We start from the raw sequence: 49,740 nt of genomic DNA, 5'->3' as shown, positions 1-49,740 counted from the left end.
GGTCGCGGCACATGGCCCGGTTCGCGCCCCGGCCGCCGCGGCGGGCGGGCGCGCCCGGGCCCTCCCCGGGCGAGCGACGGTCGCGGCGTCGTGTGGCACATCTCACGGGTTTTCCCCGCGCCGGTGGCGCACACACCCCGACGACTACGCTGAGTCACCATCCAGGCGGAGTAGGCGGGAGATCCACGGCCGCACTCCGGCCGGTGGGGGGAGCGGGGCGCACGGGTAGGTGAAGACGGGGGCCGGGCGCCCGTACGCGGCGCCCAGCTCGGCGGCCTTGCACCAGTCGGCGAGCGTGCGGCACACGGCCCAGGCGGCGCCCAGGGCCGGTCTGGCCTCCGCGTGCCGCTCCCAGATGCGCATCAGTGTGACGGTGGCCTGGGCGGCGGTGTAGCCGTCGTCGGGATAGGCGGTGCCGGCCAGGTAGGGGGCGGTGACCTGGCCGGCGAAGCGCGTGTCCAGCACCCAGGTCCAGTTGGCGACGACCAGGCCGAGCACGGGGCCGGGCACCGCGGAGGCGGCGCCGTACATGAGCTGCTGGCGCGGCCCGGCGAGGCGGCGGCCCGGCCACAGCCAGCTCACGTCGGCCGGGGGTTCGCCGTCCGACAGCCAGGAGAGCACCGCGAGCCCGCGGGCGGTCTGCAGGCGGCACAGTTCGAGCACGTCGCGCAGCATGCGCGGCCCCGGGTCCAGCCAGACCGGCCAGTCGGCGCGGTGGACGCGAGGGACCAGGACGGTCAGGCCGGACGCGACGGGCCGCGGGAAGACCCGGCAACCCAGGGGTGAGTCGTCATTGACGGTGAACACGGCCCGCGCCCTGAGGCCGGGCCGCCCGGACGACCGTGCGCCCGGCCGGAGCGGACCGGCCCGAACCGGCCGGCGCGGAGGAGGACGACCCGCTGGAGCCGGCCGACGCGGAGGAGGACGAGCCGCTCGAGCCGGTGGGCGCGGAGGAGGACGACCCCGCCGAGCCGGTCGGCGCGGCGGACGACCCCCCGGTCGGTGCGGGGGACGACCCGCCCGAGCCGGTGGGCGTGGGGGTGGCGGTCGGCGCCGGGCGCGTCCTTTGGGGGCACGGGGTGCGCCTGGGGTGGTTCTGGTGGGTGTGCGACGGCCGGGGGACGGGGGGCCGCTCGCGCGGCGGGCGGGGAGGCGTGGGGGGCGCCGAAGGCGGGGCGGTGGGCGGGCCCTGCCCCGGAGGCGTGGCGGTCGGCGGGGCGGTCGGACGGGGGGTCGGGGCGGGCGGCCGGGCGGTCGGGGCGGGCGAGGACGACCGCGGCGGCCGGGGGGCGCGCGTGGTCGGCGAGGCCGGGGAGGAGACGCGCGGCGGGGAGAAGGCGGCGGCCGTGGGCCCGATGGCCATGACCGGCGCCACCGGCAGGACCACGGACCGCCCGGGCGGGGCGGAGGAGGTGCCTGCGGCGATGGGCGTGAGCGAGGTGTGCGGCCGCGTGGAGGCGCCCGGCGAGGCGAAAACAGAGGAGGACGCGTCCGGAGCGGGGAGAGCGACGAAGCCGGTGCTCACGGCCGGGCCTTCGGCGTCACGCACCGCGCCGACCAGCGCGGCGGCGGCTACGACGATCGCCAGCGCCGCCACAGCGCCCGCAACCAGCGCAGGCGCCCGCCGAACCCTTCTGGTCTCGTGGACGGGAAACCCGGCGGGGTCGAGCAGGCCGGTGCGGCGGGCGACCAACCGGCGGTAGGGCACGAGCTCGGGATCGATGAAGCAGCTCATCACGCGCACGCGCAGCGTCTCGGGCAGCTCGGGGAGGGGCAGCAGGTTGAACACCTTGGCGGCCGAGACCTGGCGCTCGCGGTGGGGGGCGCAGACCGTGCAGTGATCGATGTGCTCCAGCAGCAGCTCGCGTGTCCGCTGGTCGAGCTCGCCGGTGAAGCCGTCCAGGATGTGCGCCCTGCCGTCGCAGTCGGGCGAGGCGTTGCGCGTGAGGATCTCGGTGGTGACGAGATCTTGCAGGCGGTGGCAGGCGGACTGGTGGAGCTGCTCTGCGTGCTCGGCCGTGGTGCCGAGCACGGCGGCGAGCTCGTCCTCGGGGATGCCGTGCCGGGTGAGCAGGTCGAGGACCTCCCGCTCGTCCTCGGGCAGGGCGGCGACGGCGTTCACGGCGACCAGCCGGAGATCGCCGTCCGCGCCGCCGGGAGCCGCCGGCGCGGCCTCGGTCTCGTCGCCGGCCTCCATCGCCCGCAGTGCCGACCGCCTGCGCACGCACTCACCCCGCGCCAGCGCGTAGAGCCAGACGCGCAGCCGCCCGGGGTCGGCCAGGGCGTGGACGTGGGCCTCCGCCGCGATCAGCGTGTCGCGCAGCGCGACCTGGGCGCTGTCGGGGCCTTCGAGCAGTGTCCGGGCGTATCTGTAGATGCTCTCGGCGTAGGTGTCGTAGAGGGCAGCGAGGGCCCCAGGATCGCGGGCGCGGAGCGCCTCGACCAGGACGCTGTCATTCATGTCACCGACAGTAAAGGCTTGGTAACTGCTCGCTCCACCGTTTCCCGGACAATGACCTGCCTTGTATTAATACCGTAATGAACACCGGCAAGATTGTCCGGGACTCCTGGCCGATGATATGCGCATCAAATTCGACGAATCACCATTAGATGGCCAGCACGACGATGAGCTGGGCAGATGTTCGCCGCAGCGAGGTGACCCCGCGGCGCCGGACACCCTTTCATCACCTTATGACGGGTGATTTCCGGCACGGCCAAAAGACGCGTCGGGGATTCCAGGGACACGCCCGTTCAGGTCGCCGCCCGCATCCCCGCCTCTTCGCAGCCGCGGGCGAGGGCGTCCAGGCCGAACGCCTCCGCCGGTCCCACCGCTCCACAGGCGCCCACGCCCCCTGTGGCCGCGGTGACGGCCGCCCACGCCAGCACGCGCGCGGTGAAGTCGTACGGGTCTCCGCCGTGCAGTTCGACCTCGGCCAGCCGCCTGCCGCTGACGTCGTAGGCCTCGGCGACGATCTGCGAGGTGATCCCCTCGCCGCCCGGGACCGCCGCGCCGTGGCCCCCCGACCGGACGATCCGGTCGGCGGCGGCCTCGGTGACCCGCTTGGCGCCCGGGATCGCCGCGATGAACGGCGTCGCCTTGGACAGCACGCCCGCGGCCCTGGTCAGGCCGCCGAGCCACCCGAGATAGACGTTGACCTCCCGCAGCCCCGAATGCGTGCGAGGCAGGGCGAAGTGCTCGGAGGCGCCCACCGACAGCGCATGCCTGTCCCGGCCGTCCACGGTGAACAGGCGGGTGCGCCCGTGCTCGCGCAGGATGCGGCCGTCACGGAAGCCGTACATCGGCTCCAGGACCATGCCGAGGGCCGAGGCCCGCGTCCCCGCGCTCGCCCGGCGGGCCATGTTGCCGCGGACGAAGTACCCGACGTCGACCCGGACCGCTTCCGGGCCCGCCTTGCGCAACGCGAGCTCGGCCGCGAGGTTGCCCGGCACGTAGTCGTACCCGAAGGCCGTGAGCAGCGTGGCGCCCGACGCGGCCGCGGCAGGCCCGTACCGCTGGAAGATCCGCCGGATGAACGTCGGCTCTCCCGTGGAGTCCAGGTAGACGCCGCCCGCCTCGATGGCGGCCTCCACGGCGGGCTCGCCCCACCGGGCGAACGGCCCCACGGTCGAGATCAGCACCGTCCCCGGCTCGATGATGCGCCGCAGCGTCGCGGGCCGGTTCACGTCGGCGACCGCTGTGGGCAGTTCCACCGGCAAGGACGAGGCCAGTGCCGCCAGGCGCCGCGGGTCACGTCCGGCCAGGACCGGGTGGGCGCCACCGGCGAGCAGGGCCTCGGCCGTGAGCCGGCCGGTGAACCCGGTGGCGCCGAAAAGGACTATCCGGGGGGATGTCATGTAAGTACCGTAACCCGCCGGTGATTTCAAGATCCATAGTGCGGCCGGGCGTCCGTCGCCGGGGACGGGTCCCGCCAGCCCGGCGCTCACGGCCGTCGGTCGACCGGCATCGCCTGGTATCCGCGATCCCTGGTGAAGGGCGGGGTCCGCGGACGGACGGTGCTCGCCGGGACGGCGCCGCTCAGGGCCAGTTCCTCGTAGGGCCTGCCGCTCGACCCCCACGTGCGGGCGGTGATGTCGGTGCTCGCCACCGCGCCGGCCCCGTTGAGGCTGTCCACGGTGAGCACGAACCGGCGGGGGGCGCCCGCGTGCACGTCGTCCACGTACGTGCTGGCGCCGCCGACCAGCTTGCCCGCCCTGTCGCGCAGGAGCGCGGTCACCACCAGGCTGGTCGCGGCCTTCGCGTACGGGTTGGCGACCGCGCCGGTCACCAGGTAGGAGCCGTTGCCGAGCTTCTCGGTGCCGGCCGAGGAGATCGGGAACGGCACGTACGCCGACGGCACGCGCGTGGCCCGCCGCCAGACGGCCGGCTTGTAGGTGAGCTTGACGTCGACGGGCCGGGCCGAGGCCGTGGCCTGGCCGGTGAACTTCAGCGCCCCCGACGGCGGCACGGCGTCCAGAGGCTGCTCCATGCGCACGACCTCCTTGCCGGCGGCGTCGCGGCCCACCACCGTCGCGGCGACGTTCTCGCCGAAGTACCAGCGGTTCGGGTTGGCGACGACGCCCGCCCACGTCACCACATAGCCACCCGCCCCCTGGGTGACCGACGACGTCTGCTCCTTGATCACGAGTGGCTTGAGCCGGGGCCCCTCGGGCCCGCGCTCGTCGCCGCCGCACCCGCCGAGCGGCGCGGCCGCCGCCAGGACGAGTGCCAGTGCGAGTGCTGTCGTGTGTCGACTACGCTGGGTCACAAGGCCGTCATAGCCCGGCCAGTCGGGCGCGACTCCTCCGACACGCGCAAGCCGCACCAAATCTTTACGACCCGGCCACCCCGCCCACGCCTCAGCGCCCGCGCCCGCCCCGGCCCGCGCCACAGCGCACGCACACCGCGATGGCCCACGCCTCAGCGTTCGTGGACCCGCGATGGCCCACGCCTCAGCGCTCGCGGACCACCCTGGCCTCGTCCCAGACCGGCTCCGGCGCCTCGTACACCCGGCCGTCGGCGCCGAAGACCAGGAAGCGGTCGAAGTCGGCGGCGAACCACCGGTCGTGCGTCACGGCCATCACCGTGCCGTCGAAGTGGCCGAGCCCTTCCTGCAGCGCCTCCGCGCTCGCCAGGTCGAGGTTGTCGGTCGGCTCGTCCAGCAGCAGGAGCGTCGCGCCCGACAGCTCCAGCAGCAGGATCTGCAGGCGGGCCTGCTGGCCGCCCGACAGCGTCTCGAAGCGCTGCTCGGCGACGCCGCCGGCCAGCTCGTAGCGCGCCAGCGCCTTCATCGCCTCGTTCTTGAGCCTGGCGTGCTCGCTCATGACGATCTCGCAGGGCGTGCGCCCGCGCAGCTCGGGCCGGGCGTGCGTCTGGGCGAAGTGCCCAGGGACGACCCGCGCGCCCAGCCTGGCGAGACCGCTGTGCCCGACGTCGTCGCCGCCGAGCAGGCGCAGGAAGTGCGACTTGCCCGAGCCGTTCGAGCCGAGCACGGCGACGCGCTCGCCGTACCAGACCTCCAGGTCGAAGGGGCGCATGAGGCCGGTCAGCTCAAGCCCTTCGCAGATCACCGCCCGCTTGCCGGTGCGCCCGCCGCGCAGGCGCATGCTGATGAACTGGTCCTTGGGCGCGACCTCGGGCGGCCCGGCCTCCTCGAACCGCCGCAGGCGCGTCTGGGCCGCGTGGTAGGCCGGGGCCATGCCGTCGTTGTACATGGCCTTCTGCTTGAGCATCGCGACCAGGCGCTTGATCTTGGCGTGCTCCTCGTCCCAGCGGCGGCGCAGCTCGTCCAGGCGCTCGTTGCGCTCTTTGCGGGCGGCGGCGTAGGTGGCGAAGCCCCCGCCGTGGATCCACACGCTGCCCGACTCGACGGTGACGATGCGGTCGGCGGCGTTGGCCAGGAGCTGGCGGTCGTGCGAGACGAGCAGGACGGTCTTGGGCGTTTCCCTGAGCGCCTGTTCGAGCCACAGCTTGCCCGGCACGTCGAGGTAGTTGTCCGGCTCGTCCAGCAGGAGCACCTGGTCGGGCCCGCGCAGCAGGGCCTCCAGCACCAGGCGCTTCTGCTCGCCGCCGGACAGCGTGTTGACCTCGCGGTACTTGACGTTGTCGTACGGGGCGCCGAGCGCGGCCATCGTGCAGGTGTCCCACAGGACCTCGATGTCGTACCCGCCGGCGTCGGTGAAGTCGGTGATGGCCTGGGCGTAGCGCATCTGCGTCTTCTCGTCGTCGCGCTCCATCATGGCCAGCTCGGTCTCGTTGAGCCGGTGCGCGGCCTCGCGCACGCGCTCGGGGGCCACCGACAGCAGCAGATCCTGGACCGTGCGGCCGTCGCGGATGCCGCCGATGAACTGGCGCATGACGCCGAGGCCGCCGGAGGAGGCGACGCTGCCCTCGACCGGCCGCACATCGCCGGCGATGAGCCGCATCAGCGTCGTCTTGCCCGCCCCGTTCGGCCCGACCAGGGCCGCCTTGACCCCCTCGCCGACGCGGAAGGACACCTCGTTGAGCAACGGGCGTCCGTCCGGCAGCACGTACGTCAGACGGCCGACCTCTACATGCGCCACGACGACCTCCCCAGCCTTCACCGCGGAGAGTATCCAGCGCGGGCCCGCCGGCGCACCTTCATTTCCCGCCGCCCGAATATCACTTTCGCCGGGCCCGCGCACGCGCGTATGGTCGGATCATGAAGTGGCGACATTGATCCTCACCTGAGAACCGTCTTGCGGGAACGCTGTACGCCTACGCGTTCCTGGGCGATTTCGTCCTTCTCTATCCGGTTTACGCCCTGCTGTTCGCGGACACCGGGCTGTCCACGGCCGAGATCTCCTCGCTGTTCGTGGTGTGGGCGCTCACCTCGATCCTGGTCGAGGTGCCGTCCGGAGTGTGGGCCGACGCCTACTCCCGCAGGCGGCTGCTGGCCCTGGCCCCGCTCGTCACCGCCGCCGGCTACGCCGCGTGGACGTTCTTCCCGTCCTACGGCTCCTTCGCGCTCGGCTTCGTGCTGTGGGGCGCCGGCGGGGCGATCAGGTCGGGCACGCTGCAGGCGCTGGCGTACGAGGAACTGGCCGCCCTGGGCCGGGCAGGCTCGTACGCGCGGCTGACCGGCCGCGCCGAGGCGATCAGCATGATCGCCGTCATGGCGGCGACCGGCCTGGCGACGCCGGTGATGGCCGCGGGCGGCTACCTCGCGGTGGGCGTCGCCAGCGTGGCGGCCCTCCTCCTCGGCGCGCTCGTCGTGCGCCGCTTCCCCGAGTCCCGCGCCGCACCGGGCCCGGGCTCCTCCCCCGCCGCGGACGAGCCCGGGGCCATACCCGCGGCCGAGCCCGGCGCGGATTCCGCGGTCGAGCCGAGCGGACCGTCCGAGGACGGGTCCGGCGCCAGGTCCGGGCACGAGGAGGGCCTTCGCGCGGTGCTGCGCGCCGGCCTCGCCGAGGTGCGCCACACGCCTCAGGTGAGGAGCGCCATGGTGCTCGTCGTGGTGCTCATGGGCGTGTACTCGCTCGACGAGTACCTCCCGCTGCTGGCCGGGGCGACCGGCGTCGGCGACGCCGCCGTGCCGCTGCTGGTGCTGCTGGTCACGGCGGCGACCGCGCTCGGCGGGTGGTTCGCGGGGCGCGGCACGCGCTGGGCGGCGCCGGCGCTGGCCGTCGCCGCCGTCGCACTGGCGGCCGGCGCCCTCAGCGGCCGTCCCGCCGGCATGGTGCTCGTCGCCGCCGCCTACGGGGTCTTCCAGTGGAGCATGACCGCCGCCGAGACCCGCCTGCAGGGACACCTCACCGACCGGTCCAGGGCGACGGTGACCTCGATCGCGGGCCTCGGCGCCGATCTGGTGACCACGCCGGTGTACGCCCTGTACGGCCTGGGGTCCACCTGGCTCGGCCCCGGCCCGCTGTTCGCCCTGGCGGCCGTGGTCTACGTGCTCATCGCCCTGGGCCTGTGGCTGGGCGGCCGGCGCCCCGCTAAGGAATGATCTCCATCTGTGCCATCATCCCGATCGAGGAGTGCTCCAGGTAGTGGCAGTGGTACACGTACCGCCCGACGTAGTCGGAGAAGGTCGCCTGGACGCGCACCGACCCGTTCGCGGGCAGGTGCACCGTGTCCTTCAGCCCGGCGTCCTGCGGCAGCGGCGCCGCCCCGTTGCGGTCGAGCACCCGGAACTGCACCAGGTGCATGTGGAAGGTGTGGTCGACGCCGATGGTGTCGGCGTTGCTGACCCGCCAGATCTCGGTGGAGCCCCGCTTGATCTGGAAGTCGACGCGGTTGGGGTCGAAAGGCTGGTTGTTGACCATGCCGATGGGGTCGGTCCCGGTCAGGTCGAAGCTCATCGCCACGTCCCGCACGACCGTCGCCGCGGGCAGGGCGGGCAGCGGGCGCAGCGTGCCGGGCAGGCGGCTGTCGTCGGTCGCCGTCCGGGTCACGTCGAAGCGCACCACCGGCGTGGAGCCGTTGGACAGCACGAGCTGCGAGCCGACCGGGTAGCGCGCGAAGTCGATCACGATCTCGGCGCGCTCGGCCGAGGCGAGCACCAGCTCGGTCAGCGGCACCGGAGCGGGCAGCAGGCCGCCGTCCGAGGCGATCTTCACCATCTCGCGGCCGCCCAGGTTGAGCTGGAAGACGTGCTCGTTGGAGGCGTTGAGCAGCCGGAACCGGTACTTACGCGCGGCGACGGGGAAGTACGGCTGGATCGCGCCGTTGGCGAGGATGGTGGTGCGGTTGGCCGGGTCGTCGAAGAAGAGCAGCTCGCCGTTCTGCTCGAACTCGACGTCGCGCAGCATGATCGGCACGTCGTAGGCGCCGGAGGGCAGGCGCAGCGACCGCTCGGCCTCGTCCTCGATCAGGTAGAACCCGTGCAGCCCGCGGAAGACGTGCTCGGCCTCCGTGCCGTGGCTGTGGTCGTGGTACCACAGCGTCGCGCCCTGCTGGGTGTTGGGATAGTCGTACAACCGCGCCTCGCCGGGCTGGATGAGGTCCATCGGGTGGCCGTCGCTGGTCGCGGGCACGTGGCCGCCGTGCAGGTGCACGTTCGCGGGCGCGTCCAGCCGGTTGCCGTACACGATCTTGACGGGGCGTCCCGTCTTGGCGCGGATGGTCGGGCCGACGAACTGGCCGCCGTAGGTGAGCACCGGGGTCTGCACCCCGGGAAGGATCTCGGCCACGGCGGGCTTGATGACCACCTTGTAGACGTCGGCGGAGCTGGTCGACTGCGCCGGCTGGAGCACCTGCGGCACCGGCATCCGCACCGAGAACGGGCTGACGGACGGGGTGAGGGCCTTGGCGGTCCCCCGGGCGCCGAAGCGGCGCGCCTTGGCGGCGGGCGCCTTGACGTCGTTCGCGCCCGCCCCGGTCAGGCCGGTGAACGGGAGCAGCATCGCCCCGCCCACGGTCGTGGCACCGGCCGCGATCAATCGTCGTCGGTTCAGCATCGGTTCCCCAATCGCTGCGCGTCCGGGGCGGCCCCCTGCGAACCGCCGCATCCCCCTGGCGAGACACTCGCCCACCAAGAACGTGCCATCCGCGGCTATTGGCGTGCTTCCTCCAAATTGCTCGCCCTGGCGGTCCGACGGAACGTCAACCCGGCGGTGAAGCCGGGGAACGCGGCGACGGCCCGCCGGGGCGGGCTTCGTAGGATGGAGAACGGCGGCCGCGCACGGCTTCACAGGACGGAGAACGACGGCCGCGCACGGGCTTCGCAGGACGGAGAACGGGCTTCGCCGGAACGCCCGGAGGGCGGCGATGCAGACCTTCCTTCCCTATCCCGACTTCACCGCCACGGCGCGGGTGCTGGACCCGCGCCGGCTCGGCAAGCAGCGGGTCGAGGCGCTCCAGGTGCTGCGCGCGCTCACCGTGCGCGGGTACGGCTGGCGCCACCACCCCGTCGTGCGCATGTGGGCCGGCTATGAGGAGGCCCTGGTCGCCTACGGCGTCGCCGTGTGCCATGAGTGGTGCTCCCTGGGCCGGGCCGACACCTGCCTGGGCACGATGACCCGTGAGCTGGCCGAGCACTGCGCCGTCGCCGCGCCCCGGCCGCAGTCGCTGCTGGGCGGGGCCGACGAGCTGCCGCCGTGGCTGGGGGACCGCGCCCTGCACCTGAGTCACCGCTCGGCGCTGCTGCGCAAGGCCCCGGAGTTCTACCGGCCGATCTTCGGCGACGAGCCCGACGACCTCCCTTATGTCTGGCCCGCCTCCGACCGGCTCCCGGCCTGCCTTCCGCCGGAATGACCTTGCTTCCGCCGGAGTGACCTGGTCTCCGCCGGAGTGACCTGGTCTCCGCCGGAGTGACCTGGTCTCCGCCGGAGTGACCTGGCGCGAACGGAGCCGGATGTGACCCGCCCATCACCGCCCGCGCAGGGCGGTTGTGCTGAAAGTTTCAACTCCTCCACCGGCTCTGGAGGCGTTCTTCCTGCGGCTATGGGGGCGGGAGGCCGCCCGTGCCATATGGGGCCTTCTGGGAGGGGCACGCGGCTACCTACCATCCGGACAAAGCGGTGGGAGCGCTCCCACCTTAGACGGGAGTTATCGCATGGCTCGCAGAAAGCCCCTGTGGACGACCGTCCTGGGCGCGGCCACCACGGTCGCGGCCGGGGCGGTCGTCCTCGCCTCACCCCCCGCCCAGGCCGCCGACTCCGCCTTCTACGTCGACCCGCAGACCAACGCCGCCAAATGGGTGGCCGCCAATCCCAATGACAGCAAGACCGCGGTGATCAGGGACCGCATCGCCGCCGTCCCGCAGGGCCGCTGGTTCGCCAGCTACAACCCCAGCACCGTGCGGAGCCAGGTCGACGCCTACGTCGGCGCCGCCGCCTCGGCGGGCAAGATCCCGATCGTGGTCGTGTACGAGATGCCGAACCGCGACTGCGGCGGCGCCAGCGCGGGCGGCGCGCCCGACCACTCCTCCTACCGGGCCTGGATCGACCAGGTAGCGGCCGGCCTCGGCGGGCGCCCGGCGACGATCATCCTGGAGCCCGACGCCCTGGCGATCATGCCCAACTGCATGAACTCCTCGCAGCAGGCCGAGGTCCAGGCGTCCATGGCCTACGCCGGCAAGAAGTTCAGGGCCACCTCCTCGCAGGTCAAGGTGTACTTCGACATCGGCCACGACGCGTGGCTGTCGCCCTCCGAGGCCGCCAACCGGCTGAGGGGCGCCGACGTCGCCAACAGCGCCAACGGCATCGCCCTCAACACCTCCAACTACCGGGCGACCTCGGGCCTGGTGTCCTACGCCAAGAACATCATCTCGGCGACCGGCGTCTCGGGGCTGAAGGCCGTCATCGACACCAGCCGCAACGGCAACGGGCCGGCGGGCAGCGAGTGGTGCGACCCGGGCGGGCGTGCCACCGGCACCTGGAGCACGACCAACACCGGCGACTCCGCGATCGACGCCTATCTGTGGACCAAGCCGCCGGGCGAGTCGGACGGCTGCATCGCCCCCGCGGGGCAGTTCGTGCCGCAGCGGGCCTACGACCTGGCCATCGCCGCGCCGCCGCCCACCAACACCCCGACGCCGACCCCGACGCGGACTCCCACTCCCACGCCCACTCCGACTCCGACGCCGACCCCCACGCCGACGCCGACCCCGACTCCCACGCCCACCCCGACCCCGACTCCCACCCCGCAGCCCGGGGGATGCTCGGCGGCCTACAAGCTGACCAACAGCTGGTCGGGCGGCTTCCAGGGTGAGGTGACGGTGACGGCGGGCAGCGCCTCCATCAGCGGCTGGCGGGTCCAGTGGACCTTCTCCGGCGGCCAGTCGATCACGCAGGTCTGGAACGGCACCCTGTCGGCGAGCGGCGCCAACGTCAGCGTCACCAACGCGAGCTACAACGGCAGTCTGGGGGCCGGCGGGAACACCAACTTCGGCTTCCTGGCCAACGGCAACGCCTCGGGTACGCCTTCCCTGACCTGCACCGCCTCCTGAACCCGGGCGGGCCCCGGCCCGTCCCGTGAACCGCCGAGCCTCTGCGCACCGCCCGCCGCGCAGAGGCTCGGTCACGTCCTGGGCCGGGCGGGCCCGGGACCCCGTCCGCGGGAGAATCGGGCGGCACCTACGTACGCCAGGCGGACCGCCCTTCCGCGAGCCCCCGTCAGGAGGCGCTGGGCCGGGCCGGGCCGGGGGTGTCGTAGTGGTCCGGCTTCACCGGCTTGTCGTCGGTCCATCCGGCCTTGGTGATGGCGTGCCACCAGGTGGCGGTGCCGGGCTCGGCCCAGGCGTAGGCGCCGCCGGGGTGGACGGCGACGATCTGGTCGGTCAGCAGGACCCCCGTCGCGGGGTCGATGATGATCTGCCGCTCGAAGTCGCCGCCCGACCAGCTCTCGGCCCGCGCGATGCCCTGGCCCTCGCGGCCCAGCGCGTCGGTGACCTCGCCCAGCGACCGGACGCCGCCCAGCCCGGCGAGCATCTTGTACGCCGCCGCCCGCACGGCGGGCTTCACCGGCATGTCGCTGAGCAGGCCGGAGGTGACCTGGTAGAGCCAGGAGTCGGCGTCCATCTTGTCCCCGGACTCGGTGCCGTGACCGGCGTAGCCCTGGAGCAGGCGCCGCTTCAGCGCGTCCGCGGTCGTGGGCAGTGCCTGCAGTTCGGCCACCGACACGTTGCGGCCGGCCAGGTCGGCGACCTTGTCCCCGACGTTGATGGGGTTGCCGAACGGCCTGCCCGGCTCGCTGTCGAGCTCAAGGCGCTTGGAGGCGGGCCTGTCGCCCTTCTTGGGGACGGGCGGCTCGACCGTCCACCTGCCCGGCGAGCCGTCCCGTTTCCACGCCTCCTCCGCGCCCGGCGCGGGCCGGGTGCCGAGGTCCTGGCTGACCCACCAGCTCGTGCCCCGCGGCGAGCGTGCCGTCCACGTGCGGTCCCGGCTGGTGCTGTGCACGATGTACCGGACGGCGTCGCCGGCCTCGTAGGCGCTGCCGCCCTGGGACTCGACGTACCAGTACGCCCCGGTCGTGGCCGGGGCCTTCAGCGACGACTCGGCCGCGGCGAGCAGCACCTGCTCGGCCGACAGCCGGACGACCGGCCCGCCGGTCGAGGTCGAGGGAGCGGGCAGGGCGAGGCTCGGCGCCGGCGCGGAGCCGGCGGCGCCCGCCACGGCGACGGCGACGGCCGCGGCAGCGGCCGCGGCGGCGGCCGCGGCGGCCAGACCGCCCAGGACCCACGCCGGTCTGCCGTCACGTCCCCGGCGCGTCCGGCCGGCCGCACGCCGCGGCGCGGGCCCCGCCATGGCGGCGGAGAGCTCGGCGGCCCGGGTGCGCGCGTCCACCGGCGCGTCGTCGAGGTGCGCCGGGCGCGCCGCCCGCAGCTGATCCATCGGGTTCATGACCACTCCTCACTGAGATTGCGCACCCGGGTGGGACGGTGGGGCGCCGGCGCCGTCCTCATCGCCTGGGCCAGCCGCTTGCGGGCCCGGTGCAGCCGCACGCGGTAGGTCGCCTGCGAGCATCCGACGACCCGCGCCGCGTCGCGCGGGGTCAGGCCGTGCCACGCCACGAGGATCAGCAGCTCGCGATCCTCCTCGGTCAGGGAGGTCATCGCCTTCAGGACGGCCAGCCGCTCGGTCACCTGCTCGGCGGGGTCCTCCTCGGTCCAGGCGCGCAGCTCGGCGGCGAGCGACTCGCGCCTGATCTCGGCGCGGATGTTGTCGCGCAGCACGTTGCGGGCGACGACCAGCAGCCACGGCAGCGCGGGTTCCGGCATGTCGCCGAACCTGCGCCAGGCGATGGCGAAGGTCTCGCTCACCACCTCGTCCGCGACCTGCCGGCCTGCCTGGCCGACCACGTAGGCCCATACGCGCTGGCGGCACTGGTCGTACATGGTGGTGAACCGCTGGGCGTCATCCGTCACCGCCCGCCCCCTTCGTCCCGGGTGTTCGTTCCGACACGAGGTAGTGGGCCGAGCCCGCCGAGTGTTACAAAAAACCTCAAATCCCCCGAAGTCTCCCGACGCTACCAACCGCCGCCCCGTGCCAGGGATGACTTGTCCCTGGATACGGACGACATGGATCCGCCCGGCCGCGGCCGTCAGTGTGGAAGACGCCGGAAATCGCGCGGTCCGGCCGGCGGGAACGAGGCCGAGGCCACCCGTCGCGCCCGCGCCGCACCGGCGTCATCCACAAGAGGGGGAGGGAAACAGCGATGAGTGATTCGCTTCATGGGAAGGTCGTCCTGGTCACGGGGGCCTCGTCGGGCATCGGCGAGGCGACCTCGCTGGCGCTGTCCAAGGCGGGCGCCCGGCTGGCGGTGGGCGCGCGGCGGGCCGATCGGCTGGCCGACCTCGCCGGACGCGCGCCCGGCGAGGTGCTGACGCTCGACCTGGACGTCGCCGACGAGGCCTCCTGCCGCGCGGCGGTGGCGGCGGCCGTCGAGCACTACGGCGCGCTCGACGGGCTGGTGAACAACGCCGGGGTCATGCTGAGCGGCCCGATCGCCGGCGCCGACACCTCCGAGTGGACCACGATGGTGCGCACCAACCTGCTCGGCACGATGTTCACCACGCACGCCGCGCTGCCTCACCTGCTGCGCAGCAAGGGCACCGTCGTGCAGATCTCCTCGACGTCGGGCCGGGTGGCCTCCGCCGGCGGGGGCGTCTACTCGGCGACCAAGTTCGGCGTGAACGCCTTCTCCGAGGCGTTGCGCCAGGAGGTCACCGGCGAGGGGGTGCGCGTGGTCGTGGTCGAGCCGGGTTTCGTCGCCACCGAGCTGACCAGCCACATCAGCGACCCCGCGATGCGGGCCATGGCACGGCGAATGGCGGACTCCATGCGCACGCTGCGGCCCGAGGACGTGGCGGGCGCGGTGCTGTACGCCCTGGCCCAGCCCGACCACGTGGCCGTCAACGAGATCCTGGTCCGCCCCACCGACCAGACGGTGTGACCGCCGCGGGGCGCGCCACCCCGCCTCAGGAACCGGTCTCGCCCTTGATGAAGTCCAGCAGGTCGGCGTTGAGCCGGTCCTTGTGGGTGACGAAGATGCCGTGGCCGCCCGTGGGGTACTCCTTGTAGGCGCAGCCCGGCACCAGCGCGGCGGTGCGGCGTCCGGTCACCTCCACCCGCGCCGACTGGTCGGCGGCACCGTGCACCACCAGCGCCGGCACGGTGATCGCCCGCAGCGCCGCCCGGTGGTCGGCGCGGAAGCTCGCGCGCCAGATCTGCACGGTCGCCATCGGGGAGGTGGCCAGACAGCGCTGGACGCCGAGGCCGACCAGGGCCGGGGAGACGTCGTTGCCGAGGTGGGTGGCGAAGAACCCCTGGGCCCGGTCGTGGAACCACTTGGGCCGGTCGGTGAGGAACTGCCCGACCGCCGCCTCGGACAGCTCCTCGGGAGCGCCCTCGGGATTGTCCTCGGTCCGCATCAGGAACGGCAGGACGGCCGAGACGAACGCGACCCTCGCCACCCGCTCCTCGCCGTGGCGGGCCAGATAGCGGGCGACCTCCGCGCCGCCGGTCGAATGGCCCACGAGCGTCACCTCGCGCAGGTCGAGGTACTCGATGAGCGCGGCGAGGTCGTCGGCGAGGGTGTCCAGGTCGTACCCGCCCGAGGGCCGGTCGGAGCGGCCGTGCCCGCGCCGGTCCAGCAGGACGCACCGGTATCCCCGCTCGACGAAGAACGGCACCTGGTACTCCCACATGTCGGCGTCCAGCGCCCAGCTCGCCGCGAACACGATGGGGGCTCCGGTGCCGTAGTCCTCATACGCCAGACGGGTGCGGTCGGCGGTCTCGAAGAACGGCATCGTGGTCTCCTTCCGGCCTGCCGGCCGTGCGTTCGACGCGGCCTCCCGATCCATCCGGCGGCCGATGAGGGAAGCATGGCGGCCCGGCGGGACGCCCGTCGATTACCTGGCAGGTAGCCCGCTATGGACCGTTTCCTACGGAAGCCTGGCGTGGCACGATAGGGAGTCGCCCGAGGATTTCCATAGAGAAATCTCGTGGTGTACCTGGTCGACCGGCACACGGAGTAGTGCACAGCGCTTCTGCGACCGATGTTCGTATCGATCGCATCAGTTCTCTGACCTATGGAAAGTGGTGCGACCCATGCCAGCTGCGATCGTCGGGCGTGAAGGTCCTCTCGCCGGTCAGCGATTCGTGATCGGCGACACCCCGATCACCTTCGGCCGCAAAGACGACAACAGCGTGGTGATCGCCAGCGGCCGGGCTTCGCGTCACCACGCGCAGGTCCTGCGGGAGAACGGCGAATACGTCGTCAAGGACCGCGGCAGCCGCAACGGAACCATGGTCAACGGCACTCCCGTCACCTCCCAGGTGCTCCACCCCGGCGACGTGATCACCATCGGCGACGAGACCTTCTCCTTCGAGGCGGCCGGCGACATGGAGACGATCATGGACGCCCCGCTGCCGGAGGCGTTCGCCCGATCGCGGGCGCGCATCGACCCTGGCCCCGTGCTGAACGTCACGATCTCGGGCGGCGGGCCCGTGGGACTCGGTTTCGCCCTGCTCCTGGACCACCTCATGGGCCGGCGCGTGTCGGTCACCGTCTACGACGGGCGCTGGACGCAGGACGGCCCCCGCGTCGTGTGGAAGAGCGAGAAACAGGGGAACATCCGGCGGCAGCAGGTCGTGACCGTGCAGAGCCGGCAATATCTGAACCTGCCGGAACCCGTCCAGGAACGGCTGTTCACCGAGGGCGCGTACACCGAAATGTGGCCGACCGGCCCGGACTCCATTCGCGGATACGGGCCGCGCAACATCCGCATCGCCTATATCGAGGACACGCTGCTCGATATGGCGAACGACAAACCCGACCGCATCCGGCTGGTGCCCGCCAACTTCTATCCCACCGAGCACCATGAGACCGTCGTCAAGGACCACGTTCTGGCCATCTGCGAGGGCGGGCGCTCGGGAACGCGCGACTTCTTCACCAACAAGTTCGGCAACGCCGACAAATCCATTTACTCGCTGGAGGGCACCCATATCCAGGACGTCGTCCTCGGCTTACGGGTGAAGTCCGACCTGTCGGACCCGATGACCGTTCTGCTGACCGTGGCGCAGAACCGCTTCCTGCTGAACGCGCTGCGCGGCGAGGGCTTCCTCAACATGCGCCTCACCGACGAGGAGGCCAAGGAGGTCGTCGGCATCGACCCCGTGCGGCACGTGTTCACCGAGTGCATCGCCTCCCGCCCGTGCCTGATGGGACGGACAGACCAGGGCGAGTACCTCTGCTCGACCCACAGCACCCTGTTCCTGCCGGCGCTGATCAGGAGCTCGGCGCTGTGGAAGCGGGTGATGGAGGGGCTCGCGCTCTTCGGTGTCGCCGAGGAGAACCTGCGGGCCGTCACGGCGTTCCGGCTGGACATGGTGCAACGACCGAGGTTCACCGCGCAGCTGTACTCCGCGACGTCCAGCACCCCGGGGACCTACGGCTTCCTGCTCGGGGACGCCGCCAACGCCATCCACTTCTGGCCGGGGCGCGGGCTGAACAGCGGGCTGGCGTCGGCCATCTCGCTGGCCCGCGCGCTGGACCGGGCGTGGCGCGGACGTCCCTTCCGCGACGCCGATTTCCTGCGCCACGAAGCGGCGATGTCGATGCTCCAGTACCGGCACAAGAGCCGCGCCTGGAAGGCGATGGTGACCACCGACGAGAACGGGGTCACCTGCGCGATCAAGGACAAGATCGTCGAGGGCATCGAAGAGGGGAGCGCCGGTCCGGACCGGGACGCCGACATCGAGGCGCTCATGGAGCGGCTGCGGCAGATCAGGAGCCGCCTGGCGCCGCGCATCCCCGGCATGCCCGACGACGAGACCCTGCGCGCCCACCTGGAAGGGCTCAAGGACGAGACCTTGCACACGCTGCTGGTCAGCGGCCCCTGGGAGACGCTGATCGTCGGCGGCGAGGAGGTCGACATCGACATCTTCGACCAGGACCCGCCCACCGCCCCCCAGCCGGAACCGGCCCCGGTGGCGGGCTCGGTGGCGGCCCCGGTGGCCGGCTCGGTGGCAGGCTCGGCGCGCGCCGAGGAGCTTCCCGAGCACACCAGGCTGATCTCGCGGGGACCGACCGACTCGGTCACCCCCGGCTGACCCTCCGACCGGGGCATCCGACCGCCCGTCTCCCGGTGAGCGTCCTGCCGCGATTTCCCTTTGGGATACTTAGGGGGGAATGCCGGGTAGCAGGGTTGACGTCACCCTGGTCGCGTCTTGGGGTGAGCGTCCGATTAGGCTCATTCGGGCGTGTGGTCATCCAGGGAGGTCGAGGCGAGGCCGGTGCCGGTGAGTTCACCTCGGGTGTCCCTCAAGAGCGTGGCGCCCGCGGTCTTCCTGCCCGCGCTGGTCTTCGAGACCGGGATGGGCGCGCTCACCCCCATGATCGCGCTGAGCGGGCGCGCGCTCGGCGCCTCCGTCGGCGAGGCCGGGCTGGTTCTGGCGCTGCTGGGCGTCGGGCAGATCCTGGGAGACGTGCCCGCGGGAGCCCTCGCCGCCCGGCTCGGCGACCGCAGGGCGATGCTCGTCGCGGCGGCGGTGGCGATCGTGACGCTCACGGGGTGCGCCATGGCCCGCACGGTCTGGCAGCTCGGACTGGCGGTCGCGGCCACCGGGGCGACCAACGCCGTGTTCGTCCTGGCCCGGCAGGCGTACCTCACCGAGATCATCCCCATGGCGCTCCGGGCCCGCGCCCTGTCCACTCTGGGCGGCATGAGCCGGGTCGGGGCCTTCATCGGGCCGTTCATCGGCGCCGTGGTCGTCCACGACCGGCCGGTGGGCGCCGTCTTCTGGCTCACCGTGGGGTGCACGATCGCGGCCGGGCTGATCGTCCTGCTGGTCCCCGACGTGGCGGCGCCCGACGCGGACCGGGCGCGCCGTTCCCCGCCGGTTTCGGTCCGGTCGGTGGTGGCGCGGCATCACCGGGTGTTCCTCACCCTCGGCGTGGCCGTGTTCCTCGTCGGGTCGGTGCGCGCCACCCGGCAGACCGTCCTGCCCCTGTGGGCGGAGCATCTCGGCCTGAACCCCTCGATGACGAGCGTCGTGTTCGGCATCGCCGGCCTGGTGGACACCCTGACGTTCTACCCGTCCGGAATGATCATGGACCGGGCCGGCCGGCTGTGGATCGCCGTCCCGTCCATGCTCGTGCTCGGGATCACCCAGGGCCTGCTGCCGCTGACCTCCGGACCGGTGTCGCTGACCGTCGTGGCGATGCTCATGGGATTCGGCAACGGCATCGGCGCGGGCATCCTGATGACCCTCGGCGCGGACGTCGCGCCTCCGCAGGCCCGTTCGAAGTTCCTCGGCGTGTGGCGCCTGTGCGCCGACTCGGGGAGCGCCGGGGGGCCGCTCATCGTCTCGGCCGCGGCCGGGCTGGGCAGCCTGGCCGCCGGCATCACCGCGATGGGCGCGGTGGGAGTGCTCGCCGCCGGCGCCCTGCTGCGCTGGGTCCCGCGGCACTCCCCCTTCGCCACCCGGGGGACGAGGTCGACCGGCCCGGCGCATAAGGACGCCGACCGCGCGCGAGTTCGGTGAACCGCGCCTGTTGAGGCGAGGCCCTGCCACGATTGCGGGATGTCACGAGAACGGCTGCGAGCCACCTTCGACAGTGCGGCGTCCCTGTACCAGAGGGCCCGCCCCGACTACCCGGCCGAACTGTACTCCGACCTGCGCGCGATCACGGGCATCGAGCCGCCCGCGCACCTTCTCGAGGTCGGATGCGGCCCGGGGAAGGCCACCCCGCCGCTGGCGCGCGCCGGTTTCCCCATCACGGCGGTCGAGCTCGGCGGCGCCCTCGCCGCGGAGGCGCGGCGCCGGCTGGCCGCGTTCCCCGGCGTCTCGGTGATCACCGCGTCGTTCGAGGAATGGGAACCGCCGGCCGACGTCCGCTTCGACCTCCTCTACGCGGCCACCGCCTGGAAATGGGTCGATCCCACGGTGAAGTACGCCAAGGCGGCCGCTCTTCTGCCCTCGGGCGGCCACCTGGCCGTGTGGGACGCCCAGCACGCCTTTCCCGCGGACTTCGACCCGTTCTTCACCGAGATCCAGCAGGTGTACGACGAGATGGGGGAGGGCGACGGCTCCCCGTGGCCACCGCCGGCGCCCGAGGACCAGCCCGACTCCACCGCCGAGGAGTTCGAGGCTTCGGGACACTTCACGGTCGTCGCCACACGGCGGTACGTATGGGCCCTGCGCTACACCGCGGAGGAGTACATCGCCCTGCTGGACACCTTCTCCGGGCACATCGCCATGCGGCCGGACCGGCGCGACCACCTCTACCGCGAGATACGCGCCCGGCTGGCCGCGCGTCCGGACGGGCGGCTCACCCGCCACTGGCTGGCCGTCCTCACCGTCGGCCGGCGCCGGTGAGGTCGTCCCCGGACGCATAGGTCCGCGCGGCGACGTCCGGCCTCCCCCTCCGTTGCACGACCCACGGGGGGCTATTCCATCAAACCGGTTTGATGTATCGTCCCGACCATGGTGCCGAAGCGTCCGCCCGTACCGTCCGCTCCGCCGTTCCTGGGGCTGGTGGGTCATCCGCTGCGCTGGCGGCTGCTGGCCGAGCTCGCGCGCAGCGACCGGAAGGTCGCGGAGCTGGTGCGCCTGACCGGCCAGCCGCAGAGCCTGGTCTCCTACCACCTCGGCAGGCTGCGGGCGGGCCGTCTGGTCACCGCGCGGCGCAGCAGCCTCGACGGCCGCGACAGCTACTACCACCTCGATCTGGCCCACTACGCCGAGGAACTCGCCGCGACCGGCACGGCCCTCCACCCCGCCCTCCACCCCGGCCTCTGGCCGCGCCCCGCGCGGCACGCGACGCCCTCGACCGGCGCGCTCGTTCCGGCCGGTCCCCTGCCGCCCCCCGCACAGACCGCCACGCCCGCGACCGGACCGCGCCGGGCCCGCCGCGCGGTGTTGTTCCTGTGCACCGGCAACAGCTCCCGGTCGCCGATGGCCGAAGCCCTGCTCCGGCGCCGGGCGGGCGACCGGGTCGAGGTGACCAGCGCGGGCACCCACCCCAAGCCGCTGCATCCCAACACGCTGCGCGTCATGCGCGACTACGGCATCGACCTGACGGGGCGAGGTCCCCGGCACCTCGACACGCTCGCCGACCGGAGGTTCGACCAGGTCATCAGCCTGTGCGACAAGGTACGCGAGGCATGTCCGCCCTTCCCCGGCGACCCGGTCCTCACCCACTGGAGCCTCCCGGACCCCGCGGCGGCGGCCGAGGACGAAGCGGCCGGCCATCCCGCCTTCCAGCGCACCGCCGCCGAACTGGACGCCCGCATCCGGTTCCTCCTGCCCACCCTCACCCTCGAAGGAGAAGCACAATGACGGCGACCGACACCGAACGGCTGGCACACATCCGCTACATCGTCGACGACGTGGAAGCGGCCATCGGCTTCTACACGGGGCATCTCGGCTTCACCGTGCGCGTCAACGCCGCGCCGGCCTTCGCCGACGTGGTCCGCGGCCCTCTGCGGCTGCTGCTGTCCGGCCCCGCCAGTTCAGGGGCCCGCCCGATGCCGGACGGCGCCCGGCCGGTCGCCGGCGGCTGGAACCGCATCCACCTCGTCGTGGACGACCTCGAGGCCGAGATCGACCGGCTACGCGCGGCCGGGGTTCCCTTCCGCAACACCGTCGTCAGCGGTCCCGGCGGCCGGCAGATCCTCCTCACCGACCCCGCCGGCAACCTGGTCGAACTGTTCCAGCCCGCCCCCCACCCCCGGCCGGCCACCGCCGCGCCCTCGCTGTAGCGGTCGCGCCGCCGGGGCGCGGAGTCAGCGGCAGGTGGAGCCGTTGAGCTGGAAGGTCGACGGGGAGGGGTTGGCGCCCTGGTTGCTGCCGTTGAAGCCGATGGTGACCGACCCGCCGGGCGCGATGACCTGGTTCGACGCGAGCGCCGTGGCCGTCACCGTGGAACCGGTCTGCGACCAGTCCGCCGACCATCCGTTGGTCAGGTGCTGCGCCGCGTCGGGGAAGGCGAAGGTGAGCCGCCACCCGGCGATCGTGGTCGCGCCGGTGTTGCTGATCGACACCTGCGTCGTCATGCCGCCGTACCAGCCGTAGGAGTAGTAACCCACGTGGCAGGCGAGCGTGGGCGTCGGGGTGGGGGAAGGGGTGGGCGTCGGGGGCAGGACGACGTCGTTGTAGATGGTCACCTTGACCGTCCCCGACGGCGGGCTCTCCGCGCCCCACCGGTCGAGGGCCACGACGTACAGGGTGGCCACGCGCGACTGCGTGCCGTACGGCGGCCAGTCCACGTAGAACGTGCCGTCGGTGACGTCCGGCCCGAACGTGGCGACCTTGATCTTGACGCCGTTGCGGTCCTCGAACACCTGGTAGCACGCGAGCCCGTCCGTGTCGGAGGAGGCGGCCCAGCGCAGGTGCACGTAGGGGCTGACGACCTGCACCACCTGCGGGGTGCCGGGCGCGGTCGGCGGCGTCAGCGGAGGCGTGCTCGGCGGGTAGGTCCGGGGGTCGTAGCAGGGCCACAGCAGCGACGGCGACGGGGTCGGCGTGCGCGGCGGCGTCGTCGTCAGGGCCGAGGCTCCCGCGCTCACCGCGCCGCCCGCGGCCCCGGAGGACGCGCTCGCCACCGCGGGGATGAGGAAGGCCGCGGCCACCACCATCGCGACCGCCCAGGAGACAGCCCATCGTCCATTCATGGATGTGCCCTTCCACGTGGCCCGGATGCCGTCCGAATTCGAGCATGAGAGAGGGACGCGACCCGGTCAACGCACGCGCGCGGCGGACGGACGGACCCGGCGGAAGACGGGCAGGTCGCGGGGCACGGCGAGGACGCCGCACCCCGTGGCCGCGTGAACCTTTCAGCGACCGCCCGCTCCCGCGTGGCCGGTGCCCGTCGCTCAGGCCTTGCCCTCGTCGGGCAGCAGGTACCGCCAGGAGAGCACGAACAGGGACCCGGATGCGGTCTTGTAGAGCGGCCGGCCATGCCCCTGACCGGCGGGAACCGCCTTGGTGACCGCGCTCGCCGCCGTGCCCTCGAGGTCGGTCCGCCAGACCGGGTCCACCGCGCCCGAAGGCTCAGGCACCCCCGCGGGCCACGGCGACGGCCTGCCCTCCGCCGACGCCGCGCCTTCGGCGACCATCCGGACGCGGGTCGCGACATAGTCGGTGCCCTCGGCCCCGGCGGCACGCGTCCCCAGGCCCTCCATCAGCTTCTTGGCCTCCGAGAGCTCCTTGGGGTAGAACGCCGCGACCTGGTCCAGAGCCTCTGCCCGCACCTGCGACATCTTCCCGTCCTTCCCCCGCACGGCGAGGACGGTGGTCGGCACGTCCGTGACCATCGGCGCGCCCGGCCTGGGCTGCGCGGTGGGCGGCTGCGCGCGCAGGTACTTCTCCATCGAGGCGACCGTCGCGGCCGTCTCGGCGTCGCTGAGCCGCACCTGCCTGGTCGCCTCCGCGATCACCAGGCCGTCGCTGTACAGCACCACCCTCGGGGGACGCAGCACGTTGGTGGTGGCGGTGACGTACCCGCCTTCGGCGCCCCACAGGGCTACCGGCTCGGCCGGCCCGTCGTCGGCCGTGGCCGCCGACATATCGGATTCCGCCCGTCCACAGGCCGCCGTCAGCGACAGCACCGCCACGAGCAGGGTCATTCGTAGTCTCACGATGGGACAACGTAAGCCCTGGTCATGTGGTTCATCCGGCGGCGTCCGGGTGTGCGTGGCCCGTCCCGCGAGGGCGAGCGCCGCCGCGGATGCCATCGCCGGCGCCGGACCCGGGGCCGGGCGCGGTCAGGTCGTCAGCGCGGTTCCGCGGCGGTCTCACGCGGGTGCGTGGCCGCACTCGCCGGTGACAGACCGGTGTACTCGCCGGCGAAGGCCAGGATGTCCGCGGTCAGGGCGCGCTCTTTGCTCGCCGGAGAGGCGGCGTGGGCGGTGTCGGGCTCCCGGCGCATGAGAACCGGCCGGTCACCGTCACCGGCGTGCTGGAGGGCCGCGCACATCTTGGTGACGTGGGCCTCCCCGGTCTGCAGATCGGTCACGGCGCCGGTGAGCAGGAACGCGGGGTATGAGGTCCCTGGGGTGATGTTGTGATACGGCGAGTATCCCAGCAGCCATCGGAGTTGTTCGGGCTCGGCGGCCGTGCCGAATTCGTCGACCCACGTGCATCCCAGGCCGAATCTCTCATAGCGCACCATGTCGCACAGGGGGCCTTCCGCGATGACCGCGGCGTACAGGTCGGGACGCCGCATGGCGGCGGCGGTGACCAGCAGGCCGCCGGCGGACTGGCCATGGACGGCCAGTTGGCCGGGGGTGGTCCGGCCGGTGTCGATGAGCCAGGCGGCGGCGTCGTTGAAGTCGCTGATCGCCCGGTGCTTGTGCGGTCCGCGGCCGGCGTCGTGCCAGTGCCGTCCCTCTTCGCCGCCGCCGCGCACACAGGCCATCGCGTAGATGCCGCCCGCGCTCACCCATGCGGCCGCCATCGGCAGGAACCACGGGCGCATCGGCATGCCGAAGCTGCCGTAGCCGTAGAGCAGGGTGGGCCGGGGGTCGTGACGGTCCTCGGCCGGGGTGAACAGGAACATCGGGATCTCGGTGCCGTCCCCGGCCCGATAGCGGACGCTGTGGCTGCGGATCCGCGGCGGGTGGCCGGCCGTCGTGGCGCCGGTCTCCCGTTCGGTCGTCCCGCTCATCGCGTCGTAGCGGTAGATCGTGGGAGGTGTGGTCGCGTCGCAGTAGGCGAACCACGCGTGCCGTGCGTCGGGCACGCCGGTGCGCAGGGATGACACGACGCCGGCGCCGGGAAGGGGCAGCTCGGCGAGCGGCCGGCCGTCGGCCAGGTCGTGCAGGGTGAGCGTCGAGGTGCCGCGGCGGGCACGCGCCACCAGAAGCAGGCCGCGCGCGAGCGCCGGATCCTCCAGCACCGCGCACTCGTCCACGGGCGCCTCGGGATCTTCGGCCACCAGCTCCCGCCATCGGTCCGGGTCGGTCTCGTGCCGGGGTGCCCGGCAGACGCGGCCGTACGGTGCGCGGTGGTCGGTGACCAGCAGGAGATCGCCGTCCGCGAGGAAGCGCGGGAGAACGCGGGCGCCGGTGGTCGCTCCGTCGACGATCTTGGTGAGCCGCGGGGCCGCCGGATCGCCGAGCTCCGCGAGCTCCGCGAGCTCCGCGATCTCGGCCACGTACACGTCGTTGTGCGAGGCGGGCCCGGCCGTCGCGGTGATCGCCAGCAAGCGGCCGTCGGCGCTCACGGTGAGCCCGTAGTAGTGGTCGGGGGCATCCTCGCCGCCGAACACCACGGTGTCCGCCTGCCAGGGCGAACCGATCCGATGCAACCTCACCCGCCGCTGCAGGCGCGGGTCGCCGGGGGCAAGCTCCTCATCGGGAACCCGGCTGACGTAGTAGAACGCCTCCCCTCCCGGCAGCCAGGCGAGCGAGGTGTTCCTGGCGCGCGGCAACGGCCCGTCCACCCTCTCCCCGGTGCGCACGTCCAGCACCAGGACGTCGCTGCCGGGCTGCTCGGCGACCTCCAGTTGGACGGCGACCCGCTCGCCCTCGCGCGACGGCCACCAGGCGTACAACCCGGTATGGCCGGACGGGTCGACCTCGACGGGATCGACCAGCACCCGCCTGTTCCCCTCGGCGTCGACGACGAGCAGGCGCCGTTGCTCATCCCCATGGAGCTGCTCGGCGAGGAACATCACCGAGCCACGCGCCATCGGCGGCTCCGCCACGCCGAAGGACGACACCTGGTCGAGCAGGGAGGCCCACGACGGCGTGTCCCGCCATCCGGCGCGATATGCGCGGAAGAGGCGATCTTGGGCGGCGGCCCAGTCGCGCACACGCGGGTCGTCGCCGTCCTCCAGCCACCGGTAAGGATCGCGGACCAGGATTCCGAACAGATTCTCGACCCCATCGTCGCTACGCGGAGCGGCAGGGTAGAACAATCGCGCCACAAACGCCCCCGGTGAGTCGTCGCGCCGGTGACAGGTCGAGGCACTGCGGCATGAACGCACCGCAGCACCTCGCCTCACTCAGTTATGACTGACCGCGAAGAATGTCGGCCTGCCAGCCGCGCACGCCGCCGACACGGGCAGCCGGACCGGTCTCGCGATAGGGCAGATATCCGGTCATTTCAACCTCCGGATGTGGATGTTTCGCCCCATTTGGGCGATTTCCACAACAGCCATCCCCTCGCCTCGCGGCCGATAAACACCCAGGTCACCGCGCCCCGGCGAGCGCCGGTCCCCCGAAATTCCCGGCACCCAAGGGCGCGCGAGCCGGCACCGCCATACCGCCCATTGTTCTGCATAATCTCGTTCAACGGCGGCGGGCGCCACGGAATGCCAGGGGAAGACCGACCCCATACAACAGCAAATCCGCGGCCGTTCAGAAACGAATGTCGTGACTTCCGTCAGGCGACGCTCACACCGGCATGGCGCTCCGCGCCGTCCACGGCGCCGCCCGTGTGGTCCGCACCGTCCCCGTGGTCCACGCTGCGGGCGTGGTCCGCACCGTGCGTGTGGTCCGCGCTGCCGGTGTGGTCCACGCCGTCCTTGTGATCAGCGCCGCCGGTGTGGTCGGCGCTGTCCTTGTGATCAGTGCTGTCAACGTGGTCGGCGCTGCCGGTGTGGTCGGCGCTGTCGGCGTGGTGGTCGCCGCCTCTGTGGTCCGGGCCGTCGGCTCGGGCCGGGAGGAGGATGGCGGTGACGATCACGACGATGGACAGAACGGCGCCGATGATGAAGGCGAGCCGCATGCCGCCGAGGGTCGCGACCACCTCCGTGGCCCCCGCGGATCTCAGGGCATCGGCTCGCGCGCTCATCACGGTGATCACCAGCGCGGTGCCGATGGCCGCGGCGACCTGCTGCAGCGTGCTCAGGATCGAGCTGCCGTGGGAGTAGAGCGACGGCGGCACGGCTCCGAGCCCGAGGGTGAATACCGGAGTGAAGGTCGCGGCCAGACCCACCATCAGCAGCGCGTGCAGGGCGAGGAGCTGCCAGAACGGCATGGTCATCGTGACCTGGGTGAAGCCGGCGAGGGCGAGCGTGATCGCGACCGCGCCGGGGATGACCAGGACCCGGCCGCCGAACCGGTCGAACAGGCGGCCGACGGTCGGGCCGAGCAGCCCCATCGCCAGCCCGCCCGGCATGACCAGCAGCCCGGTCTGCAGGGCGCTGAGCTGACGGACGTTCTGCAGGTACAGCGGCAGCAGGATCATCGAGCCGAGCATCGCCATGAACGACACCGCCATCAGGATCAGCGCGATCGTGTAGGTGCGGTGGCGCAGAGTGCGCAGATCCATCAGCGGCACGCCGCGCTTCTGCAGCGACAACTGGCGCAGGACGAAGACGGCGATGGCGGCCAGGCCGGCCGCCACGATCGCGGAGGCGACCCTGGCGTCACCGCCCTCGAACCGGCTGAGCCCGTACACCAGGCCGCCGAACCCGGCGGCGGCGGTCACCACGCTCAGCCAGTCGACGGTGCCGGCCTGGGTCTCGCCGACGTTCTTGAGCTGCTTCAGCCCGAACCAGGTGATCACGCCGGCGATGGGGAGCACCACGGCGAACAGCAGCCGCCAGGAACCGAACTGCAGGATCACCCCCGAGACCGTGGGGCCCATGGCCGGCGCCACCGAGATGGCCAGGCTGACGTTGCCCATCACCCGGCCCCGGTCGGACTCGGGCACCACCTGCATCAGCGTGGTCATCAGCAGCGGCATCATCACCGCCGTGCCGGACGCCTGGATGATGCGGGCGCCCAGCAGCACCTCGAAGGTCGGCGCGACGGCGGCGAGCGCCGTGCCGAGCAGGAACAGGCCCATCGCGGTGGTGTAGGCGCCGCGGGTGGACACCCGCTGCAGGAACCAGCCGGTGATCGGGATGACGGCGGCCATGGTGAGCATGAAGGCGGTCGAGAGCCACTGTGCGGTCTGCTCGGTGATGTGCAACGCGCCCATCAGCCGCGGGATCGCGTTGATCATGATCGTTTCATTAAGAATGACCACGAACGTGGCGAGCACCAGCAGCCGCACCACGGCCGGGGTGCGGCCCGCGACGGCGGCCTGGGATCTGGCGGGCGAGTCGAGCTGTCGAACGGACACGGCTCCTCAATCGGGTCGTCGGACATGACGTCGTCACGGCTGGCTGCCCAGCCTTTAGGTCTCACAAGAAGTTGCGGTCATGCTCAGCCTGACCGACACCACCGACAAAACTGATCGGCCCAGCCCAGCATTCCGGCAAGTGATGCGAAATGTCACCCGGTTTTCGCCGGGCACCGAAGCTTCATCTCCGCTCCGACCTGCGGCAATACGCATTTCCCGCTGAGGAGGGACGTCCGCGCGTCCCTCCGCCTTCGCGGTGCGGCCATCTCGGGCCCGCACTCGAGGAGCGGCCGACCCCCTCGGCACGGGGGCCGCTCCGGCAACTGGTGAAACCCGGCCGAGGGCGCCGTGAAACCGGCGCCGCCGAGAGTGGGGCCATGAGCATCACAGAACTCGGACCCACACGGAGCGGCCCGGCCCCCGGCGGGGGCGGCGAACCGGCCGTTCGCGCGGCGGGGCTGGTGAAGACCTTCGGCGCGCATCGCGCCGTCGACGGGATCGACCTGGAGGTCCGCCCCGGTGAGATCTTCGGCGTCCTCGGCCCGAACGGCGCCGGCAAGACCACCACGCTACGGATGCTGGCCACCCTGTTGAAGATCGACGCGGGCCGCGCCGAGATCTTCGGGGTCGACGTGGCCGGCAACCCGCACGTGATCCGCCAACTGGTCGGCGTCACCGGACAGTACGCGTCGGTCGACGAGAACCTGACCGCCCGCGAGAACCTCTACCTCTTCAGCCGCCTGCAGGGCATCGGCGCGCCGCGCGCCCGGCGCATCGCCGCCGAACTGCTGGCCCAGTTCGGCCTGGAGGACGCCGCCGGCAAGCCGATCTCGCAGTTCTCCGGCGGCATGCGCCGGCGGCTCGACCTGGCGGCCAGCCTGATCACCAGGCCACCGCTGATCTTCCTGGACGAGCCGACCACCGGCCTCGACCCGCGCACGCGGGGCCAGATGTGGGACACCATCCGCGGTCTGGTCGCCGGCGGCTGCACGGTGCTGCTGACCACCCAGTATCTGGACGAGGCCGACCAGCTCGCCGATCGCGTCGCCGTCATCGACCACGGCCGCAAGGTCGCCGAGGGAACTCCCGACGAGCTGAAGACCGCGGTCGGTAACTCCGCCCTCCAGCTCATGCTCGCCGAGCCGGGCGAGGTGCCCGCCGCCGTGGAGGTCGTGCGGCGCGTCCTCGGCACCGACCCGATCGTCAGCCCGGAACAGGGCCGCCTCAACGTCGCCCTCGACCAGGCCGACCTGGCCGCGGACGTACTGATCGCGCTGCGCACCGCCGGAGTGTCGATCTCCTCGGTGAGCGTGGCCAAGCCCAGCCTTGACGAGGTGTTCCTCGCCCTCACCGGCCACGAGACCGACGGGGACCGCGGGACCGGCACGCAGGAGGACCGATGAGCACCATGATCGCACCCGCCCCCGAGGCGGTCAGGGCCGCCGACCGCGTGGCGGCCGCCCGGCGGCGCGTCTCCATGCGGGAGACGCTCGGCCAGACCATGATGATGGCGTGGCGGGCGCTGAAGAAGATGCGCCGCAACCCGGAGCAGTTCTTCGACGTGGCGCTGCAGCCCATCTTGTTCACCGCGATGTTCGCCTTCATCTTCGGCGGCGCCATCGCCGGCGACGTGCAGAGCTACCTCCCTCTGATGATCCCCGGCATCCTCGCCCAGACGGTGCTGACGACGTGCATGGCCACCGGGACGCAGCTCCGCGAGGACATGGAGAAGGGCGTCTTCGACCGGTTCAAGTCGCTGCCGATCGCCCGCATCGCGCCGCTGGCCGGCCCGATGGTGGCCGACCTGCTGCGCTACACGATCGCGGCCACCCTGACCTTCGGCATGGGCCTGGTGATGGGCTACCGTCCGGGCGGCGGGGCGGGCGGCCTGCTCGCCGCGATCCTGCTGGCGATCTTCACGGGGTGGTCGCTGGCGTGGGTCTTCACCTTCGTCGGCACGATCGCCCGCAGCGCCCAGGCCGTGCAGGGCATCTCCATGATGATCCTGTTCCCGCTGACGTTCCTGTCCAACGCGTTCGTCCCCGTCGAGACCCTGCCCGGCTGGCTGGCCGCGTTCGTCCGGATCAACCCGGTCTCACACCTGGTCACGGCCGCCCGCGACCTCGCCAACGACGCCCTGGTCAGCGGAGAGGTGGCCTGGACGCTCCTGGCGTGCGTGATCGTCATCGCGATCTTCGCGCCGCTGTCGGTGCGCAGCTACAAACGGCACATGTGACCCTCGCCGGTCCCGGCCGGAGACCCGCTCGAGGAGGCGCCGCGCCTCGCCGAGCAGGTCGGAACCGCGCCGATCGCCGTACTCGGCCCGTACGGCGGCGATCATCCCCGGCGCGGCCCGCTCGGCGTGCGGCTCGATGCGCTCGAAGGTCAGGCTGGGCATGCTGCTGATGTACGCGAACCGCTCGGCCAGCACCAGCAGCCTGATCGCGTCGTCGGGGGCCAGGGCGTTCCGCAGCACCCCCCAGGTGCCGAGCGCGAACAGCATCAGGCCGCACATCGGATAGTCGAGGACGGGGCTCTGCTCGGCCAGCACGTCGTGACCCCGGAGGGCGAAGAACAACTCCTCGCCGTACCCGGCCTCCTCCGGCGGGGCGTGGTAGGCGTACGCCGTCAGGGCGACCGACACCGCGACGGTCGTCCACGGCGTCAGCTCCGCGGGCGGCAACCCGGGCAGCCGCATGTCGCGTGCCCGCCGGACGGCCAGGCGGTACTCCGCGAGCGCGGCGGCCGTCTCGCCACGGGCGAGGGCGAGCTCGGCCGCGTACAACGAGACGATGGCCTTCCCGCCGAGCACCGCCTCGCCGTCGTTGATCCCGACGATCTCGGCGAGCTCGGCCTGCGCGGCGCCGAGGTCGCCGTCGGCGAGCGCGGAGACCAGCAGCACCGCGCGTAGCTGGGTCTCGTCGTCGGTGGCGCCGAGCCGGCTCAGCACCGGGATGGCGGTGCGCGCGTGCGCGACCGCACGCCGGCGGTCGCCGCGCTGCATGACCAGATGGGCCAGCTCGGCGTGCATGATCGCGCTGAACCACGGCCCGTCCTGCTCGGAGAGCATCGCCAGGGTCCGCTCGGCGGCCTCGATCGCCCCGGTCACCTCACCCGCGTTCTCCAGCACGTGGACGCTCATGTGCGTCGCCGCAAGGACGACGTCGGGGTCGGTGCTCAGGCACAGCTCCTCCAGCCGGCGGCGCACCTGGACACCGTCGGCCGCGTCGCACGCGAGCAGCACCGTGGCCATCGCCGCCACCCGGGGATCGCTCTCCTCACCGACGGGCAGCCTGCGCAGCAGAGCGCGCAACGGATCGCCCCGGCGGTCGCCCATGATGACGACGTTCATGAGCGTGACCAGCATGGCGGCCCTGGTCACCTCCACGAGGTGCGGCGGCACCGTCCAGCCGTCGACCACCTCGGTGATCGCTCCCCAGTGGACCAGGAGCCGGAAGTGCTCGCCACGGATCGACCAGAGCGCGCCGGCACTGGCCAGCAACTGGACCGTCATGACCGGATCGGACTCGCCGAGAGCCTGCCGGAGCATGTCGGCGAGGTTGCTCTCTTCGGCGCGCAACGCGTCGACGGCCGCGAACTGCGCCGGGCCGAACAGCTCGAAGGCGTGCTCGAGGGCGTACGCCGTCGCCCAGGCCCGCTGCGCCGCCCGGGCGGGCGCCTCCTCGCCGGCCTCCCCCAGCCGCAACCGGCCGAACTCCCTGACGGTCTCCAGCATCCGGTAGCGCAGGCCGTACGCCGTCTCGCGGACGCTCAGCATCGACTGCTCGGTCAGCGCGTCCACGACGCGCAGGGCGTCCTGGCCGAGTATGCGCTCGGCCGCGGCCAGCGTGAAACCGTCACCGAACAGCGACAGCCATCGCAACGCCCGCCGTTCGGGCTCCTCCAGCAGGTTCCACGACCAATCGATGACGGCCAGCAGCGTCTGGTGCCGGTCGGGGGCCGTACGGTTGCCGCCGCGCAGCAAGGCGAACCGGTCGGCCAGGCGCCGGGCGACCTCCTCCACCGACATCGCCCGCACCCTGGCCGCGGCCAGTTCGATGGCGAGCGGCAGGCCGTCCAGACGGGCGACGATCTGCTCGACCACTCCCTCGTCGATCCGCACACCCGGGCGGGCGGCCGTGGCGCGCTGGCGGAACAGTTCCACCGCGTCACCCGTGGGCAGCTCGCCGAGCAGGTAGACGCGTTCGGCGGGGATCGACAGGGGGGCGCGGGAGGTGACCAGCACCCGCAGGTCGCGGGTCGTGACGGTCAGGAACGCCACCAGGTCGGCGACGGCCTCGATCACGTGCTCGCAGTTGTCCAGGATCAGCAGCGCCGGAGCCTGGTCGAGGTGCTGGGCGATCCGGGCGCGGACATCGGAGCGCTGCCTGGCGGTCAGGGCATGGCGCCCGCTGACCGAGTCGCGGACCCCGAGCGCCGACCCCACCTCGCCCACCACGCCCTCCGGCGAGGAGACGCCGACCAGCTCGACGAAGTGGGCGACGGGCTGGGCGGCGTTCCTGCCGACGACATGGGCCAGCCGCGTCTTACCCAGCCCGCCGGGACCGACGATGGAGACCACCCGGGTGGAGGCCAGCAGGGCGTGCACCGCGCGGATGTCGGCCTCGCGGCCGAGCAGCGAGGAACCGTCGAACAGGATGCCCTCGCGCACCGGCCGATCGGCGAGGAGGAGTCCGGCGTACACGCGGGCGAGCTCGGGCCCTGGTTCGGTGCCGAGCCGCGCGGCCAGACCCGCTCGATAGCGCTCATAACGCTCCAAGGCGGCGGCGACCCCTCGGACGGCGGCCTCGCTGCGCAGCAGGCAGGCGAGCACCTGCTCATCGTGCGGCCGTTCGGCCGCGGCCTCCTCCAGCAGCGGCAGCGCGGTCTCGTGGGCGCCGCCGCGGCCCCAGGCGATCGCCGCGACCCGTCGCGCCTCGGCCACCCACCCCGCGGCCATGCCTCTCAGCTCGTCGAGCGCGCCCGTACCGCCGTCGGGACCGCCCACGACACCGGTCGATCCGCCACCCGAGACACCGGTCAGGCCGCCGCCCAAGCCGCCGGTCAGGCCGCCGCCTGAGACGCCGGCCGGCCCGCCGGCCGATTCGGGGATCGGACCGCGGGCCGGGCCGCCGTCCGATCCGCGCGCCGCGCCGCCGGTCACCAGCTCCATGGCCTCTTCGGCGCGGCGCCGCGCGAGCGCCACGTCGTCTTCGCCCAGCGCGGCCCGTGCCTGCTCCACGAGCGCGCCCAGCAGCAGCGCGTCCACCTGATCGGCGGGCAGCCCGAGCCGGTAACCACGCGGCATCCGCACCACGACGTCGGCGCGGGTCGCCGCCCTGGTGCGCGAGACGACCACCTGAAGCGCCTTGGTGGGGTTGGCGGGCGCCTCGTCGGGCCACAACTCCTCGACCAGGCGCTCGTCGGCGACCCCCGCACGCCCGTGCATGGCGAGCACGGCCAGCAGGGTCCGCGCGCGATCGCCGACCACGCGGGCACCCTGCCAGCGGACGCCGTCGAGCAGGACCAGTACGGGGGACACACCCCCAGCTTACGGACGAGTCCCACCCCGGGAGCGTGTCCGCGCGTACCCTTGCGAGCGGATCGGACGAGTCTCACCGCGGAAGCATGCCCGCGAGCGGATCAACGGGCGGTCCGAACGGCCAGGCGGGCGAATCCGGGCGGGCCCTTCACAGAATCCGCCCTACCGGACTACTCCAGCCACCGCAGGGCCGCCTCCAGGCAGTCTTCGGGGGTGCTGTTGAAGGCGATGGCCGCGTCGGGCGCGTGCCGCCGGACCAGGTTCACCACCTTCTCGAAGAGGTCGAGCATCGACTCGTCCTTGCGGATGCCGCCCCCGATCACCACGCAGGCGTAGGCTCCACGGATCAGCGCCTCCTCGATCGCTCCTTCGGGGTTCTCGTCGGGTGCCACCAGGCACCAGTCGGCCTCGATGCCGTGATCGACGAAGCGGGCCCGGCCGCGTGCTATCCCCGTCTGGATGGGCTCGGGGTCCCAGCCCTCAAGCTTCGCGGGGTCCAGACCGATCACCAGCACTCGCGCGTCCGTCACGCGTCCTCCTCATCGCAGAACCGGCACACCGGCACACCGGCTCGTCGCAGAACCGGCACACCGGCGCACCGGTTGATCGCAGAACCGGCACACCAGCGGCCCCCGCCCGCTTTCCCTCCGCGCCGCCCGAAATCCTCACGGCCACGGGATCCCCACCCTCGCGATAGTTGCCCGCCGATGTCCACTCCGTATCGTCCCCCTCAGTGATCCCGGTCGCGCGCGAAAGGACGGGCATGACGGACGAAGTGGTGCGACACGTGTTCGAGCGGGTCGATTCATTCGACCCTGAGAGGTTCACCCAACTCCTGGCCGAGGATGCCACGCTGGTGTTCGGCAACGCCGAGCCGCTGGCGGGACGCGAGGCCATCCTCGCCGGTCTGCGGGCCTTCTTCTCCACCATCGACGGCCTGCGGCATCGGGTCGTCAGGAACTGGCAGGCGGGCGCCGACATCATCGCCGAGACCGAGGTGACCTACCGCCGGCTCGACGGCAAGGACGTCAGCGTCGTGGCCGTGTCGATCTGGCGCACCGGCGGCGACGGCCTGATCTCGGACTACCGCATATTCGTCGATCTCGCCCCTGTGTACGCGGCCTAGGAACCGAACTGGTCCACCTTGCCCCCGCGAGTCCCACGCGGGGCCCCAGCAGAGCGCATGTCCGCCCCACGTCTCGTGAGCGTGGCCGACCTCAGCATCGAAGTTTTCGACGCTGAGGGTCACAAGCATTCACGAGTCTTGGGATTCTCCCCTCCCGTCGCCACCATATGCACAACCACTGCGCGAACTGGGAGTTTGCATGACAAAGCGCCTTTACGCGGTCGCCGCAGCCGTGCTCGTCGTCACGGCGCTCGCGGGCGGGTGCGGCCGCTCCTCTTCGGGGACGAGCGCGTCCCAGGGCGCCGCGACGGCCAAGGGCACGACCGCCAAGGATCTCGTGCCGGCCGACCTTCGCGAGCGGGGCGTGCTCCGGCTGGCGACCGCCGAGGGCTACCCGCCGATGGAGATGTACAAGAAGGGCACCCAGCAGCTCACCGGCGTGGATCCCGACCTCGGCGCGGCCATCGCCGAGAAGCTCGGGCTGAAGTGGACCATCACCAACGCGGCCTTCGACGGGCTCATCCCTGGCCTCCAGAGCGACCGGTGGGACCTCGTGCTCTCCTCGATGAGCGACACCGAGGAACGCCGGGCCGCCGTCGACTTCGTCGACTACTTCAACGCGGGCGGGGCCGTCATGGTGAAGAAGGGCAACCCGGAAGGCGTCAAGGACCTCGCCGACCTGTGCGGCCGTACCGTCGTGCTCGCCAAAGGCAGCTCCAACCTGGCCATCGGCGAGAAGCAGAACGAGAAGTGCGGCAAGAAGATGACGATCATGCAGAGCGAGGACGCCCCCACCGGCCTGCTCAGCATCGACTCCGGCCGCGCGGTCGCCACCATCGTCGACTCCCCGGTGGCCGCCATGTACGCCGGCGAAACCGGCAAGTACGAGGTGCTGCCCGGCCAGTACGACGCCGGGCCTTGGGGCATCGCCGTCGACCGGCGCGACACCGGCCTGCGTGACGCGGTGGCCGGGGCCATGCGGGAGCTGATCGCCGACGGCGGCTACAAGAAGGTCCTGGACACCTACGGCGTGGCCGCCAACGCCGTGCCCGAGGCGATGGTGAACACCAAGCCGTGGAAGTGACCGAGCTGCCCGTGGACGCGGTACGGCCACCGCGCCCAGGACGCTGGCTGGCCGCGGCGGCGGCCGGGCTGTTCCTGGTCTGGCTCGCCTACACGATCATCGTCAACCCGAACCTGCACTGGGACGTGATCGTCGCCTTCCTCGGCGACGGCAGGATCCTCGGCGGGCTGTGGGTCACCATCCAGCTCACCGTGCTGTCGATGGTGATCGGACTGGCCCTCGGCGTGCTCACCGCGGTGACGCAGCAGTCGGGCAACCCGGTGCTGCGCGGGTCCGCCGCGCTGTACACGTGGTTCTTCCGCGGCACGCCGCTGCTGGTCCAGCTGATCTTCTGGTTCAACATCGGCCTGGTCTTCCCGACCATCGCGATCGGGGTGCCGTTCGGCGGCCCGAAACTGGTCGAGTGGCAGGCGAACGAGCTGGTCACGCCGTTCACCGCGGCGCTGCTCGGGCTCGCGATCAACGAGGGCGCCTACATGGCGGAGATCGTCAGGGCGGGCATCCGCTCGGTCGACGCGGGCCAGCGGGAGGCGGCCGAGGCTCTCGGCATGTCGCACGGCCAGGTGCTGCGCAGGGTGGTGCTGCCCCAGGCGATGCGGGTGATCGTGCCACCGACCGGCAACCAGTTCATCTCCATGTTGAAGACGACGTCGATGGTGTCGGTCATCGCCGGAGCCGAACTGCTGACCGTCGCGCAGCGGATCTACCTGGGCAACTTCGAGGTCATCGCGCTGCTGGTGGTCGCGTCGATCTGGTACGTGGTGCTCACCACGATCGCCAGCGTCGGGCAGCACTTCATCGAGCGGCGGTTCGAGCGCGGCCACGACACGCTGCCCGCCAGGATGCGCCGCAACCTGCGGCCGTTCGCCGGAGGTGGGGTCTAGTGGACCGTCCCATGGTGGAGATCCGCTCGGTGCGCAAGCGCTTCGGCGCGCTGGAGGTGCTGAAGGGCGTGAGCCTCGACGTGCCCGAGGGCGGCGTGGTCTGCGTGGTCGGGCCGTCGGGGTCGGGCAAGTCCACCCTGCTGCGCTGTGTCAACCGGCTGGAGACGATCGACGCCGGCCGGATCCGCGTGGACGGCGAGCTGATCGGGTTCGAGGAGCGCGACGACAGGCTGCGCCACCTTCCCCCGGCGCGGCTGAACCGGCAGCGTCAGGACATCGGCATGGTCTTCCAGCGCTTCCACCTCTTCCCGCACCGCACGGCGCTGGAGAACGTCATGGAGGGGCCGCTGGTCGTCGGCCGGGTCCCCCGGCGGGAAGCCCGGCGGCAGGCCGAGGAGCTCCTCGACCGGGTGGGCATGACCGACCGGGCCGGCCACTACCCGGCGCAGCTCTCCGGCGGCCAGCAGCAGCGGGTGGCGATCGCCCGCAGCCTGGCCATGCACCCCAAGGTGATGCTGTTCGACGAGCCGACCAGCGCGCTCGACCCCGAGCTGGTGCAGGAGGTGCTGGCGGTGATGCGCGACCTGGCGGCCAGCGGGATGACCATGATGGTGGTGACGCACGAGATGGGCTTCGCCCGCGAGGTGGGCGACCACCTGGTCTTCATGGACGACGGCGTGATCGTCGAGCGGGGCGACCCGCGTGAGGTCCTCGCGCAGCCCCGCAACGAGCGCTTCCGCGCGTTCCTCGGACGGGTGCTGTGAAACTCGACCTACTGGTCCGGGGCGGGCTGCTGGTCGACGGCACCGGCGCCCCGCCGCGGTCCGCCGACGTGGGCGTGGCCGGAGGGCGGCTGGCCGTGCTGCCCGCCGGGTCGGGCGCGGACGCCCGCCAGACCCTGGACGCGGCCGGGCTGGCCGTCGCCCCCGGGTTCATCGACGTGCACACCCACTCCGACGGCATCGCGCTGCTCGGCGGCGACCGGGAGCTGGTCCGCGCCCCGGTGCTGGCCGGGGTGACGGCCGAGATCTGCGGCAACTGCGGCTCCGGCCTGTTCCCGGCGCTGCCCGGACGGCTGCCGGAGCTGCGGGCCGAGGCGTCCGTCGGGTTCGGTGGCGACGTCGGCTTCTGGGAGGACTTCGCCGGGTTCGCCGCGGCGCACGCCGCCGTGCCGCGCGCCAACCACATCGCCTCCCTGGTGGGCCACGGCACTCTGCGCGCCGGGGTGCTGGGGCCCGTGGACCGTCCCGCGACCCCGGGCGAGCTGGCGGCGATGTGCTCGCTGCTCGACCGCTCGCTCGCGCAGGGGGCCGCGGGCCTGTCCACCGGGCTGATCTACACGCCCGGCACCTACGCCGACACCGGCGAGGTGGTGGCGCTGGCCGCCGTCGCGGCCCGGCACGGCAAGCCGTACGTCACCCATCTGCGCGACGAGATGTCGCGGGTGGAGGAGGCCCTGGAGGAGGCCGTGGGGATCGCCCGCCGGAGCGGCGCGGCGCTGCACGTCTCGCACCACAAGACCGCCGGCAAGTACGCCTGGGGCCGCACCGAGCGAACCCTGCCCCGGCTGGCGGACTTGCGCGCCGAGGGCCTCGACGTGACCTGCGACGTCTACCCCTACACGGCGGCCAGCACCCATCTGTCGGCGATGCTGCCGCCCTGGGCGTCCGACGGCGGCACCGCCGCGCTGACCGCGCGGCTGGCGGCCCCCGGCCAGCGCGACCGGATGCGGGCCGCGATCGCCGAGGGCGTGCCGGGCTGGGAGAACACCGTGGGCAACGGCGGCTGGGACCGCGTCGCCATCGCCCGCGCCCCCCGTCATCCGCACACCGAGGGTCGCACGGTCGCCGAGCTGGCCGCCGCGCACGGCCGCGACCCCTTCGACGTGGCCGCCGACCTGCTGCTGGCCGAGCGCGGCGAGGTCATGATCATCAGTCACTCGATGGTGGAGGACGACGTGCGCCGGGTACTGGCCGCGCCGTACGCGATGATCGGCTCGGACGGCGTGCCGAAGCCGGGCGGGCGCCCCCATCCCCGCTGGGCGGGCACCTTCCCCCGCGTGCTCGGCCGCTACACCAGGGAGCTCGGGCTGCTCGACCTGGCGACGGCGGTGCGGAAGATGACGGGCATGGCGGCGAAGCGGTTCGGGCTGGCCGGACGCGGGGTGATCGCGGACGGGGCGCACGCCGATCTGGTGGTGTTCGACCCGGCCACGGTGCGCGACGGCGCGACCTTCGCCGAGCCGCTGCTGCCGCCGGAGGGCGTGCACACCGTGGTGGTGGCGGGCCACATCGTCGTACGGCAGGGCGAGGAGACGGCCGCGCGGCCGGGAACGGTGCTGACGCCATGATGATCGCGATCGCGGTGCCCGGTGAGATCGCGGTCGGCGAGGACGCCGAACTGCCGCTCGCCAGCGTCGGCAAGCTGCCTCTGCTGGCGACGGTGGCGCGAGCCATCTGCGCGGGCACGCTGGACCCCGCCGAGCCGGTCGAGCTGCGCGAGGAGGACCGCGTGGGCGGGTCGGGGCTGCTGCGAGCCCTGTCGGGACGCCGGTGGCCGGTCGCCGACCTGGCCGTGCTGACCGCCGCGGTGAGCGACAACATCGCCACCAACGCGCTGCTGCGCCGCGTCGGCCTCGACCGGGTCGCCGAGGAGTCGCGGGCGCTGGGCCTGCGGCGTACCCGCGTCCTGGACCGCATCCGCGAGCCGCGCCTGCCCACCGACCCGCCCGCCTTCGCCGTCGGCACGGCCGGTGAACTGGCCCGGTTCGCCGCCTCGCTCGACGGGCGGGAGGAGTGGACCCGGCTGATGCTCGGCTGGCTCGCGCACAACACCGACCGCTCCCTGGTGCCCGCTCTCCTGCCGCACGATTCCGAGGACCGCCGACCGGTGACGACGGCGCCGCCCGGCACCGTGTGGGTGGCCAACAAGACCGGCACCGACGACGGCGTGCGCGCCGACGTCGGCGTGATGGTCGGCGACCGGCGCATCGGCTACGCCGTCCTCGCGTCCGGGCCGCCGGGAAGCGACCACGAGCTGGTCACCCGCGTCCGCGAGGCCGGCGTCGGCATCGGCCGCCTCGTCGGAGCCGCCCCGGCCGCCCCGGCCGCACCGCCCGGGCCTGTTCCCGGCGGGTAGCGGACTCCCCGGCGGCGCCGCGCCCGGCGGAAGCGGACACGGCGGAAGCGGACACGGCGGAAGCGGGCACTGCGCCGGCAGGCACGGAGGCAGCGGGAACGGAGGTCCTCAGGCCGTGGTGCTGCGCAGGCGGCCGGCGGCGTCGCGGAGGTAGTCGAGGAACGACCGCAGGGCAGGGTTCGGGTTGGTCGGCCGTACGGCGGCGCCGATCTTCCGGTGCAGCCGGAGCCCCTCCACCTGGCACACCTGCACGCCGGCGGCCCCGTGGGCGCCGAGGCTCGGCACCAGGGCGACGCCGAGCCCGGCTCTGACGAGGCCGAGGGTCACCTCGTAGTGATCGCTGCGGCAGCGGATCCGCGGGCTGAACCCCTCCAGCGCACCGGCCCGTTCCAGCACCGAGATGGGCGCGTCGGTGCCGTAGGTGGTGATCCACGGCTCGTCGGCGAGGTCCGCGAGCCGTACCCTGGCGGCCCGGCCCGCGGGATGCCCGAGGGGCAGAACGAGGAACTGCGGCTCCTCCAGCAGCGGGGCGATCTCCACGCCCTCGGGAGGCGGCCACGGATCCAGGGCGTGCTCGAACACCACCAGGACGTCGAGGGCGCCGCGTTCCAGGTCGGGCATCAACTCGTGCGGCTGTCCCTCCACCAGGTCGAGGTCGACGGCGGGGTGGCGGGCCACGAACGCCGACAGCGCCAGCGGCAGCAGCCGGTAGCCCGACGAGGCGAAGAAGCCGATGCGGAGCTGACCGGCGTCGGCCCTGGCCTGGGCCAGCAGGTCCTTCTCCGCGGCCTCGATGAGGTCGAGCACCTCCTGCGCCCTGGTGGCCAGCCGCCGCCCGGCCGCGGTGAGCCGCAGGCTCTGCGCCCCCCGCTCGACCAGCCCCACCCCGGCCTCCTCCTCCAGCCGGGACAGCTGGTGCGAGACGGCGGACGGCGAGAGCCGCAACGTCCGCGCGGCTCCCGCGATGCTCCCCGTCCTGAAGACCTCCCTGAGCACCCGCAGGCGGTGACTGCTCAACACGCCACCAGTATCCGCCCGATCGCCGGAGCATCCCTTCCGGGCATGGCCGGACGTCCGGCGACTTGCCGCGTCGGGCTCGGGGGCACACCCGGCCGGGCCGGGAGCCGTCCCGCTCAGGCCGGCATCCGGGCTCGCCTTACTTCGCCCGCCCTTGTGGGTCAGAGCGCCAGTGAACACCGGGGGCGCTGTGTTAGCTTGCCCCGGTGGACGACATGCGTGCACGAGCGGAGGCGATCGAGGAGTTCGCGGCGGCACTGCGAGAACTTCGCAAATCCGTCGGCAACCCACCTTTCCGGGAGATGTCCGGCCGGTCGAGGGCGATCTCGCACACGACGTTGCACGAAGCCACGAAGGCCAACCGGCTCCCCAGTTGGGAGACCACCGTCGAGTTCGTCAAGGCCTGCGACGCCGACCCGGCCGCGTACCGCGAACGCTGGGAGAGGGCGAACCTGGCGGTCAGATCCGCCGGGGCCGCAGGCCCTTCGGTCCACCCGGACGCCCTGGCGGCCGGTCCCTCTTCAGCGGCCGGTCCCTCTTCAGCGGCCGGTCCCTCTTCAGCGGCCGGTCCCTCTTCGGCGGCCGGTCCGTCTTCGGCGGCTCGTCCGTCCGGTGAGCTCGGGGCCTCCACCGCGGGCGCCGCAGAAGGCCGCGTCGTGGCCGTCATCACCGGATCACCAGCGCCACGGTCGGCCGGTGAGACCTCGGCGCCTGTGCCCGGCCCCCCGGCCGCGGGCGACGCGCGGCCCGTCCTCCCCGCACCTGGGGGCCGAGGGCGATTCCGGCCGAGCCGCCCGGTCGTGGCCGTGCTCGCGACCGTGGCCGCCGGTGCGGGAATGGCGGTCCTCATCATGGCCGTCGTCGATCGCGGTCCCGGGGCCGACGGGCATGGCCCGACCCCGTCCGGCGGCCCATCGAGGGCCGCGCTGTCGGCGGCCGACTGCCCGGTGCGCCCGACCAGCCCGCCGTGGGCCCCGCCGGCGAACAAGGGTGACTCGGCGGCGTTCCTCGGAGACATCACGCTGCCCGACTGCACGCGCGTCCGCCCCGGCCGCACCATGACCAAGGTGTGGCGGCTCAAGAACGCCGGCGCCGTGCCGTGGAAGGGATATTCGCTGCATCGCCTCGATCTCCCGCAGCGACCCGATCAATGCCAGACCATCTCCGACGTCCCGATCAGGGACACGCCGCCCGGAGAGACCGTCGACATCCCGACCGACGTCACCACGCCGAGGAACCCCGGCTTGTGTTATGTGCGGTTCAAGATGATGGACGGTGCGGGGCGGGTCGCCTTCCCCGGAGGCCGCCCGCTCAACTTCCAGGTCATCGTGGGCTGACGCCCGTTCCCCGCCGTGCGTCACACGGCGGGGAACCCGGTTCCGGCATCCGATGGAGTGGCGGTTCGCCACAGGCCGCCGTGCGCTAGCGGACGTTGTAGCCCTGGGAGACCCAGAACGAGTTCGGGTTCGGGTTGCTCAGGGTCGGGTCGCCGACGCTCTTGGCGGCGAGCTTCTGCCGTCCGGGACGCATCTCGACGTGGGTGTGCGCGGCCCCGCTGGACGACACACCGTGCCACGCCTCGTCCGCGATGACCTGGCCGCGCGCGATCTGCTGCCCCACGCGCAGGGAGGCCAGCGGAGCGGAGTGCAGGTAGATGATGGTCTTGTTCAGCGAGGCGTTGTAGACGGCGATCGTGGACAGCCCCGAGCCGCCGTTGCGCCCGCGCGCCAGGTAGATGAGCTGACCGGCGACCAGGGCGTGGACGTCGGAGCCCACGCTGCGGCGGATGTCGATGCCCTCATGCCGGCCCGAGGTGTGCACGTACCCGTCGAAGCCGCAGCTGATACCGCCGCCGCCGGTCTTGTACAGCGCGTACGACATGTTGACGCGCGCCGACGACGACGGGCCGAACTGGTGGGAGGCGTTCTGGTTCTTCAGGCCGGCCTTGAGGTTGCCCTTGGCGCCGGGCGCGAAGTCCTGGTAGACGCTGCCGCCGTAGTTGCTGTTGAAGTAGACCCGGACGGTCTTGGCGCTGCGGTTCCAGACCGAGGCGGCCGCGTTCTTGACGCACTTGCCCTTGCCGGCGCCGGGCCCCTTGAAGTCGAAGCAGGAGGGCTGCTTGGTGCCGTAGTCGCCGACCGATCCGGCGAAGTCGGAGACCGACCCCTGGTTGCCGCTGTTGAAGTAGTAGCAGAACTCGCCGCTCTCGCACACGCCGTTGCGGGTCGCCGCCGAAGCGGGCGAGGCGGTGGCGAGCGCCGTCCCACCGAGCGCCGTCACGGCGGCCGCAGCGGCGAGGATCTTGTTAAGCGTTCCCATGGTGTTCTCCTTGTGTCCGTGCTGTCCGGTGTCGTGGTGGTCCTGGGGTGGGGGCGGTGTCCGCGGTGCCCGCCGCGACCTGGTCATGTCGGTGCGACCTGGTTTCGGATGGTCAGCGGCGCCGGTACTCCTCCCAGGTGCGGATGGTCACCCTCGGACCGTCGTCCGGGCCGCGGCCGGCGAGCCCGTTCAGCCCGAGGTAGTAGTCACCGATCTGGTGCTGGGCCTGGCTGGAGAGGTCGGTGTCGTTGATGGCGGCGGCGTGGACGTGCCATGGCCATGCGGCCTGATCGGGGCTGCGCACCCATGCCGCGAAGCCGACACCCCGCAACGCGCGGACGACCGCGGTGCGCGTGGCGGGAGTCATCCCCTTGACCGAGATGTCCACGACGCCGCCGCCGTCGTGGGTGCCCGCGGAGGTGGGGTCGCCGCCACGGTTGTACGAGCCCTGCAGCAGCACGAGGTCGCGGCCGAGCAGCCGCTTCGCCTCGGCCAGCATGCTCCGCGTGCGCGTGTCGATGACGCCGCCGCCGACGGACACCCGGGCCCCCGGGCCGATGGTGCGGGTGAGGGTGAATCGACCGGCTCCGAGCCTGGTGAGGGACGCCTTGCCCGGCAGGCCGTTGGCCGCCAAGCCGGTGAAGCCGAGCGACTTCTGGTACTTCGCGAAGGCGGCGATCGTCGTGCTGCCGAAGTACCCGTCCACCCACTTCGCGTCGAGCAGGTGCCGGTCGCGCAGCGCCCGCTCGACGAGCAGCACGCTCGCCTTGGCTCCCGGGGTCAGCGCGTCGTCGGATCGCCGCGGGTCGATCTGAGCCGCCTTGACCGTGGCTTCCATGTCCACGCTCGGAAGGGCCCTGGCGTCGGCCGCCTGCGCCGCCGGCATCCCGGACGCCGCGGTCAGGCAGGCGATCAGGGAGGGCGCCACGAGCGCGGCGGCGCGTGAAGGCAGCTTCATCGATTCTCCTGGTTCGGACGGTGAGGGGGTGGTTCCTGCGGAGGAGTCCACCGTCGTGGATCACTCACGCCGTCCGCGAGGGAATCGTGTTGTCAGCCTGTCCGAACAGGCTCCGTACAGGCGTACGCGCCGCCTGACGGGTGATCCGAGGGCACGCCTTCTGCGGCCCTCCGGCCGCTCCGACGGCTGAAACTTTCTCGTTGCACGTCGGAGGTCTTCATCGTCCCGGCGATGCCGGCAGCACGGTCGATCCGACCGCCACCTGCTAATCGATCCGGCGATCTCGGTATCTCTGCTGCGGCGATGACAGGACCCCAGAGGTGTATCGATCGGATGTATTGACGGAGATGGCCGCGCCGCATAGCTTCCCGGCCAGGAAAGCTAACTACCTCGACATCGAAAGTTTCGGTAGCCGGACACGGCCACTCGGGGCCGGGGGCGACCCCCGGACTTCTGGATGCTAACGCGCACAGACTTCGCAGGCACGCCGCCGCTTGGCCGCCGCGGTCAAGCTCCCACCCCCAGGAGGATCGTTGCATTCCCCCCCTCACTCCCGCAGGAAGGCATTGCTCGCCGTGATGGCGGCCGTGCTGGTGACGGTGCCGGTGACGGCGTTGGCATGGGCGGCGGCGGCGTCGCCGTTGGTCAGCGCCTCCTCGGGGCGGTGTCTGAACGTCGCGGGAAACACCGACGCGGCGGGCACCGCCCTGCAGATCTGGGACTGCAACGGGCAGGCCAACCAGGCGTTCGAGTTCACCTCGGCCGGTGAGCTGCGGACCTACAACGGCACGCGGTGCGTGGACGCCAACGCCGGAGGAACCTCGCCGGGCACGAAGGTCGTCATCTGGACCTGCAACGGGCAGAACAACCAGAAGTGGCGGCAGAACGCCGACGGGTCGGTCACCGGCGTGCAGTCGGGTCTGTGCCTGGACGTGAACGGCAACGGCACGGCCAACGGGACCCCGGTCATCCTGTGGACCTGCGGTGGCCAGGCCAACCAGAAGTGGAGCACCGCCGGAGGCGGCCCCAGCCCGACGCCCACCCCGACGCCGACCCCCACCCCGACCCCGACCCCGTCACCCTCGCCGTCGCCGTCGACCAGCCCGCCGCCCGGCACGAGTGCACGGCAGAAGGTCAACTTCAACCGGGGGTGGAAGTTCATCCGTTCGGACGTGACCGGCGCCCAGAACCCGGACTTCGACGACTCCCGATGGGTCCCCGTCGCGTTGCCGCACGACTTCGTCGCCCCCTACAACGTGGGCGGCTCCGCCGGCGGGGCGAGCTTCTATACGGGCGCGGGCTGGTACCGCAAGCACTTCACCGTTCCCTCGTCCTGGAGCGGGAAGCGGGTCGAACTGCAATCCGAAGGCGCGTTCTCGGTCACCGACGTGTGGGTCAACGGCACCAAGATAGGCACGCATCGGGGCGGCTACACGGGGTTCGCCTTCGACATCACCGCCTCTCTCCGTGCCGGTGACAACGAGATATCGATCCGCGTGGACAACCGCTGGCAGGCCGACCTCGCCCCCCGGACGGGCGACCACCAGTTCAGCGGCGGCCTCTACCGCGACGTCTCCCTGAACGTCACCGACAACGTCCACGTCACCTGGTACGGCACCTTCGTCACCACCCCGGCGCTCACCAACCCGACGTGGGACACCGGCAACGCCGCGTACTACAGGAACATCGACCTGTCGCAGTACCCCGGCGACACCGACCTGCGCGCGAACCTCGCCGCCCGCCGTTCCAACGTGAGGGCGCAGACCGAGGTCCGCAACGACGGCTCCGCCGCGGTCGACGTCTACGCACGCCAGGAAGTGCGCAAGCAGGGGTCGAGCACCGTGCTGGCGAGCTTCGACTCGCCCGCCAGGACGCTCGGCGCCGCGGCCACGACGACGCTCGACGCGCTGAGCGGTTCCCTCTCCAACACCTCCGCCATGCTCCAGGGTCTCGATCTCTGGGCGCCGGACAACCCCGCGCTCTACACCGTGACCACCTCACTGGTGGTCGACCGCACCCCGGACGGCGTGGTCAATGACGGCTCCGTGGTCGACGCCTACGACACCACGTTCGGCTTCCGCAGCGCGCAGTGGAAGGTGGACGGCTTCTACCTCAACGGCGCCAAGACGCTGCTCGTCGGGGCGGACGTGCACCAGGACCACGGCGGCTGGGCCAACGCCGTTCCCAACTCCGGATTCGACCGTGACGTCCGCCAGATCCGTGAGGCCGGCATGAACTTCATCCGGGGCTCGCATTATCCCCACGACCCGTCCTTCGCGGACGCCACCGACAGGCTCGGCGTCATGTTCTGGTCGGAGGCCACCTTCTGGGCGACCGCCACCGCCGGCAAGGAGCCCACGCCGACCGGCACCGTCAACGACTACCAGGCGGACGGCTATCCGCAGAAGACGGCCGACCAGGCGGCCTTCGAGCAGAGCGCCATGGACGGTCTCCGCGACATGATCCGCGTCAACCGCAACCACCCCTCGATCATCAACTGGTCCATGGGCAACGAGGTGTTCTTCACCTCCTCATCCACCCTGGGCAACGCCAAGGCGCTGGTGAGCAAGATGCGCGACTACTCCCACCAGCTCGACCCGACGCGCAAGGCGGGGATGGGCGGCGTGCAACGCAACTCGCTCGACCAGCTCTCGGTCAGTGACGTCGCCGGGTACAACGGCGACGGCGGGAAGATCACCAACACCTGGATGCCGAACGTCGTCTCGGAGTACGGCTCCTACACCTCCGACCGGCCCGGCACGTACGACCCGACGTACGGCGACGTCAAGGACCCCTCCGACGGCACCAGGTTCAGGCTCACGACCGGCAGCGCCGGACTGGCGATCTGGGCGGGCTTCGACCACGGCACGATCTTCAGCCCCGCCTACGCCCGGATGGGCATGATCGACTACTACCGGCTGCCCAAGGACCAGTGGTACTGGTACCGGGCCAACAAGTCGAGGTGGTCGAGCAGCACCACTATCGCCGACCCCACGCAGGTCGCCCGCGAACAGTCCACCAGCGGAACGGCGACCCGGATGACCCTGGAGGCCGGCAGGAACTCCTCCACCACCATCACCGATGACGGCACCACCGACACCCAGCTCGTGGTGACGATGCGGAACGCGTCGGGCGCCTGGGTCAACGACACCCGCAACGTCACGCTGACCGTCACCAGCGGCCCGGGCATCCTGCCCGGCGGCAAGTCCTACACCTTCACCCCGAACGTCTCGGCCTTCAACGGCAAGATGGCGATCGAGTTCCGCTCCTTCTACGCCGGCACCACGACCATCACGGCGAAGTCGTCCGGCCTGCCCGACGCCACCATCACCATCACGACCACCGACACCGTCGGAGCGGCGGGCGAGACCGAACCCGCCAACTTCGGCAACTCATCCCTCTGGGGCTGACCCACCCCGCACCGGGCCGTTTCCCCGCGGAAAAGCCGCCGGGAAACGGCCCGGACCGGCCAGACCGGCCGGACATATACGGCCTGCTCCTTCTCGGCTCCTGTGACCAGCACAATAGGCGGAATCGCGCCGGGATCGAGGGCGGTTCCGCTGTGCTGCGGCTGGACGCGAACGCTCTCTCGCAGGTGGGAACCTCGCCCTGCTCGACGGCCATTGTCGCGTTCCAAAAAGTTCCGTTGAGCGCATTGACTCTGGCCGACCCAACGTCGAGCATCAGGGGTCGAGCATCCCGGGGGGGCGTCGCCATCATCGGTTCGTCCCAGCATGGGACGGGGGGGAGCAAACATGTCCGTCATGTCCAGCGAGTCTTCGGCTGGTGCGGCGTTACCCAAGGGCTGGCAGGCCTTCGCCGCCAAGCCCGACGAGACCACGGCCAAGGCCGTCGCCAAGGTGCTGCAGGAGGAGATGAACCCCTCCCAAGCGGACGCCTCCATGAAGCTCATCGCCAAGACGCTGGCCGAGCGTTCGGCGCGCGAGCGCAGCAAGCTGTCACGGCTCATCGCCTCCCAGCTTCGCGGCGACATCGCGCGCGGCTTCGTCAAGGCGTACGCGCGCATCAACACCGGCCACGAGTCCAAGGAGTCGATGGTCGAGTACTTCTACGCGTTCGGCCACCTGGCGACCAGCACGCTCCCCGGCGCGAAGGCGCCGAGCACGACGCCGGTCGGCCTCGACCCGCTGAAGCTCGACCCGGTGAAGGAGCACCTCGCCGCCCTGTCCCTCATCAAGGACACCGACGATTCCAGCATCAAGCGGCACCGGAACAACATCGTGGCCTCGTACTGCGCGTTCGGCATCCAGAACGTGCGGCCCAAGCCGCACATGGTGCCTCTGCTCATCGACTTCTTCGCCGGGTCGACGGGCGGCGTCACCATCGAGACCCAGCGCTACCTCGCCCGCGAGCTGTTCCCCTGGCTGCAGAAGGACCCCATCCCGGCGGACCCCAAGATCCTCACGGCGCTGTACCACGCGGCGCTGATCCTTCCTTCATGGTCCTTCAAGCCCTTCGCCGCACAACTCAAGCTCGACACGATCGGCGACTCAGAACAGGCCCGCCGCCTGCGCGCCCTCGTCGGCAAGACCCTCACGGGTTGACCGCGGCGTGAAGAACGGTCATGACGAGGCCGGCGCCGCCGCTCCGGACGTCAAGGCCGCCTGGACGATGCGGATCGCCTCACTCGTGTCGAGGCCGACGCTGGCGATCACGGCCGCGTAGTCGGCGGCGGCCCGGCGGGCCCGCTCGCGGCCCTCCTCGCCGGCGGCCGACACGAACGAGCCCGCTCGCCCGCGCGTCTCGATCAGCCCGGCCTCCTCCAGCTCACGGTAGGCCCGGCCGACCGTGTTGACGGCCAGACCGAGGTCGGCCGCGAGGTGACGGATGGTCGGCAGCCGGGCGCCCACGGCCAGCGTGCGGTCCTGGATCTGCCGGGCGAGCTGGGCCCGCAGTTGCTCGAACGGCGGCACCGGCGAGGCCGCGTCGATGACGATCATCGGACGCTCATGGCCCGCCGGGCCACCGTCGCGCTCGACGGCGTCCTGGCGCACAGGGCGGCGCATATGGCCACGCCCAGGAGCAGGTAAACCACCGCGGCGGCGCTCCACCACCCGGGCGCGGTGCCGAACAGCAGCACCATGGGCAGCGCCCACTGCGCGCTCGGCGTGGAGAGCTCGCGGGCGTCCTCGACGCGCATGATGACGTCGGCGGTCAGCGACTCCTCGTCCTCCGCCACGACCGGGCGCCGGAGCAGGTGGCGCAGTTGCACGGCGAGGATGGCCGTCACGCCGAGCATGCCGATCAACAGGACGACGGCCAGTCGCCGCACGGCGGGGTCGGGAACGGCCAGGGCGCTCCCGGTCAGCACCATCGCACCGGCGAACGTGGCGACCAGGAAGACGGCGTACGGCCGGCCGAGCACGGCCCGCCAGCCGGGCTGGATCAGATGGGCGGCCCTGCGCGACAGCGTCGCGCCCGCCCGCTGGTCGACGCGCCGCACCCACCAGTCGAGCAGCGACTGTGCCACCAGCAGCCCGGCCACCAGCGCGGACAGGGCCACCAGCGGCAGCGGGCCACGCGACGGGAAGCCGCCACCGGTGAACCCGCCATAGGTCGCGGCGAGCGCACTACCGATGATCAGCACGGCCAGCATGACGCTACCGGCGATACGGGCGCGCCGCCGCGCCGCCAGGCGGCTGGCGAGCAGTGGGGTCGGACGGG

General features: G+C 72.2%; 39 protein-coding genes and 1 pseudogene (1 of these 40 running past the window's edge). 20 read left to right on the top strand and 20 right to left on the bottom strand.

Features of this window, described 5'->3' with window-relative positions; genetic code table 11:
* Window positions 1-144: 144 nt before the first annotated feature.
* The 5 genes from ABZT47_RS20810 to ABZT47_RS20790 form a co-directional block, all read right to left on the bottom strand.
* Window positions 145-807 carry a hypothetical protein gene (locus ABZT47_RS20810; protein WP_354844274.1) on the bottom strand — a complete coding sequence of 221 codons (663 nt, stop codon included), beginning with the start codon at window positions 805-807 and terminating at the stop codon, window positions 145-147.
* Complete coding sequence (locus tag ABZT47_RS20805; RefSeq protein ID WP_354844271.1) at window positions 791-2,461, bottom strand: sigma-70 family RNA polymerase sigma factor; 1,671 nt, start codon at window positions 2,459-2,461, stop codon at window positions 791-793. Before ABZT47_RS20805 ends, ABZT47_RS20810 begins: the two co-directional genes overlap by 17 nt.
* Before the next feature lie 290 nt (window positions 2,462-2,751).
* On the bottom strand, window positions 2,752-3,855 hold the full coding sequence (locus ABZT47_RS20800; protein ID WP_354844268.1) for a saccharopine dehydrogenase NADP-binding domain-containing protein: 1,104 nt from the start codon (window positions 3,853-3,855) through the stop codon (window positions 2,752-2,754).
* 86 nt (window positions 3,856-3,941) lie between these two features.
* Window positions 3,942-4,766 (bottom strand): FxLYD domain-containing protein, encoded by an 825-nt coding sequence (locus ABZT47_RS20795; protein ID WP_354844266.1) that lies wholly within the window; start codon window positions 4,764-4,766, stop codon window positions 3,942-3,944.
* A gap of 184 nt (window positions 4,767-4,950) precedes the next feature.
* Window positions 4,951-6,561: an ATP-binding cassette domain-containing protein gene (locus ABZT47_RS20790; RefSeq protein WP_354844629.1), complete on the bottom strand. Its 1,611-nt coding sequence runs from the start codon at window positions 6,559-6,561 to the stop codon at window positions 4,951-4,953.
* A gap of 167 nt (window positions 6,562-6,728) precedes the next feature.
* On the opposite strand from ABZT47_RS20790, the gene ABZT47_RS20785 reads away from it, so the two are divergent.
* Complete coding sequence (locus ABZT47_RS20785; RefSeq protein WP_354844627.1) at window positions 6,729-7,967, top strand: MFS transporter; 1,239 nt, start codon at window positions 6,729-6,731, stop codon at window positions 7,965-7,967.
* On the opposite strand, the gene ABZT47_RS20780 is transcribed toward ABZT47_RS20785, so the two are convergent.
* Window positions 7,957-9,420, bottom strand: coding sequence for a multicopper oxidase domain-containing protein (locus ABZT47_RS20780; protein ID WP_354844263.1), 1,464 nt, complete (start codon window positions 9,418-9,420; stop codon window positions 7,957-7,959). The two genes, ABZT47_RS20785 and ABZT47_RS20780, sit on opposite strands and share 11 nt — an antisense overlap.
* Window positions 9,421-9,730: 310 nt before the next feature.
* Between ABZT47_RS20780 and ABZT47_RS20775 the strand changes: the two genes are divergently transcribed.
* Together ABZT47_RS20775 and ABZT47_RS20770 are read left to right on the top strand one after the other, a co-directional pair.
* Window positions 9,731-10,216, top strand: coding sequence for an MSMEG_6728 family protein (locus tag ABZT47_RS20775; RefSeq protein WP_354844260.1), 486 nt, complete (start codon window positions 9,731-9,733; stop codon window positions 10,214-10,216).
* A 301-nt stretch (window positions 10,217-10,517) separates the two neighbouring features.
* Window positions 10,518-11,912, top strand: coding sequence for a glycoside hydrolase family 6 protein (locus tag ABZT47_RS20770; protein WP_354844257.1), 1,395 nt, complete (start codon window positions 10,518-10,520; stop codon window positions 11,910-11,912).
* Between the two features lie 166 nt (window positions 11,913-12,078).
* On the opposite strand, the gene ABZT47_RS20765 is transcribed toward ABZT47_RS20770, so the two are convergent.
* A complete protein-coding gene (locus ABZT47_RS20765; protein WP_354844255.1) occupies window positions 12,079-13,305 on the bottom strand; it encodes a CU044_5270 family protein in 1,227 nt (408 codons plus the stop codon).
* Entirely contained in the window at window positions 13,302-13,829 is a 528-nt protein-coding gene (locus tag ABZT47_RS20760) for a sigma-70 family RNA polymerase sigma factor (protein WP_354844252.1), read from the bottom strand. The genes ABZT47_RS20765 and ABZT47_RS20760 overlap by 4 nt, the downstream gene beginning before the upstream one ends.
* Window positions 13,830-14,119: 290 nt before the next feature.
* Between ABZT47_RS20760 and ABZT47_RS20755 the strand changes: the two genes are divergently transcribed.
* Complete coding sequence (locus tag ABZT47_RS20755; protein ID WP_354844249.1) at window positions 14,120-14,857, top strand: SDR family NAD(P)-dependent oxidoreductase; 738 nt, start codon at window positions 14,120-14,122, stop codon at window positions 14,855-14,857.
* A 25-nt stretch (window positions 14,858-14,882) separates the two neighbouring features.
* Here ABZT47_RS20755 and ABZT47_RS20750 read toward each other — a convergent pair whose 3' ends face one another.
* A complete protein-coding gene (locus ABZT47_RS20750; RefSeq protein ID WP_354844247.1) occupies window positions 14,883-15,713 on the bottom strand; it encodes an alpha/beta hydrolase in 831 nt (276 codons plus the stop codon).
* A 301-nt stretch (window positions 15,714-16,014) separates the two neighbouring features.
* On the opposite strand from ABZT47_RS20750, the gene ABZT47_RS20745 reads away from it, so the two are divergent.
* The 5 genes from ABZT47_RS20745 to ABZT47_RS20725 all read left to right on the top strand — a co-directional run bounded on the left by ABZT47_RS20745 (window position 16,015) and on the right by ABZT47_RS20725 (window position 21,671).
* On the top strand, window positions 16,015-18,018 hold the full coding sequence (locus tag ABZT47_RS20745; protein ID WP_354844244.1) for an FHA domain-containing protein: 2,004 nt from the start codon (window positions 16,015-16,017) through the stop codon (window positions 18,016-18,018).
* 189 nt (window positions 18,019-18,207) lie between these two features.
* A complete protein-coding gene (locus ABZT47_RS20740) occupies window positions 18,208-19,452 on the top strand; it encodes an MFS transporter (RefSeq protein WP_354844241.1) in 1,245 nt (414 codons plus the stop codon).
* A gap of 39 nt (window positions 19,453-19,491) precedes the next feature.
* On the top strand, window positions 19,492-20,286 hold the full coding sequence (locus ABZT47_RS20735) for a class I SAM-dependent methyltransferase (RefSeq protein ID WP_354844238.1): 795 nt from the start codon (window positions 19,492-19,494) through the stop codon (window positions 20,284-20,286).
* A 108-nt stretch (window positions 20,287-20,394) separates the two neighbouring features.
* Window positions 20,395-21,249, top strand: a complete 855-nt coding sequence (locus tag ABZT47_RS20730; protein ID WP_354844235.1) for a MarR family transcriptional regulator — start codon at window positions 20,395-20,397, stop codon at window positions 21,247-21,249.
* On the top strand, window positions 21,246-21,671 hold the full coding sequence (locus tag ABZT47_RS20725) for a VOC family protein (protein WP_354844233.1): 426 nt from the start codon (window positions 21,246-21,248) through the stop codon (window positions 21,669-21,671). The genes ABZT47_RS20730 and ABZT47_RS20725 overlap by 4 nt, the downstream gene beginning before the upstream one ends.
* A gap of 24 nt (window positions 21,672-21,695) precedes the next feature.
* Here the strand turns inward: ABZT47_RS20725 and ABZT47_RS20720 are convergent, their stop codons facing one another.
* The 4 genes from ABZT47_RS20720 to ABZT47_RS20705 all read right to left on the bottom strand — a co-directional run bounded on the left by ABZT47_RS20720 (window position 21,696) and on the right by ABZT47_RS20705 (window position 27,987).
* Window positions 21,696-22,583, bottom strand: a complete 888-nt coding sequence (locus ABZT47_RS20720) for a cellulose binding domain-containing protein (protein WP_354844230.1) — start codon at window positions 22,581-22,583, stop codon at window positions 21,696-21,698.
* Window positions 22,584-22,784: 201 nt separating this feature from the next.
* Entirely contained in the window at window positions 22,785-23,549 is a 765-nt protein-coding gene (locus tag ABZT47_RS20715) for a hypothetical protein (RefSeq protein ID WP_354844227.1), read from the bottom strand.
* 134 nt (window positions 23,550-23,683) lie between these two features.
* Window positions 23,684-25,840 carry a prolyl oligopeptidase family serine peptidase gene (locus ABZT47_RS20710; RefSeq protein WP_354844224.1) on the bottom strand — a complete coding sequence of 719 codons (2,157 nt, stop codon included), beginning with the start codon at window positions 25,838-25,840 and terminating at the stop codon, window positions 23,684-23,686.
* A 458-nt stretch (window positions 25,841-26,298) separates the two neighbouring features.
* Complete coding sequence (locus tag ABZT47_RS20705) at window positions 26,299-27,987, bottom strand: MDR family MFS transporter (protein ID WP_354844221.1); 1,689 nt, start codon at window positions 27,985-27,987, stop codon at window positions 26,299-26,301.
* A 377-nt stretch (window positions 27,988-28,364) separates the two neighbouring features.
* Here ABZT47_RS20705 and ABZT47_RS20700 point away from each other — a divergent pair, with 377 nt between their 5' ends.
* A complete protein-coding gene (locus ABZT47_RS20700; protein ID WP_354844218.1) occupies window positions 28,365-29,390 on the top strand; it encodes an ATP-binding cassette domain-containing protein in 1,026 nt (341 codons plus the stop codon).
* The gene (locus ABZT47_RS20695) at window positions 29,387-30,223 is read left to right on the top strand and encodes an ABC transporter permease (RefSeq protein ID WP_354844216.1); all 837 of its coding nucleotides are present in this window, start codon (window positions 29,387-29,389) and stop codon (window positions 30,221-30,223) included. Before ABZT47_RS20700 ends, ABZT47_RS20695 begins: the two co-directional genes overlap by 4 nt.
* A 1,689-nt stretch (window positions 30,224-31,912) precedes the next feature.
* On the opposite strand, the pseudogene ABZT47_RS20690 reads toward ABZT47_RS20695, so the two are convergent.
* Both ABZT47_RS20690 and ABZT47_RS20685 read right to left on the bottom strand, forming a co-directional pair.
* Window positions 31,913-32,947, bottom strand: a pseudogene (locus ABZT47_RS20690) (BTAD domain-containing putative transcriptional regulator); the annotation flags it as partial.
* Between the two features lie 752 nt (window positions 32,948-33,699).
* The gene (locus ABZT47_RS20685) at window positions 33,700-34,059 is read right to left on the bottom strand and encodes a hypothetical protein (protein WP_354844213.1); all 360 of its coding nucleotides are present in this window, start codon (window positions 34,057-34,059) and stop codon (window positions 33,700-33,702) included.
* 233 nt (window positions 34,060-34,292) lie between these two features.
* Here ABZT47_RS20685 and ABZT47_RS20680 point away from each other — a divergent pair, with 233 nt between their 5' ends.
* The 6 genes from ABZT47_RS20680 (at window position 34,293) to ABZT47_RS20655 (ending at window position 39,761) form a co-directional block, all read left to right on the top strand.
* Window positions 34,293-34,655: a nuclear transport factor 2 family protein gene (locus ABZT47_RS20680; protein WP_354844210.1), complete on the top strand. Its 363-nt coding sequence runs from the start codon at window positions 34,293-34,295 to the stop codon at window positions 34,653-34,655.
* Window positions 34,656-34,854: 199 nt separating this feature from the next.
* Entirely contained in the window at window positions 34,855-35,739 is an 885-nt protein-coding gene (locus tag ABZT47_RS20675) for an ABC transporter substrate-binding protein (protein ID WP_354844207.1), read from the top strand.
* Window positions 35,730-36,623 (top strand): amino acid ABC transporter permease, encoded by an 894-nt coding sequence (locus ABZT47_RS20670; RefSeq protein WP_354844204.1) that lies wholly within the window; start codon window positions 35,730-35,732, stop codon window positions 36,621-36,623. Before ABZT47_RS20675 ends, ABZT47_RS20670 begins: the two co-directional genes overlap by 10 nt.
* Window positions 36,624-36,634: 11 nt before the next feature.
* The gene (locus ABZT47_RS20665) at window positions 36,635-37,387 is read left to right on the top strand and encodes an amino acid ABC transporter ATP-binding protein (RefSeq protein ID WP_354844625.1); all 753 of its coding nucleotides are present in this window, start codon (window positions 36,635-36,637) and stop codon (window positions 37,385-37,387) included.
* The gene (locus ABZT47_RS20660) at window positions 37,384-38,973 is read left to right on the top strand and encodes a D-aminoacylase (RefSeq protein WP_354844201.1); all 1,590 of its coding nucleotides are present in this window, start codon (window positions 37,384-37,386) and stop codon (window positions 38,971-38,973) included. Before ABZT47_RS20665 ends, ABZT47_RS20660 begins: the two co-directional genes overlap by 4 nt.
* Entirely contained in the window at window positions 38,970-39,761 is a 792-nt protein-coding gene (locus tag ABZT47_RS20655; RefSeq protein ID WP_354844198.1) for a serine hydrolase, read from the top strand. Before ABZT47_RS20660 ends, ABZT47_RS20655 begins: the two co-directional genes overlap by 4 nt.
* Window positions 39,762-39,869: 108 nt before the next feature.
* Here the strand turns inward: ABZT47_RS20655 and ABZT47_RS20650 are convergent, their stop codons facing one another.
* Window positions 39,870-40,781: a LysR family transcriptional regulator gene (locus tag ABZT47_RS20650; protein WP_354844195.1), complete on the bottom strand. Its 912-nt coding sequence runs from the start codon at window positions 40,779-40,781 to the stop codon at window positions 39,870-39,872.
* Window positions 40,782-41,578: 797 nt separating this feature from the next.
* Between ABZT47_RS20650 and ABZT47_RS20645 the strand changes: the two genes are divergently transcribed.
* Complete coding sequence (locus ABZT47_RS20645; protein ID WP_354844192.1) at window positions 41,579-42,115, top strand: NBR1-Ig-like domain-containing protein; 537 nt, start codon at window positions 41,579-41,581, stop codon at window positions 42,113-42,115.
* 85 nt (window positions 42,116-42,200) lie between these two features.
* On the opposite strand, the gene ABZT47_RS20640 is transcribed toward ABZT47_RS20645, so the two are convergent.
* Both ABZT47_RS20640 and ABZT47_RS20635 read right to left on the bottom strand, forming a co-directional pair.
* A complete protein-coding gene (locus ABZT47_RS20640; protein ID WP_354844189.1) occupies window positions 42,201-43,097 on the bottom strand; it encodes a peptidase inhibitor family I36 protein in 897 nt (298 codons plus the stop codon).
* 112 nt (window positions 43,098-43,209) lie between these two features.
* Entirely contained in the window at window positions 43,210-44,055 is an 846-nt protein-coding gene (locus ABZT47_RS20635) for a peptidoglycan-binding protein (RefSeq protein ID WP_354844186.1), read from the bottom strand.
* Between the two features lie 533 nt (window positions 44,056-44,588).
* Between ABZT47_RS20635 and ABZT47_RS20630 the strand changes: the two genes are divergently transcribed.
* Window positions 44,589-47,465 (top strand): ricin-type beta-trefoil lectin domain protein, encoded by a 2,877-nt coding sequence (locus ABZT47_RS20630; RefSeq protein ID WP_354844183.1) that lies wholly within the window; start codon window positions 44,589-44,591, stop codon window positions 47,463-47,465.
* A 354-nt stretch (window positions 47,466-47,819) separates the two neighbouring features.
* Complete coding sequence (locus ABZT47_RS20625; RefSeq protein WP_354844180.1) at window positions 47,820-48,620, top strand: hypothetical protein; 801 nt, start codon at window positions 47,820-47,822, stop codon at window positions 48,618-48,620.
* An 18-nt stretch (window positions 48,621-48,638) separates the two neighbouring features.
* Here ABZT47_RS20625 and ABZT47_RS20620 read toward each other — a convergent pair whose 3' ends face one another.
* Both ABZT47_RS20620 and ABZT47_RS20615 read right to left on the bottom strand, forming a co-directional pair.
* A complete protein-coding gene (locus ABZT47_RS20620; protein WP_354844178.1) occupies window positions 48,639-49,016 on the bottom strand; it encodes a GntR family transcriptional regulator in 378 nt (125 codons plus the stop codon).
* Window positions 49,013-49,740, bottom strand: partial view of a hypothetical protein gene (locus ABZT47_RS20615; protein ID WP_354844175.1) — the 3' portion only. It continues 97 nt past the right edge of the window; the window shows 728 of its 825 coding nt (coding positions 98-825); its start codon lies off the right edge, out of view; the stop codon is at window positions 49,013-49,015. The genes ABZT47_RS20620 and ABZT47_RS20615 overlap by 4 nt, the downstream gene beginning before the upstream one ends.

The organism is Sphaerisporangium sp. NPDC005289 (assembly GCF_040607455.1).
In the GTDB taxonomy this organism is placed as follows: Bacteria; Actinomycetota; Actinomycetes; order Streptosporangiales; family Streptosporangiaceae; genus Sphaerisporangium; species Sphaerisporangium rhizosphaerae.
The sequence above is the reverse complement of the archived record's forward strand: the minus strand, read 5'-3'. Positions and strand labels throughout refer to the sequence as shown.

Bases quoted from the DNA above. Each gene is read 5' to 3' on its own strand.
- ABZT47_RS20770 (WP_354844257.1), top strand. From the start codon at position 10,518: ATGGCTCGCAGAAAGCCCCTGTGGACGACCGTCCTGGGCGCGGCCACC.
- ABZT47_RS20655 (WP_354844198.1), top strand. From the start codon at position 38,970: ATGATGATCGCGATCGCGGTGCCCGGTGAGATCGCGGTCGGCGAGGAC.
- ABZT47_RS20805 (WP_354844271.1), bottom strand. From the start codon at position 2,461: ATGAATGACAGCGTCCTGGTCGAGGCGCTCCGCGCCCGCGATCCTGGG.
- ABZT47_RS20635 (WP_354844186.1), bottom strand. From the start codon at position 44,055: ATGAAGCTGCCTTCACGCGCCGCCGCGCTCGTGGCGCCCTCCCTGATC.
- ABZT47_RS20775 (WP_354844260.1), top strand. From the start codon at position 9,731: ATGCAGACCTTCCTTCCCTATCCCGACTTCACCGCCACGGCGCGGGTG.
- ABZT47_RS20695 (WP_354844216.1), top strand. From the start codon at position 29,387: ATGAGCACCATGATCGCACCCGCCCCCGAGGCGGTCAGGGCCGCCGAC.
- ABZT47_RS20680 (WP_354844210.1), top strand. From the start codon at position 34,293: ATGACGGACGAAGTGGTGCGACACGTGTTCGAGCGGGTCGATTCATTC.
- ABZT47_RS20750 (WP_354844247.1), bottom strand. From the start codon at position 15,713: ATGCCGTTCTTCGAGACCGCCGACCGCACCCGTCTGGCGTATGAGGAC.
- ABZT47_RS20735 (WP_354844238.1), top strand. From the start codon at position 19,492: ATGTCACGAGAACGGCTGCGAGCCACCTTCGACAGTGCGGCGTCCCTG.
- ABZT47_RS20765 (WP_354844255.1), bottom strand. From the start codon at position 13,305: ATGAACCCGATGGATCAGCTGCGGGCGGCGCGCCCGGCGCACCTCGAC.
- ABZT47_RS20720 (WP_354844230.1), bottom strand. From the start codon at position 22,583: ATGAATGGACGATGGGCTGTCTCCTGGGCGGTCGCGATGGTGGTGGCC.
- ABZT47_RS20700 (WP_354844218.1), top strand. From the start codon at position 28,365: ATGAGCATCACAGAACTCGGACCCACACGGAGCGGCCCGGCCCCCGGC.
- ABZT47_RS20675 (WP_354844207.1), top strand. From the start codon at position 34,855: ATGACAAAGCGCCTTTACGCGGTCGCCGCAGCCGTGCTCGTCGTCACG.
- ABZT47_RS20780 (WP_354844263.1), bottom strand. From the start codon at position 9,420: ATGCTGAACCGACGACGATTGATCGCGGCCGGTGCCACGACCGTGGGC.
- ABZT47_RS20745 (WP_354844244.1), top strand. From the start codon at position 16,015: ATGCCAGCTGCGATCGTCGGGCGTGAAGGTCCTCTCGCCGGTCAGCGA.
- ABZT47_RS20625 (WP_354844180.1), top strand. From the start codon at position 47,820: ATGTCCAGCGAGTCTTCGGCTGGTGCGGCGTTACCCAAGGGCTGGCAG.
- ABZT47_RS20640 (WP_354844189.1), bottom strand. From the start codon at position 43,097: ATGGGAACGCTTAACAAGATCCTCGCCGCTGCGGCCGCCGTGACGGCG.
- ABZT47_RS20730 (WP_354844235.1), top strand. From the start codon at position 20,395: ATGGTGCCGAAGCGTCCGCCCGTACCGTCCGCTCCGCCGTTCCTGGGG.
- ABZT47_RS20755 (WP_354844249.1), top strand. From the start codon at position 14,120: ATGAGTGATTCGCTTCATGGGAAGGTCGTCCTGGTCACGGGGGCCTCG.
- ABZT47_RS20620 (WP_354844178.1), bottom strand. From the start codon at position 49,016: ATGATCGTCATCGACGCGGCCTCGCCGGTGCCGCCGTTCGAGCAACTG.
- ABZT47_RS20725 (WP_354844233.1), top strand. From the start codon at position 21,246: ATGACGGCGACCGACACCGAACGGCTGGCACACATCCGCTACATCGTC.
- ABZT47_RS20800 (WP_354844268.1), bottom strand. From the start codon at position 3,855: ATGACATCCCCCCGGATAGTCCTTTTCGGCGCCACCGGGTTCACCGGC.
- ABZT47_RS20665 (WP_354844625.1), top strand. From the start codon at position 36,635: ATGGTGGAGATCCGCTCGGTGCGCAAGCGCTTCGGCGCGCTGGAGGTG.